Raw genomic sequence first — 57,671 nt, forward strand, 5'->3', positions numbered from 1 at the left:
GGGAGACACGTTTACGCAGAACCAATGGCTGAAGGATCTGGAGAAAAATACAAATGTCAAAATCGAATGGCAAGTGATGTCCTCCAATGACTGGGCCGAACAGAAGTCCATTCTGCTGGCTAGCGGTACGCTTCCAGACATTATCCTCGGAAATCAAACCTTCGGAGATTCTGATATCGTTAATAATCTAAGCTTTTTCCGGCCGTTAGATGATTATATTGAAAAAAATATGCCAAATCTTAAAGCGGCCATGGAAGAAACGCCTGAGTTGAAAAAAATCAGCACTTTTCCTGACGGGAAAATCTATTCACTGCCAACAAGACTTCCATCGCGTCCAAAAAGCTCTCGTCAGCCTGTGATTAACAAAACTTGGCTCGATAAATTGGGCCTGAAGGCTCCTGAAACGATTGATGAGTTATACAACGTACTTAAAGCTTTCAAAGAACAAGATCCAAACGGAAATGGCAAACAAGATGAGATTCCTTTTATTGAAATTGGGAATGACTTGATCAGTCCTTTCGGAATTGCCGACTTGAATAACAACAATATGATCATCAAGGACGGAAAAGCGATCTATTTCCCTGTTTCGGAGGAGTTCAAAGAAGGCCTTAAATGGGAAAATAAATTGTATGCGGAAGGTTTATTAGATAAAGAGGTATTCACTCAGGATGATACGATGAGATCGGCGAAGTTCCAAAATCCGGATGCTCCAATCGTAGGCTTTACGTATCAGTGGACCCCGGACGCTGTGTTTGGTAAATGGAGCGATCAATATGTGACGATTCCACCGATTGCCGGACCGGATGGTAAGCGTTATACAATCGGTAATCCAATTGGGATGAGTCTTAACCGTAATGAACTGCTGATTACTACTTCGAGTAAGTATCCAGAGGTTGCTGCGCGTTGGGCAGATCAGTTCTACACGAACGAAGCGAGCATTCAGAATTTTTGGGGTGCGATTGGAACTGTAATTAAGAAGAATGATGACAGCACCTATACATTGATGGATCCACCAGCTGGAACCAGCGCAGATGCCTGGTATTGGGATCAGTCTCTTCGAGATTTCGGACCGAAATATGTGAGCCCGTCCTTTGAACAGAAAATCGTTCTTAATCCTGAAAGTGGAGATGGACTGAAGCTGCAGCTGGATAAGCTGGGTAGTGAATTTGTAACAGAGCCTTTCCCTAACGTTATGTACACCTCCGATGAGTTCGAGGAGCTGCCAACCTTGACCACGGATATCGACGGTTATGTGAATACAATGCGCGCTCAATTTATTAGCAAAGGCGGAATTGACGAAGGCTGGGATGATTATGTCAAACAGCTTAATAAAATGGGGCTTGAAAAGTTAGTTAAGATTCGCACAGATGCTTACAGTCGTTATATGAGTGTGAAATAACCTATTCGTCTTTCGAAAAAGGTGCTGCCCTACATAAATTTGTGGGGTAGCATTCTCTATTTTTAATAAGGAGGGGATGTTATGAAATCTGATCCAATTCATTTGAGTCGGAAACTCGGACAAATCAAACAAAACTGGGGTTTATATACGTTGCTTTTTCCTGCAGTAGTCCTTACGTTATTATTCGCATATAAACCCATGTATGGGGTGCTCATTGCCTTTAAGGATTATAGCCCGGCGTTAGGAATAGGCGGAAGTCCATGGGCCGGATTCAAATACTTCGAGAAGTTTTTTAATTCCTATCAATTTTCTGCCACGATCAAAAATACGCTAATCATCAGTGTGTACAGTCTGATTACGTTTCCGATTCCGATTATACTTGCGCTGATGGTTAACCAGATGAGACCAAACCGTTTCAGACGGTTTTTTCAGACGGTATCCTATATGCCACATTTTATCTCAACCGTAGTTATGGTGGGCTTAATGATGATTCTGTTCTCACCTAGCACCGGCCTACTGGGCAATGTATATAGTCTTTTTGGAAAAGAAGCTCCTGATCTAATGGGCTCTGCCGGATTATTCAGCAGTGTGTACGTCTGGTCGGATGTGTGGCAGCATGTCGGCTGGGACAGCATTATCTTTATCGCTGCTCTCTCTGCTGTTGATCCTAGTTTGTATGAGGCTGCAACCGTAGACGGCGCAAGTCGGATGCATAAAATTCGTTACATCGATATTCCGATGCTGATGCCAACAGCGATAACATTGCTTATCCTGCGGGTCGGGGGACTGCTAGGGGTTGGATTTGAAAAGGTGTACTTAATGCAAAATGACTTGAACATCACTTCAAGTGAAATTCTGTCTACTTATGTCTACAAAATTGGTCTGCTCAGCAGTCAGTATAGCTTTTCGTCGGCGATCAACCTGTTCAACACGGTCATTAATTTTATTTTATTGATCATGGTCAATCAGATTTCTAAAAAGTTAAGCGAAAATAGCTTGTGGTAGAAGGGAGGAGCATTGAAATGGGAGGCTTAGAGACGGCGACTAAAGGAAATGTAGGAAAAATAAAGAAGAATCGCTCCTCAGATACTATAATGGAAATTGTGATGTACGTTATATCAGCAATTTTTCTAATCATCCTGATCTATCCGCTGTATTTTATCGTCATTGCTTCGTTTAGTGATCCTTCTGCGGTTGCTGGAGGTCAAGTTTGGCTATTTCCTAAAGGGTTTACCTTTGATGGTTATAAAGAGCTGCTTCGTCATGAGAATATTTGGATCGGGTATTGGAATACCATCCTGTACACGGTGGTTGGGACTGCAATCGGTTTAGTAGTTAATATTTCAGCTGCCTATGCGTTATCAAGAAAGGACCTTGTGGGGCGGAAATACATTTCGCTGTTTTTCATATTTACAATGTTCTTTAACGGGGGGTTGATTCCTACTTTTTTAACGGTTCGTGATTTCCATCTCTATGATACTTTCTTGGTAATGGTACTTCCTTTCGCAGTTGGAGTTTTTAATATCATAGTGGCACGAACTTTTTTCCAGACTAGTATTCCGGGCGATTTATGGGAAGCAGCGCAAATTGATGGATGTGGCAATCTCCGTTATTTTGCACAGATAGTTCTACCGTTGTCGAAGGCTATTATTGCAGTGTTAGGTTTATGGATCGCTGTAGGTTATTGGAATTCATATTTTAATGCCTTGATTTATTTGAAAAATCCTAATATGTATCCTTTGCAGCTGATCCTGCGAAATATTCTGATTACCAATCAGATGCAGTCTGGTATGGGGACCGGAGAAGCCGCACAAATCGCGTTACGGCTCGCAAATATGATGCGGTATTCGGTTATTATCGTAGCAACTGTTCCAATTATGTGTGTATACCCATTTGTGCAAAAATACTTTAACCAAGGGGTAATGATCGGCGCAGTGAAGGAATAAGCTCTTCTACTTTTCAACTAACATTTGTGAGGGAGCAAGACCGTAATGAAAAAGCAACCCAAAAACAGTATCAATAGAACAATCACCGTCATTCTTCTAGTTACAACGTTGCTTGCTAGCCTTACAGCCTGTAAAGGGGATAAAGGGGTAAACTCTGTTGAATCTGATCCGGGTCAATTTCATAAAGAAGGTTTGCCAATCGTGGATAAGCCCATGACGCTGAAGGTTCTAACGGTTCGGTGGGGAAGCATGGGAGATAACTTTATCCAGAATCAATGGCTGAAGGATTTGGAAAAAAATACGAATGTCAAAATCGAATGGCAGGTGATGTCTGCTAATGATTGGAGTGAGCGGAAGTCCATTATGCTGGCAAGCGGTACACTTCCAGATATCATTTTAGGGAGTGAGACCTTCGGAGATTCGGATATCGTCAATAATTTAAGCTTATTCAGGCCGCTTGATGACTATATCGAAAGCTATATGCCTAACCTCAAAGCAGCCATGCAGGAAGAGCCTGAATTGAAAAAAATCAGTGCTTTTCCTGATGGGAAAATCTACTCTTTGCCTGCAAGATTACCTTTACGTCCTAAAAGCTCACGCCAACCCGTGATTAACAAAACCTGGCTGGATAAATTGGGATTGAAGATTCCCGATACGATTGATGATTTATACAACGTGCTAAAAGCATTTAAAGAACGTGACCCTAATGGGAATGGAAGGCTGGATGAGATACCTGTTATCGAAGTAAGTAATGATCTTATCAGTCCTTTCGGAATCACGGATCTGAACAATAACTTTATGGTCGTCCAGGACGGAAATGCGGTATATTACCCTGTTTCAGAGGCGTACAAAGAAGGGCTCAAATGGGAGCATAAATTGTTTGTCGAAGGTTTGCTTGATAAAGAATTATTCACGCAAGATGAAACGATGAGATCAGCCAAGTTTCTTAATCCGGATGCTCCTATCGTAGGATTCTCGTATCAGTGGACGCCGGATGCCGTATTTGGCAAATGGAGTGATCAATATATCACGATTCCTCCGATTGCAGGACCGGATGGTAAGCGCTACACCATAGGAAATCCGTATGGAATGAATCTGGAGCGCAACGAGCTGCTAATTTCCACTTCTTGCAAATACCCAGAGATTGCTGCCCGCTGGGCTGATCAGTTCTACACCAATGAAGCAAGCATTCAAAATTTCTGGGGAGCGATAGACACCGTTATTAAGAAAAATATTAACGGTTCTTATACATTGATGGACCCACCGATGGGTACCAGTGCTGATGCCTGGTATTGGGATCAATCACTCCGGGATTTCGGGCCGAAATATGTCAGTCCAGAGTTTGAAAAATCCATCTTTCTAAACCCAAAAACCGGAGATGGACTGAAGCTGCAGCTCGATAAGCTGGGAAGCGATTATACAACGCCACCTTTCCCTGATGTAATGTACACCGCTGAAGAGTTTCAGCTGCTGCCGACTTTGACTACGGACATCGATAGTTATGTCAATACAATGCGTGCTCAGTTTATAATTACAGGTAAAATTGACGAGGGCTGGGCTGATTATGTGAAACAGCTGCGGGGAATGGGACTGGAGAAGCTGGTTAAAATTCGTACCGATGCTTACAGTCGTTATGTGAATGTAGAATAGAGTATTATGTGAAATACTGACGGCTAGGCTGTAACATCCTATTTCACTTATTTAAACAAAGGAGGTTCTCTCTATGCGAGTGGCATAAAGAGAACCTCCTTATTCTTTTTACTTTATTAGCAGGGTTTGAATGGCATGAGCCGGAATCATGTTCTCAGCCAAGTTGTTATGGAAGCGCAGGGTGAAAGGAAGCTCTTGTTCCGTGCGGTTCATAACGATAACAGCAATGGTGCCATCTGGGTTACGGAAAGCCGTTGTTTCAAGCTTATCAGTATATTTAGAGTGCCCAATTCGTTTAGCACCTGGGCGAATGTATTTACTGAAATGCCCGATGTAATAGAAGGAGCTCTCAAATATAATTTCATCGTTTTTCGTATCGCCAATAATTGGAGCATCGCAGTAGTTACCTACATGGTTAGGGCCCCCTTGCTCGTCCAAGACAATATTCCAGTCCGTCCAGCTTGACATCCAGTTGTTCAGGTTACCAATGATATCGTGGCCGTAACGTTCGCCTGTGTTCCATGAGCCGAGATGAACGCCACCTTCTTGGCAGCCTTCACTGAAGAACAGCTTCTTGTCTGGGAAGCGATCATGAACGGCCGATAGGGCTTCGAAGTGATCTCCGGAGTACCAGTGGAAGCAAATTCCCCAAATGTATTTGGAAGCTTCTTGATCTTCAAAAGCAACCTTGGCACGATCATACACGCGCTCCTTGTTATGATCCCAGATCATAACCTTTACATGAGCCAAACCGGCTTGTTCCAAGGCAGGTCCCAAGTAATCACGAACAAAATCTTTTTCTTCTTCGGCAGTATAAAGGCAAGAATCCCAGATTTGAACAGCCTTCGCTTCATTCTGAACACTAACAGCCCAAATATCGATGCCTTCAGCTGCGTAAGCCTGAATATATTTTACGAACATGTTGGCCCAAGCCTCACGGTATTCAGGCTTAAGAGCTCCACCACCGTTCATTTGACCGTTCGTTTTCATAAAAGCTGGCGGACTCCAAGGAGAGGAGAACAAACGGAAATCTTCACCAACAGCTGTTGCAGCATTTTTGATTAGGGGGATAATTGACTCTTGATCTCTGGAAATATCGAACGATCGGAGCTCTGCATCGCCTTCTTCTACATAAGCATAGTTGCCGAGTGAGAAGTCACAGCTCTGGATATGCGAGCGGCAAAGAGTATACCCAATTCCGTGCTCAGGATCAAAATAAGCGTCGATGATTTCTTTTTGTTTAGCTTCACTTAGTTTAGCGATGGTAACAGCAGAAGCCTCGGTAAGTGCACCACCGAAACCTTCCATTTCCTGATACTCCAGATCATCATAAATATTGATGAGCTCTGATTCGACGCCTGATGTATCGGGGAGGAAGATCAGAGGGTCTTTTTCTGTCAGACGGTCGGTAGTTTCTTTTGCTGTTTGAATGACGCGGACAATTTTACTCATAGTGGTTGGTAACCTCCTGTACATATAAATTCTGTCTTTATTATAGAAGGAGATTCACTGCTCTTTGAAGAAACAATATGGCTAAGAACCTCAACGATCTGGTCATCGACTACTTAGAGAAGAGGAGTGAATGCTATAAAAACTAATAGTGTCCAAATAAGCCTATGCGGCTTTATTCGCCATACTCAGCCTTTTCGGCAATTATATCGCAGTGGGCTGGATACCTATATCATCAGGCTGCAAGCAGAAGGGGAGTGTGAAGTACTGATCGATGGGGACATGGTATCCGTGGTGCCTGGTGATCTGTTATTATTTAAGCCTCAAGATATATATGATCTGAGAATCGGGGAAAAGAAGAGTCCGCTGGGACATAGTGTGGACTATTTTGTAATGTGTACAGGGGAATGGGTGGATCAGTGGTGGAACCTGCGCGAAAGACCGAAGAAGGTTAGAATTGCGGATGATGGCAAGCTGCAAAGTATATGGCAACAGCTTGATCTGGAGAATAGAAGACTAGATGGGGGTAGCTCTGAAATACTTGAGGCGCTGTTTAAAGCGCTATGTCTGCTGTTAGATCGGGCAATGGAAGAAGCACCTGCATCATCATCAGCCTCACTGTTACACGGGCTTAAGATGAAGAGTTATGTAGAGGAGCATGCTACATCAGAAATCAGGCTAAAGGATGTAGCTGCCCATGCCGGAATTAGTGTAACGAGGGCCGTACATGTATTCAAAATTCAATTCGGCTACTCTATTATGCAATATGCTGGGCAAATTCGGCTTGCTATGGCACTTCGATTAATGGACAACACCAATTATACCTTAGAGCGAATAGCAGAGGAGACGGGGTTTGGAAGCTACACCTATTTCCACAGGGTATTTCGGGAACGTTATGGCGTCTCACCAGGCAACTATCGTAAGAGAGAGTAGCTTCACTATTTTAAGATCGTCTAGTTTTTAACAAGAAGTCCCTAACCGCTTGCTCAAATAACCTGACACTATTTGCCCATGTCCATTTGAGGGAAGATCTTTCACCTTGTACGGCTAATTTAGTTCTTAAGTTTGGGTCTCGAATTAGGCGGATGACATCTTCACCAAGCCGATTCTCGTACCGATAGGAGAGCAGGCAATTCTTCTCGTGATTTGCGTATTCCATATTTCCGCCTGAATAAACACAGACGAGTGCTGCGCCACACCGCATGGCTTCAAGCCCCGGCAAAGAACCCGTATCAAAAATACTAGAACTAACAAAGATATCTGCACCGTTGTAATGGTAACAGAGCTCCTCATCATTAGCAGGTGTGAAGAATCGATATTTGCCAGTAGCTTTCATTCTTTGGAGAACTTCTGAAGTATTGAACTCGTCGGGCGGACTGATAAAGTTAATATTTACATTGGGACATTGATTTTTCACGTGATCCAGCTGCTCTATAAGATAGTCTTGCTCACGGTGCCATGAGAATCCACGTTCTGCTTTTCTTAATATAGCTGTTATGTTTAAAGGCTCCTGAAGACTGTAACGGATATTCATATTCTTGAAGGAGGAGCTAATGCCAATGGGCACGATTTTTCCTGTGATCCCATGATTTAAACGAATCAGCTCCTGCTGCCAATGCGATAAAACAATTAGATGCTCTGTGACATGATAAGAAGGGAACGACAGCGAACTATCTGGTAAAAAGGGGGGTTCATAACATAATGACAATCTTACATGAATTCCTTTTCCTTGATTGCTAGCTGCTTGAGAGGTAGGGACTGTCGTATGGAAATTAGAAACAATAACATCGCCTATGGGATAGTCCTGTTCTTGAAGCTCCATATGTGTGGAACGGATTAAGGTGGAGCGGACATCATAGGAAACAACCCCATCCACAGGCATGAGGATAGTAACCTGATGCCCCATAGCTGTTAGCCCATTGGCGAGTTCTACCAGCATGCGTTGAGCTCCACCATGAGATAAGGTCAGAATAGGGAATGTGAATCTCATCGGTAATCCCGTCCCTTCCAAGTTAGGGCTTAATCGTCAAACGATGTTACTCAATCGTTCTGTTTCTTATTTTATTCAACTCGCATAGAAAGGTACCATTTAGCTAATTTTGAAAAGCGTTATTTTTCCATATGAGAAATATTCTTCAGTAAAGCAACGGTCTCATTAATCTCGAGGTTCGTTATATCTTCTAAAGATAGGTCGATCATGGGCTTGACTTTTTGGAGTTTGCTCAGGAAAGCTTCGGTATGGAAATGCCCTCCACCAGCTTTACCGTGGTAAATTCTCTCTCCATCTTGATAGATGTCTTTTAAATGCGCCAAAATGATCCGATCCCCGAACAACCTGAAGGCGTCATCAACAATTTGATCCTGCATATCTACAGCGTCACCAATAAAATTGCATGGATCCAGGACAACCCCAATATTGCCAGAGGGGATTTCATCTAAGATGCGGTGCATCTTGTCTGGTGTAGAAAGAGTATGTGTGCAGACCCCCTCCAATCCGAGAAAAACACCCCATTTTTCAGCTTCCTCCGCAAGCTCTTGTACAGTTGCCCTTAATATATCCCAGCCGATCTCTTCGTAATGGAGCGGATCTTGTGCTTGGAAAGTAGTCAGTGCGCCCGTCTCCGTAGCCACCATAGGGGCGCCGAATTGGCGGGCATACCGTAGATGTTCTTTAAAGCGATCTATTTCTAATCTCCGAATAACAGGATCCGGGTGAATGGGATTGATATAACAGCCTAACACTCCGATACGTATACCTGCTCTGTCAAATTGTTCGCCAATATAGTTTGCGAGGCCTGGACTTAATTTACCTGTGGAGGTATCGATGTCCTGAATAGCTTTGGATAAAGCAAGTTGAACAAAATCGATATCATAATTCTGAAGCGTTGCTGTCAACGATTTGAGGGGTAAACAACCAAATGTATGCGCTAATGTTCCGTATCTAATGGAAATCATCTCCTTATCTAGGGTAGGTATGTGTAATTACAAACATAATAGTAGCGCTTTCATCTGGATGCAAGTGATTTATCCTTATCGTCTATCAGGAAATTGATGATCTCAGTGTTTACTCTATCCGGTTGCTCATGATTAATCCCGTGTCCCGCATGGGGGATGACTTGGTAATAGAACTTTCCATCTTCTAAAATATTTATGAAATCCTTCGATTGTTTTAGCGCGTGTTCTCCAACTAGAAAATAGAGCTTGTCTCTAACTGCGACTGCAGCGTTTTTATCGTATGGATGAAGCTTATGCACAAACATGGCTTGCTGATTATGAGTGCGCATTAAAAGGATCAGATGAGCAGCTAATGCTGGATGGTTGTCAAATAAAGGGGAGTGAGGTGCGCTTAACTTCTTCAGAACTTTCAGTAAATTGCGATCCGTTGGAATCAGAATCTCCGGGAACATCATCATTAAAGTTTGGATCATGGCTTTAATCGGTGCAGTGACCATCCCGCCCTCCAAACAAACGACACGGTTCACTTTGTCCGGTTGCTCGGTCGCATAATTAAAAGCAATATAGGCGCCATTGGACACACCCGCAATATTAAAGACGTCTATATTCAGATACGTCGCTATTTCATTAATCCATTTTACTTGCTCAAACTTCTGTTTGTTAAACTGCTCGTTAGGTATGCTTTTTCCGGGTCCACCCAAAGTATCAATCGCGATGCAATAAAAATGCTTCGATAACTCCTCGATATTTAAGATCCACATGACCGCCGAGTTATCACCAACACCATGAAACAGTAGTAAAGGTGGATTACTCTTTTGACCAGCAAGGATACAATGCGTCAGTCCATATGTGGTTGGAACATCAATCTCCTCAAGCGGAATGGGCCACTGCTCAATCATCTGCTCATAGGAGTGCCACACTCGTTCTTGCGCTTTTACATTCTTGAAGCTATTTACCATCTCAAACCTCCTTATCCAAAATAAAACATCTACATCTTATTCCAATTAGTATACTACGAGAGTCCGCAAGGAGGAGATAGAAATAGAAACATTACTGTGAAAAAGAGGGCGGGAGCAGATAAGTGTATTTAATACAACTAAACAGCTACTTTACTCCGGTTATTGTGATATAGATGTACTTTGTACAACTATATCTCTGGAAATCAGCGGATACAGCTTAATTGGGGGAATTTAGTTGCACAAAGTACACTTAACGATAGACAGACGTGCTGAAGTTAATTTTAGTTGTAGAAAGTGCAATTAAATAATGCAGAGGGCTCTTTTTTGCAGTAAAATTTTTTGATATGGTAAGCAATTTGTGTTCTAGGGGGGATTATGATGTTGATTGAGCTAAAGGAAGCTAGTTTGTCAGATGGACGCGATATTTTTGAAATGATTATGGAGATCGGCCCTGGGGAGAATGGATTCGTTAACAATGGGTTTGATTTGGCTTACAGTGAATTTCCTGATTTCATCAGAGATCGGATAGCACTCTCAAGAGGCGATAATCTCCTACCAAACTATGTCCCGCAAACCAACTATTGGTTACTGATTGACTCTTATCCTGTTGGTGTTGGAAAGCTAAGACATTCCTTAAATGATCAATTAAGAAAATCAGGTGGACACATCGGATATAGCATCAGGCCTAGTGAGCGAGGAAAGGGCTTTGGCAAGATTTTTTTAGCAGAGTTGTTAAAAAAAGCTGCGGATCTGGGGATTGATAAGGTCATGCTGACTTGTGAGCCGAACAATGTATCTTCGAGAAAGGTTATTGAAGCGAACAGAGGAATACTTAGCGGTATCGAGGATGGGAAATGTAACTACTGGATTAGTTTATGAGTCGAGTCGGTGCTGAATAGTGGGGGTGAAGGAGTTGCTAATTGGCAACTCTTTTTTTTGTTTTTTCACAATGGAATTTCAGTTCATCCAAGGAGGATTCGTCTAACTTGTGAAATAAATTTTAAATTTTGTTGAAAACGCTCTATTCAAACACAAACAAATAGATTAAAATCAAAACAAACAAAAATAAACAAAAAAATAAACATTCAAAAACGGAGGTATTCACAAATGGTACAAAGTTTATGGGATTCTGCACGGGGAAAAGTCATCAACGGAGGTCTGGATGCACTGGTCTATCGCTCCAATCTGTTGGGTGAAGATCGTAGAGTCTGTAATTTTGGAGGAGGGAATACCTCTAGTAAAACTATAGAATTAGATTTCCGTGGTCGTGAGGTTGAAGTCATGTGGGTGAAGGGTAGCGGCTCTGACCTAGCTACGATGAAAGCAGGCAATTTTACCGGATTGCGGCTTGAGGATATTGCGCCTTTGTTTGATCGGGAGGAAATGCCTGATGAGGAAATGGTGGCTTACCTCGCGAATTGTATGATTGATCCTAAGCATCCGCGTGCTTCAATTGAGACGCTGCTGCATGCTTTTTTACCATTCAAACATGTAGATCATACGCATCCAGATGCGATTATCAGCTTATGCTGTGCTCATAACGGTAAAGATATTGCGCGGGAAATCTATGGGGATCGTTTCGTATGGGTGCCTTACATTCGTCCTGGGTTCACTTTATCCAAAATGATCGCTGAAGGCGTACTTGCTAATCCTCAAGCAGAATTGGTGTTGATGGAGAAGCATGGCCTCGTGACTTGGGGGGATACGCCGGAAGCTTGTTACGCGAAGACGATCTCTATCATTAATGAAGCAGAGCGTTACATCCAAGATAGAATTGAAGATGAGAATCTGTTCGGAGGTCGCAAATCGGAAGCGCTTCCTGAAGAAGAGCGGCGGGCTGTAGCAGCTGCAGTGATGCCATTGATTAGAGGCGCAGTCAGTGATGAGCGCAAAATGATACTGACCTTCGATGATGCAGAGGATGTGCTGCGTTTTGTAGGTGGAGTTAACTCGGAGAAATTATCCAGTGTAGGTGCAGCTTGTCCGGATCATTTGGTACATACCAAAATGCTGCCACTTTTTGTGAATTGGGAACCAAATGCCAGTGATATTGATGGTTTGAAGACGAAGCTGAACGAAGCGATTACCGCATATAAAGAGCAGTACGAAGCGTACTTCGATCGCAATAAGCATGAGGGAGATGTAATGTTCGAAGCCGCACCGCGTGTGATTCTAATTCCCGGAGTGGGAATGATCAACACCGGCAAAAGCTGGAGCAACTCTAAAATTAGCGGCGCCTTGTATCACCGGGCGATTGCTGTTATGCGCGGAGCTACCGCATTGGGAGACTTCGTCTCTCTAAGTGAGAATGAATCGTACAATGTGGAATATTGGCCTTTGGAATTATATAAATTGTCGCTGGCACCAGCAGAAGCAGAATTCTCGCGTAAGGTTGCGTTCATTACTGGTGGCGCAGGAGGAATCGGGAGCGAAACCGCTCGTCGACTAGTGTCCGAAGGGGCGCATGTTGTGCTGGCAGATCTCAATCTGGAGGGCGCACAGAAAATTGCCGGGGAGATTAACGATAAATACGGTGAGAATCGTGCGTTCGCTGTTAAAATGGATGTAACGCAGGAGGAGCAAGTTACCGCAGCTTATGCAGATACAGCACTTTTTTATGGCGGAGTAGATATTATTGTTAATAATGCTGGACTTGCGACTTCCAGTCCTTTTGATGAGACTTCATTAAAAGAGTGGAACTTGAACATTTCCGTGCTAGGAACTGGATATTTCCTCGTTGCACGTGAAGCCTTCAAGATGATGAAGGAGCAAAAGATCGGCGGTAGCATGGTATTTATTGGCTCTAAGAACTCTGTATTTGCTGGAAAAAGCGTATCGGCTTACAGTTCTGCCAAAGCACTCGAAGCACATTTGGCTCGCTGTATTGCAGCTGAAGGTGGAGAGTTCGGTATTCGCGCCAATACCATTTTGCCGGATGCCATTCTACAAGGCTCAGCGATTTGGAATTCGAACTGGCGGAATGAACGGGCTGCTGCTTACGGGATTGAGCCGGATCAACTGGAGGAACATTATCGTAAACGCACAACACTGCTTGTAAATATTTATCCACGTGATATTGCTGAAGGGGTGGCCTTTTTCGCTTCATCCAAGTCAGAGAAGACTACGGGCTGCATGCTGACGATTGACGGTGGAGTGCCGGCAGCTTTTACTAGATAAGTGGAAGATGGAATATAGATAGATATAACGGAGGGAAGCCATGCTGATTGCAGACAGATATGAAAGAATCGTAGAACTAGTGAATGAACGTGGCAGCATTCGTGTCTCGGAACTGAGTACATTATGCCAAGTGACGGAGGAGACCATCCGCCGGGATCTTGATCGCTTGGAAAAGGCGGGGAGGCTGCTACGCTCGCACGGCGGTGCAGTTAGTCTACGTGATCGTCAGCCAGAGACGCCATATGCTGAACGTGAAATTATGAACGCAGCGGAGAAGCAGCAGATTGCTCGTGAAGCAGTGATGATGATAAAGCCGGGAGATCGGATTTTGCTGGATGCTAGCACAACTGCATGGTATATGGCCTCACATTTGCCGGATATGCCACTAACTGTACTGACTAATTCTATTAGGGTAGCTGCGGAGTTAAGTGGGAAGGAACGAATAGATGTGATCTCAACTGGCGGTCAACTGAGCCGCAGATCGATGTCCTTTGTTGGTCATTTAGCCGAGCGTTCGCTTGAGTTGTATCACGTGGATAAGATGTTTTTTTCCTGCAAAGGATTTCATCTCGAACGCGGCGCCAGTGAATCGAATGAGCTGCAAGCGATGGTGAAGCGAAAGATGATTTCTATCGCAGAGCAGGTGATCCTACTTTGTGACTCCAGCAAATTCGGAATTCAAGCGTTCACACATGTTGCCACGACTAGTGAATTGGATGTTGTGATAACGGATTACAGCCCTGCCACAGAACAGCTAAAGCAGCTACAGGAGCTGAACATCGCAATAACAACCGTGTAGAAAATAGTATTGCAGGAGGTGAAGACATGAAGGTATCGATGTTTATTACTTGCATCAGTGATGCTGTGTACCCGAAGGTCGGAGAAGCGATGGCACGTCTGCTTGCCAGATATGGCGTACAGCTGGATTTTCCCGAAGTGCAGACCTGCTGCGGACAGCCTGCGTACAATAGTGGCTATTGGAATGAGGCACGTCAAGCTGCACTTACGATTTTGCAGGCTTTCGAAGACAGTGACTTTGTCATTGCTCCTTCCGGGTCTTGCACCGGGATGCTTCATCATTACCCGAAACTGTTTCAGGATGATCCGATTAATTTGGTCAAGGCGCAGAATTTGCAGCGTAAATCCTATGAGTTCAGCCAGTTCATGGTACAGGTGCTTGGCGTAACGGATCTAGGGGCCGTTTTTCCGCATAAAGTTACCTATCATCCTTCCTGTCATGGCACTCGGATTCTGGGGATTCGTGATGAGCCTATGTTACTTATGCAGAATGTGAAGGCAATGGAGCTAGTGCCACTACCTTTTGCTGAGGACTGTTGTGGGTTTGGTGGAACCTTTGCCGTGAAGATGTCTGATATCTCCGGGGCGATGGTCACCGAGAAGTCAGATCATGTGCTGGAGTCGGAAGCAGAAGTCTTAACGGGTCTGGATATGGGCTGTCTCATGAATATTGCTGGGAATTTGCGTTATCGCCACAAACCGGTCCGAGTCATGCATTTAGCAGAGCTACTGTATGAGGGGGTGAGTGGACAATGAGTCAGAATGCCGCTCAGACTAAATCGGAATCGAATCATGTGAAGCCAGCTACGGTAAAAGAGCGTGCCGACTTGGCGCTGAATAATGATTTTTTGCGCAAAGCGGTTCGCTTTACCACGGAAAGGCTGCGTGACGGGAAACAAAAAGCAGCGAACGATCATGGACACTGGGAAGAATGGCGTGAACGTGGGCGGCAAATTCGCCTGCATACGATCGCTCATCTAGATTATTACTTAAATCTATTTGCGGACAATGCAAGAGCGTACGGCACGCATATTCATTTTGCGGCAACGGGTGAAGAGGCAGTGAAGATTGCTTTAGAGATTGCACAGCGAAAACAAGCGGCTTCCGTGGTCAAATCAAAATCGATGGTGACTGAGGAGCTGCATTTGAATACGGCTCTTGAATCCATTGACGTAGAGACGATTGAAACAGATCTTGGCGAATATATTATCCAGCTTGCCGGAGAAACTCCGTCTCATATCATTATCCCAGCCATCCATAAGAACCGCTATCAGATTGCTGAGCTGTTGTCCAAGGAGGCAGGGGAGGAGCTTTTGCCTGAGACTACAATCCTTGCAGGATTTGTACGGCGCAAGTTACGGGAGAAATTCCTAGAAGCGGATATTGGGATGACGGGATGCAATTTTGCGATTGCAGAGACAGGTTCCATGGTGCTATTTGAGAATGAGGGCAATGCTCGCATGGTCACCACCTTGCCAAAGACGCAAATCACTTTGATGGGGATGGAGCGGATTATTCCTTCTTGGAGCGACCTTGAGGTGATGGCTACGTTATTACCTCGTTCAGCAACTGGCCAGAAGCTAACAGTGTATATGTCCGGTATTTCAGGACCCCGTAGAAAGGATGATGGGGACGGACCGGAAGAGCAACATATTATTATCCTTGATAATGGTCGATCTGAGCAGCTCGGCGATCCAGAATTTCAGGAGCTACTGAACTGCATCCGCTGTGGAGCTTGTCTGAATGCCTGCCCTGTCTATCGTCATATTGGCGGTCATGCCTATGGTGGAACTTATAGCGGACCGATCGGAGCAGTGTTGACCCCAGCACTGAACAAAAATGTAGATCAATGGGATGATATCGCAGGTGCATCGAGTCTATGCGGTGCGTGTTATGAAGCTTGTCCAGTCAAAATCCCTCTGCATGATATGCTTATCTATTTACGGCGACGTAAGGTAGAGAGAGGTTATGGAGACAAAGCGGAAGGTCTTGGCATGAAAGGTTTTGGTGCGATTATGGCGAAGTCACAGCGATTCAGTAGTGTGATGAAAGTAGGCAGAATCGGACAAAAGCTACTTGTGAGAGACGGCGGAATTCCGTCAAAGCTTGGGCCGCTGAAAGGCTGGAATAACTACCGGATCGCTCCGAAGCTGGCAGATGAATCCTTCCGCGAGAGTTGGAAAGAGCTGCAGGAGGAGTTAGACAAAAATAGTCGCGAGATGGACCCGTCGATACAGAAGCGGATGGAAGATTTATTAGCGAAGCGGAAGGCGGAAGAACTGAAAGGAGAGCCCGGATATGACTGAGGAAACGCACAGAGAATGGCTGGAGCGTATGGACCATGATTCTCGTGAGAAACAGCAGGCATTCATGAACGATATCGCTCGTCGCCTGAAGCGGCCAAGAACGACTGCGGCTCCGTTACATCCTTTTCGCGGTGCTCCAGATTATTGGCAAGAGTTCCAGTGGAGTCCAGAAGAACGAATCGATCAATTTACTGCGAATTTTCAAAGTGCAGGTGGACATGTGTTTCGCATGGCAACGATGGATGAAGCTAAAGCTTTTATCGTCAATAAAGCGAGTGATATGCTCGCCCGTTATATTCTCCGGCAAAATGTAGCTGAGCTTGCGGCACTTCGGCTAGAAGAAGAACTTGTAGATTCGCGGGTATCTGTCTGGAATACGGATATGCAAGAAGCATGGAAAGTTAGGGCGGCGGAAGCCGATATTGGGATTGTGATCGCGGATTATGCAGTTGCTTATACAGGCTCTATTACAGTGTTATCTTCTGCGGATAAAGGGCGCTCTGTCAGTCTGTTGCCAACCGCATTAATTGCCATCATTCCGCTGGAGCGGCTGAAGACTCGTCTGGGTGAGGTGCTTATTGATTTTGATGAAGCGGGACAATCGGGTCTCCCCGCAGGTATTCACTTTATCTCTGGACCTAGCCGTTCAGCGGATATTGAGAATGATCTGACGATAGGTGTGCATGGCCCTGGAATCGTATTCGCCTTGCTGGTAGGCTGATGAGGAGATAAGGAGTGTTGTTTAAGAATGAATGCTGGGGCGCATAAACAGGGTCAGAATCATATTGCTATTGATATTGGAGCCTCTAGTGGGAGAGTCGTTTGCGGAACCTTGCAAGAACCGGAAGGAACCTTATCATTAACAGAAATTCACCGTTTTAGTAATGGGTTCTCTGAGAAGAATGGTAATCTTTATTGGGACGTCGATTATTTATTTGCTGAAATTGTAAAAGGCTTACAGAAGGCGAAGTCAAAAGGAATTGAGCATTGTACCGTCGGAATTGATACTTGGGCCGTGGATTACGTACTTCTAGATCAGAAGGGTACACGAATTCATGAAGTTTTTTCTTATCGTGATTCCAGAACAGATGGAGCGGTACAAAGCCTACATCGCAATATATCAACTGAAAGCGTTTACCGAAAGACGGGGATACAAGTTCTCCCGATTAATACGTTGTACCAGCTGTTTGTGCATGATCAGGTAGATCTTGAAGCAGCATATTCAATCCTGTTAGTCCCTGATTATCTCTACTATCGGCTTACGGGACGAAGAATTAGTGAAGTCACGAATGCTTCAACCACGGGTCTGCTGAATCTGCAAACTCGGGATTATGATACTGATTTACTGGCACTGCTTGGTCTTTCAAAAGAGCAGTTTCCTCCCTTAACGGAACCTGGGGAACGAATTGGCGGATTGACTGATGACTTGGTGGCACGGGGTGATCTTCCAGATTGTGAGTTCATAGCAGTTGCCACACATGATACAGCATCAGCTGTACTAGGCGTTCCTGCAAGTAGCGACAAATGGGGATTTCTCAGTAGTGGTACTTGGTCCCTCATCGGGGTGGAACGAGCTTCAGCCATTACAAGTCCAGAAGCGATGGAGCGCAATTATACAAACGAATGGGGAGCCTTCGGTTCGTTCCGTTTTCTTAAGAACATTATGGGGATGTGGCTGATCCAAAAGGTTCGTGAGGAATATGGTGGTCAATACAGCTTCGGCGAACTGGTAGAATTGGCAGCGCAAGAAATTCCTTTTAGATCCATCATCTACTGCAATGATGAACGATTCATGAATCCATCCAACATGGTTAGCGCGATACAGAGCTATTGTGCGGAAGTCGGACAGTTGGTTCCAAAGACACCAGGGGAGATTGCCAGATGTGTGTTTGACAGTCTTGCTCTTTCTTATTATTTCTACGTTCAGGATCTTCAGCTATTGACCGGTGAAAAATGGGAGCGGCTGCATATCGTAGGTGGTGGGGCGAACAACGGATTGCTATGCCAGATTGCGGCCGATTTGCTAGAGATGGAGATTTACGCTGGTCCAACGGAGTCCACCGCATTAGGTAACGTAGTTATGCAAATGATCAGCGTGGGTACAGTCACAGATATTAAAGAAGCAAGAGAAATTATATATCGTTCATTTGATGTAACAATCTATATTCCACAAGAGATGGACTCTTCCCTAAAAACCGCGGCATTAGCTGAGTTTGTTCGACTGCAGATCGTTTAAGAGTAACTAATAAAGTAACCGAGAATATATGGGATGACTATTAAATAGCTATGGATGAGCAAAAGAAAAGTATAAATACCCCACATTGAGCGTAAATAGCGGAAAACGAGTAAAAGAAGGGTATAAATCCCCCTCATTGAGCGCAAAAAGCGGAAAACGAGCAAAAGAGGGGTATAAATCCCCCTCATTGAGCGCAAAAAGCGGAAAACGAGCAAAAGAAGGGTATAAATCCCCCCTCATTGAGCACAAAAAGCGGAAAACGAGCAAAAGAAGGGTATAAATCCCCCTCATTGATCGAAAAAAGCGGAAAACGAGCAAAAGAAGGGTATAAATCCCCCTCATTGAGCGTAAATAACGGAAAACGAGCAAAAGAAGGGTATAAATCCCCCTCATTGAGCGTAAATAACGGAAAAAGATCAAAAGAAGGGTATAAATGCCCCTCATTGAGCGCAAAAAGCGGAAAACGAGCAAAAGAAGGGTATAAATGCCCCACATTGAGCGCAAAAAGCAGAAAACGAGTAAAAGAAGGGTATAAATCCCCCTCATTGAGCGTAAATAACGGAAAACGAGCAAAAGAGGGGTAAAAATCCCCCACATTGAGCGTAAATAGCGGAAAACGAGTAAAAGAAGAGTATAAATCCCCCCTCATTGAGCACAAAAAGCGGAAAACGAGCAAAAGAAGGGGAAAAATACCCCTAAATGAAATCACTAAGACAAGATCAGGAGGCTCAAGCATGGAGCAGAGTACAGAAAGCTTAAAGAGCATTCAGACGAGCTATAATGAAGCGAAAAAGCTCTACGCACAGCATGGTATTGACGTAGATAAAGTATTAGAGCAGCTTGCAGCAATCAAAATTTCATTGCACTGCTGGCAAGGAGACGATGTAAAGGGCTTCCTGAATAAGGAAAAGGAGCTAAGTGGCGGGATCGCGGTCACGGGCAGTTACCCGGGGCGAGCAAGAAATCCGGAGGAGCTGCGCCGTGATTTGGAGCAAGCACTAGCACTTATCCCTGGACGTCATAAAGTTAATTTACATGCTATTTATGCCGATACGGAAGAAACTGTAGATCTTGATGCGCTAGAGCCTAAGCATTTTGAAAGATGGGTGAACTGGGCTAAGGAGCAGGGACTTGGATTAGATTTCAATCCCACTTGCTTCTCTCATGAAAAAGCTAATGATGGCTTTACACTAAGCCACTCGGATCCTGAAATCCGCAATTTCTGGATTGCTCATTGCAAGGCTTCACGTCGAATCTCCGAATCTTTCGGTCAGGCACTAGGTCAGCCTTGTGTAACCAACTTCTGGGTTCCAGATGGATATAAAGATACACCGATCGACCGTCTGTCACCGAGAGCGCGACTTCAGCAATCACTGGACGAGATCTTCAGCGAGGAGATCGAGCAGCAATATAACATTGATGCTGTAGAAAGCAAGCTGTTCGGAATTGGCTCAGAAAGTTATGTGGTAGGTTCGCATGAATTTTATATGGGTTATGCACTAAGTCGGGGCAAAGCGGTTTGCTTCGATGCTGGGCATTTCCATCCGACCGAGACCATCTCGAATAAATTATCCTCTTGGCTGCTGTTTGGTGATCAATTGTTGCTGCATGTTAGCCGTCCAGTACGCTGGGATAGTGATCATGTGGTGACTATGGATGATGAACTGCTGGAGATAGCTCGTGAACTAGTTAGAGGTCAATTCCTAGAAAGAACTCATATTGGACTCGATTTCTTTGACGGAAGTATTAATCACATTGCCGCTTGGGTGATCGGAACACGTAACACAATCAAAGCCCTGCTACGTGCGATGCTGGAACCGATAGAGCTATTGAAGCAAATTGAACTGGATGGGGATTATACTACTAGACTTGCATTGGTAGAGGAATTGAAATCTTATCCGTTCGGAGCTATTTGGGATTATTATTGTGCGACGAATGGTGTGCCTGTCCGAGAAAGTTGGCTGAGCGATGTGAAGCAATACGAAGTAGATGTTTTATCAAAGCGATAAAGTACTTGTAATGGCGGTTACCACACGGTAGCCGCTTTTTATGTTCATGATTCGTACTTATTTGAAAAGATCTGTGATCTCTGCTATGTTTTATCAAAAGAGAGGGAGGCGATATTATGGAGAAATATGGACCGAATCCGAATTCGCTCTATCCGAATGAACAGATCAAAAGCATCTGTTATATTAAAAATGTGATTACAAGGAACAATATTATGGTTGGCGATTATACTTACTATGATGATATAGACGGTGCGGAAAAGTTTGAGGAGCATGTGACTCATCATTATGATTTTATTGGAGACAAGCTTATTATTGGGAAATTCTGTGCGATTGCCAAAGGTATTGAATTTGTCATGAATGGTGCGAACCATCGAATGAATTCTGTTACGACCTACCCTTTTAATATCATGTCTAATGGCTGGGAGCATGCGGTTCCAGAACTATCAGAGCTACCCTTAAAAGGAGATACGGTGATCGGCAACGATGTGTGGATAGGGCAGAATGTTACGGTTATGCCGGGTGTACATATTGGGAATGGGGCCGTCATCGCGGCCAATTCAACAGTTGTGAAAGATATTCCGGCTTATAGTGTGGCTGGAGGAAATCCATGTAAAGTAATTAGAAAACGTTTTGATGATGAATTGATCGAACATCTAGAAGCGCTTAAGTGGTGGGATTGGGATGCCGAGCGAATCTTTAAGAATCTTGAAGCGTTATGCAGCAGTGATTTGAATAAGATCAAAGAAATTAAATGATATTGTGTAAGTTTCATAGAACGAGCTATAGTTTATCTTAAAGATATAAATAATAGCTGAGGGTATACTGACTGTATGTACTTCATATGAACCTTGCGGAGGGAAAATCTAATGAAGAAAGATGATGATAAGATCACTGCGGAACTCACAGCAGAGAAGTTTCCATACAGTAAAGAGAACGAGGAGATGGTGACGCGGAATTTTTGGACTAAAACTAAAAAGTTCGCAGGAAAGATCCCATTTACTAAAGATGCTATTGCGATGTATTATTGCGCAGTCGACGCAAAGACCCCTTTATGGGCAAAAGGAATTGCCTTCGGAGCGTTGGCTTATTTCATCTCCCCGATTGATGCGATACCCGATGCGATTCTCGGCCTTGGATTTACAGATGATGCAGCGATCATTGCAGCAGGCATTAAAGCGATATCTGGTCAGGTAACCAACGAACATAAGGAAAAGGCCGAGGCATTTTTTGAAAAATAAAAGGTGCAGCTTTAAGCTACACCGTAATATCCATACCTTCTGGACAGCTTTCTGCGGAAAGCTGTTTTGTTTTGTAAACCTCTCCCCAGTCTTTCATGAGTTTAATAATAGGGGTCAGTGTCTTGCCAAATTCAGTTAACGAGTATTCGACTTTCGGGGGAACCTGATGGTAGACCTCACGGTGAACAACTCCATCTTCTTCCAGCTCTCTAAGCTGCAAGGTTAACATGCGTTGAGTGATTCCTGGGCATATTCGGCGAAATTCGTTAAAGCGTTTCGTTCCATCCATCAAGTGATAGATGAGAATCCCCTTCCATTTTCCTCCTATAACATCGAGCGTAAATTCCACAGGGCAAGCTTCCTTATTGCCTCCTGGGAAATCTCCGAATCCACCTTTTCGATCACGCATAGCCGTTCAACTCCCATAGTATCATTTTGTATACTACATAACATTAATGTGCGTACTTTTAAAGAAGTGATATATATTCTAATATTAAGCATGAGAACGGCAAACAGTCAAATGGGCCGTTGATTCTAAGCAAATAAAAGGAGTGTTAAATATGGATACTTTATCATTAAACAAGAATGAAATCCTGTCTGCTTACCAGTTCAGACATGCAACTAAAGAATTTGATAGTCATAAAAAAATTAGTGAGTCAGACTTTCAGTTTATTCTGGAAACAGGACGTCTGTCACCAAGTTCATTCGGATTCGAGCCTTGGCGTTTTGTCGTAGTACAAAGTCCGGAAATACGTGAGAAATTACGTGCTCATGCCTGGGGAGCACAAAAGCAATTGTCAACCGCAAGTCATTTTGTATTGATTCTCTCACGTCTTCCTAAAGATATGGCTGCTGATTCAGATTATATTAAAGGGATCATGGAGCATGTGCAGGAGCTACCTCCAGAAGTGATGGAGGGGAAAGGTAATATGTTCGATAAGTTCTTAAAGGTTGATTTCGGATTGATGGAGAATGAGCGTGCAATGTTCGAATGGAGCTGCCGTCAGACTTATATAGCCCTTGGTAATATGATGACATCAGCCGCTTTAATCGGAATCGATTCTTGCCCAATGGAAGGTTTCGATAAGGCGAAGATAGAGCAAGTTCTTGCCGAAGAGGGGATTATGGATGCCGAACATTTTGGAATCTCCTGCATGGTAGCCTTTGGGTATCGTTTGAATGAACCACGTGGAAAAACAAGACAAAGCGCAGGGCAAGTCGTTCAGTGGGTTTAACTAAGCTGGAATCTCATTTTTGAGCTGCATAACGAAAATAATGAAACCTGCAAAGTCTCCAGTGTCTTGGAGATCATGCAGGTTATTTTTGTTTAATTCTTACAAGATTCGAAAAGTAATTGAAATTTTCATGAAAACTCTGATACTCTTATTGAGGTGACCCATTTTAAGCTTTATCGAGTTAATTTAATAATGAAGGGATCCTGCATCATGAAAATCATTCGCATAATTATCCAAGTGTTCCTGCTTTATTTGTTCTACTTGGCTGGAGACTTCCTGCAAAAGCAGCTGCAACTTCCCGTTTCTGGGAGTATCGTCGGATTACTGCTGCTCTTTGTTTTATTGCTATTCAAGGTTGTACCAGTGAAGTGGATTGAAGATGGTGCAACAACAATATTAGCTTATCTTCCGTTATTTTTTATTCCAGCGACGGCTGGGATCGTGAAGCATATGGATATTTTTAGTGGAAGAGGTTTGCTCTTAATCTTGATTCTTATCGTTAGCAGCGTCCTCACAATTGCAGCAGCAGCACATACGAGTCAATGGCTTTCAACCTTGAAAGGAAAGAGCAAGGCGGGCTGGAGCAGCAAGAGCTTAAGCGAAAAGGGGAAGGAATTATAATGTTTTTTATCGCGACAGGAATTGTCCTGCTTAATGTTGCTATTTATTTGATGATGTCCGTAATTTATAGACGTTTTCGGTTTCCTGTACTGATTCCCGCGTTAACAGCAACTGTCCTTGTTGTAGCAATACTTCTATATTTTCATATTCCGTATGATACATATATGATAGGCGGTCAGTGGATCAATCAGTTACTCGGTCCTGCTGTAGTGGCGCTAGCCTACCCATTGTATAAACAACGTAATGTGTTAGTTGAGAATCTTCCAGCCATCCTAGGGGGGGCGATTGCAGGTCTGTTATTAGGGATGTTTAGTGGTCTGCTTTTGGCGGCTGGTCTAGGATTCTCTAAATTGTATGTTCTGTCCATTTTGCCAAAATCGATCACAACACCTGTGGCGATACAAATCTCAAATGGTTTAGGTGGGGACTCCTCGCTAACCTCCGTATTTGTAATGATTGCCGGATTTACAGGTGCGATTGGCGGTCCTCTCATTATTAAACTGTTTAAGATTCGAAGCGAAGTTGGGATTGGGATCGGGTTAGGAACGGGTTCTCATGCACTTGGGACTGCAAAGGCACTGGAATACGGTGAACAGTCAGTTTCAATGAGCTCCGTAGCGATGACCGTTTGTGCTATTGTCGGTTCATGTATCGGTCCGGTTGTAGCTTGGATCATGTACCCTTAAATTCATTCATCGTAACTATGTTTGCAAAACACTCCATCGGGTAACTATAACTAAGGAACAAATAAAGCAAAGCACCTGAGGAGGATTTCACATGTCAGATTATTCTCAAGATGAAGCGGAAATCCGCAACAAGGAAAATAAAGACGGCGATTCATTAGCTGAAATTAAGAAGATGGAGAATGGTGTGGACATCGAGCCAGAAGCAGACGATTGGGTAGCCAAGCCTGCAGAGTCCTCGCATCCTGATCCGCTTCCTAACGATTTGGACTAAATGATTCGGAAGATAGGCTGTCCTTCATTGGGCAGTCTGTTTTTCTTGAGATGATTTTAGCAATTATTGTATAATGAATTCAAGTACAACCTCATCAGAGAGTTTTCTCCAAATTCTTAGTAGCTTTTCGCAAATTTCACAGATCTCAGCCATTCTTGTAGCAGGGAGGAAATGAAATGCGTAGTCGGAATGAGAACAGCCGATATCGGCAAAAACGTGGTGAGGCCCTTGCAGGCAACTTTGAGAAAAAGTATGGTTCAAACTTTGGCGTACGTAGTGAACTTTCAACGGATACGTTAAAGAAACAAGACGACGATCAGTCGCTAATATCGGCTCAGCATCATGAAGAACGGCTTAAACCATAAGCGTGGATGGATAGAGGATCCGCTTCACCCTTTATAATTTGTAATGAAGACATACCCTTTGGGTTATGTCTTTTTTTGTTGCGCATATCTCCTGAAGGATTAAGGCATAATAGGGCCGGATGGATATTTAAGAAAATAATGACAACTAGGAGCGGTGTATAAACATGATGACTTCTCTATTTTCTTCAAGCGGAGATTCTGCGATGGCAGTGGCAGGCCAATATTTCTTTTATTTTATGATCTACTCTTTTTTAGGCTGGGTATTGGAAGGTGCATATAACTTATATAGTAATGGAAGCTTTCGCAAAGAAGGCTTTCTAAAAGGCCCTTTTAAACCAATGTATGGATTTGCACCACTGCTTCTACTGATTGCCAGAGACTTAACCCTGCCTTTCCCAATTGTCCTCCTGCTTGCGTTAGTCGTTCCTTCAGCTGTTGAATACGTAAGTGGTTGGCTGCTAAAAACTGTGTTTCAAAAGCAATGGTGGGATTATTCAGGGATGTCTTATCAACTGCAAGGGCATATTTGCCTTCAATTCTCCCTATATTGGTGGGCGCTATCGGTAGCTTGTGTATATGGGATTCAGCCGTTTATGGAGCGTTTGTATTCACGAGTCTATAATGTTTGGGGAATTATATTTCCTTTCGTGGGACTCTATCTTATGGCTGATTTATTGTGGACTTGCTGGAGTCGGTATAGAAGTGAGAAGACCCCCCAATATCAAGATTAATGATGCCTATATGGACATAATAAGCATTCTTTTGTATATGAAGCACAAACATTTCAGTGACAAGCATTTCGATCTTGCATATCAGTTTTGTGTCGTAAATAATATAGCCATATATTAAATACTAGACGGACTGGTGGAGATTACGATGACAGGGAAGATTCTAGTAAGCGCATGTCTGTTAGGACATAAAGTGCGTTATGATAATGGTGATGTACCGTGTCTCGATGCTCGTTTCTTGAAGTGGTATGAGGAAGGGCGTTTTGTCCACATTTGTCCTGAGGTAGTCGGAGGGTTATCAACGCCTCGTCCAGATGCCCAGCGGCAAGGTGAGCGGGTAGTAACAGGTGCAGGTGTGGATGTTACGGAACCTTTTATGAAGGGTGCTCAAGCAACGCTGAAGCTGGCTACAGAACATCAAGTTACATTAGCAATATTAAAACAGGATAGTCCTTCTTGTGGTAGTCTTTATATTTATGATGGTACTTTTAGGGATACGAAGATGTCAGGAGAAGGTACAACTACGGAGTTATTACGGCAAAATGGCTTTAAAGTGTTCGGCGAAGATCAACTAGATGAAGTGGAAAAAGAACTTGCTCGTATGGAGGGGTAAGTCATTCTTAAAGTAATAATTGGAACTCATGTTACATAGTGTGTATAAGGGGAACGAAGCAGTGTCCTTGGGAGAGGAAATGCCGTCCGAAGAGCCATCCTTCATTTGGGATTGGAGGCGGACGCAGATGAGTATTGACCAGCTCATTTCATTGCTTGTTCTTGTTATCATGATCGTACAGCTTGCCGGCTACAAAGGGAAACATTAAGCTCAAAGTCTCACCTCATTGTAACTGCTTCCGGACCTCAGAAAGTATTGAGCCGTTCGGAAGCTTTTTTTGTTCCACGCTAAGCATATTACCGAATCTAAAGGATTCCATCACAGTGATGTCTAATATATACATAATGTGGGTTTTTGGGAAGCCGGAGGAAAATAGGATGATGTTCTACAAAACGGTGTGAGAGGATGGATGAATAGCGTGCCGATGTCTGAGTATTATCAGGAGATCCGAGGAAAAGTGGGTTCAGAGTTATTAATGATGCCTTCCGTAGCTGCAGTAATAAGAAATAAAGAAGATGAAATTCTATTTATTCGAAAACCTGAAGAGTCCTTGTGGGGATTGCCAGCAGGCGCTATCGAGCCAGGGGAACGGCCGGGAAGAACTTTGCGCAGAGAAGTATATGAAGAGACTGGATTAATGGTGCATCCTACTTCCATTCTTGGGGTTTTTGGTGGAGGGAAATATAGATACGAATATAACAATGGAGACCAGGTGGAATATACAGTCATCGTATTTGAGTGTTCTATCATCCGTGGAACGCTGAGAGCAATGGATGGAGAAGTCGAAGAATTTAAGTTCTTTAAAGAGAGTGAGCTGCCCGAGATGGCCATTCCCTATCCAGTGGAGATTTTCAAGAAAGACCGCGAAGTGGCAAAAACGATATTTGAATGAGCTGGAGAGGAGTAACTCATGAAGACTTTTATTTATATGATTAGGCACGCAGTATCACCTTTTGTGCTTGGGGATGAGAGAGAACGAGGATTATCTGATAAAGGGCATGAGGACGCATATAGAATTAAAGAACTGTTGGCGGAGGAAGAGATCACACATTTTGTTTCTAGTCCTTATAGACGAGCCATAGATACGATTAAGTATTTGGCTGAGGCATCGGATCAAGAAATTGAGCTGTATGAGGAACTTAGAGAAAGAGCCATCGCAAACGTTGAAATCGAGATCAGTGAACAAGAATTTCTTCAGGGTATCCAGACATCATTCACAGACTTACAATATAAAATGCCAAATGGTGAGAGTACTCAGGAAGCGCAAGAGCGTGCGATCCCCATCATGAAGCAATTGATCCAGCAAAATAAAGGCGGCAAAATAGCACTAGGTACCCACGGGAATATCATGACCATTATCCTGAATTACTTCAATAAAGAGTATGGTTATGAGTTCTTTGAACAGACTTCGAAACCAGATATTTATAGGCTGGAATTTGATGAATTAGAGCTTACTAGTGTGGAACGAATGTGGAACCCCGAAGTACTGAGCAAATGAAGTATTTTATTAAGCTGAATTCGTTAAGCGTACTTTATGCCTTTATGTTGTTTGTCGTAATAGAGCTACTAGTAAATATTTATCGTATTAGTAGAATTTCTGGCTTGGAGCTGGATAAAGTGAATAACTTGCAGCTTATTTTCATATTTGTGATGTTTATATTTTTTTCTATGGGGTTTGTTTGGATGACAAGAAAATATTTGAGCGGTAAAAAATCCATATATTTCACTACGATCCTGTGGTTTCCCTATTTGGTTCTGTTTATTAATTTATTCGCAGCATGGTTCCCGATTACAGAAGCTGCGGATAAACCAGTTCCGGTAACGGGGTTAATCATAATAGGGGCCATGATTATTTATCCGTTTTATATCGTGATGATTAATATTATATCAAGCATAAATTTCAAGTCAGACGCAGGATAGAGGATGGAAATGAGAGTCAATGCTTTAAAAGAAAGAGTTATTTATGGATGCATCTGCTTAATTGTTATTGTACTGGGGTTATGCTCTAGAGCATTCTCGGAACAGCTACCTTTGTTTGTAACGAGACATTTTGGAGATGCGCTTTGGGGCAGCATGGTTTACTTTATGTTTCGTGTACTGCTAGTGAACCGGAAGCTGTGGATCGCTTTTATGTGGAGCCTGATGTTTAGTTTCGGCATAGAATTTAGCCAACTGTATCAAGCAGAGTGGATCAACAGCATCCGTGCTACCATACTCGGTGGGTTGATTCTCGGAAAGGGATTCCTATGGATTGACCTTGTTCGATATACCGTTGGAATTACGCTTTCTTACGGACTGGATCAATACTTTCGCCCAAAACTGCACCGAATAGATAAATAGCTTTTAATGGAGATGAACCTAAAAATGGTAAATAGCTTGATTGTAGTATGCTTGCTTACAATGATTATTCATACAGCAGAAACCTTATCTTATTCGGTAAGATACGCCGGGGTGAAGCTGAACAAGATAGCTATTGCTTTGTCTCTGACAGGCATTATTGTTCTCGTGTCAAGAACTGCAAACATGATTCAAGCTCCACTGACGGCTAAATTCGTAGATTATGCCAAAATACATTCTGATTTCCCACTTCTTAATTACTTGAGAATTATATTGTTAGCTTCTTCATTAGGGACATTAATTGCCATTGCTATATTCCCTACTTTTGTAGGCTTGTTTGGGAGAATCATCTCAAAGCTTGAAATCGAAGGTTCTATTCCCAAGCTGCTTACGAGCGTAACGATCGGGCAGTTAAAAAATACTAGAAAATACATAAGAAAACCAAAAGTGAATCTATATAACTTCAGATACCTGGGGATTCCTAAACGTTTTATTGTTATGAATGTTTTTGTTACAGCCTTTTACACCGTAGGGGTCATATCATCTTTGTATGCTGCTCATCTAATGCCTCAATATAGCACGACTGCTTCTCAAGCCTCAGGATTGATTAACGGAATGGCGACTATACTGCTGACCATATTTATCGACCCACAGCTTGGTCTTATTACCCATAAAGCCACTGAAAATGTAGAATACCGTGATCAGCTAGGAAAAATATATGTGGTATTGATGGGTTCGCGATTTATAGGTACTATATTTGCTCAGCTCCTAATTGTGCCTGCAGCCCAACTAATTAGTATGTTAGTGAAGCTGATATGAGCCGGTGGGAACGAATCCTTATGGAAGCTTAGACTCTGCAGATCGTAGAGCTAAGGAGATCTTCTGCTCCCAGCTGTAAATATTCTGATGCATGTCATGAATTCGTTTCATTTGCTCATAGGATATTTTCATTTCTGATACTGCCTTAATTGCATCCCCTTGTTTTACAGCCGATTTATATTGTTTATCTGCTTCTGAACGAACTTTCTGCGCTACAGCGATATTCTTGTTCTCGGCGGTGATTTGCTTCTTCAGAGCTGTGATTGGTGCCAGAGCATCTTTGATAGGCTTGATCTTGGCAGCTGTTTGCTTGCGGGCAGTTGCCAAAGCGTCTGTCTTGGCCTTAATTTCAGTTCTAGCAAGTTTTACCGCAGCTTTGAGCTTATTGCGTCTTAGATCCAGGAGAGTGGCTGTCTTAAAGTCCTTAGCTTTCTTGGCTGCGGTAGACTGCTTACTGAGTGTGCTGTATTGGTCCAGTAGAGGAGCATGTTTCTTCTGAGCCGACGTTGCTTCAGATGATAAACGACTCAGCAGAACCTTATCTGTTGACTCTATGACAGAGTGAATAGATTTCAGAGTTTCATTGTTCTGCTTACGTAGCATTTGAATTTTTGAGCTATCGGACTTGAGGGCTACTTGAAGCGAGGTATAATTACCATGGAGACCGTTAATGTCATCTAAGGCTGAATCCCAGTCTGTACCTGCAGAAGCTAATGTAAGGTTGATGTTGAGGAGAGCTACTACTAGGATTAATTGGACAAACCTCTTTAAATAACTAAAATTGTGAATAAACATTCATTTCAGCTCCTTAATTAGTCTATGTGCGCAAAAAAAGCACCTCCAAGATAGGCATGAATGCCTATCTTGCGAGGTGCTTCTCCCGCAGAAATATAAATGATACACTTACTATAACTTGAAATTAATGGATAGTCAATCCGAAAAAGAACGTTTGTTTGCTTTTTGAAATAATGAAACATAAGGAGAGTCAAAGATGAATTCACATCTAGATCGAATGCATGATCGAGTGGCCTTAATAACCGGAACCTCTAGTGGATTTGGACTGCTCACAGCCCTTAAACTAGCAGGACAGGGATTCAAAGTTGTAGCAACCATGCGCGATTTGAGTCGTAAAGGCGAGCTTGAACAGCAGGCAGAGCAAGCAGGACTCTTGAAGCAGCTTCATTTTATGACCATGGATGTTACCGATAGTGATTCTATACAGGCGACTATAACCTCAGTACATGAAACATTCGGAAGAATTGATGTTTTGGTAAATAATGCAGGCTTTGCTATAGGCGGCTTCATAGAAGAGATATCCATGGAAGAATGGCGTCAGCAAATGGAGACGAATTTTTTCGGATTAGTCGCGGTCACAAAAGCTGTGCTGCCAGTTATGCGAGAACAGAAAAGTGGTACGATTATTAACGTGGGGAGTATAAGCGGGTTGTCCGGGTTTCCGGGGTATGCTCCATATGCAGCTTCCAAATTTGCAGTAGAAGGATTCAGTGAAAGTCTGCGTCATGAAATGTCTCCTTATGGAATACGTGTAGTATTAATTGAACCTGGCTCCTTCCGTACTCCGATTTGGGGAAAAGGAATGGCACAAATTCGTCAAGTCGAGGATTCTCCTTATAGAGACCGTCTGGACGCTGTGCTACGATATTCCAAGCATACCGCTGAAACTGCACCTGATCCAAAGCAAGTGGCAGATCTCATCGGTCGTATTACTGAAATGAAGTCACCGAGGCTTCGGTATCCTATCGGCAAAGGCACCCGGATCTTGATCTTAGGCAAAACGCTGCTCCCGTGGAAATGGCTGGAGAGAATTATTGCGAAAGAATTGAGGTGATGGAATGGAGCAATCCATAAACTTAACAATCATTAAACTCATTGGATATGTATCCAGTTTGATGACCGTTTTTTTATGGTTTATATTTATATTCATTAATCCGTATGCTGAGGTTACGAATCAATCCAGTATTATAATAAGTATGGTAATGCTGGTGTTGCCTGCCGGATTACTTGCGATAGGTGTCTCTTTAAACAGAAGCCTTCTCATGCTTCTCGCCTTTATTTGGAGTTTTCCATACAGTTTATATATGTTTTTAACGCCGGGAATCTTCAGGTTGTTCGGGATTACAAGCTTAATGTATTTATTGTGTTTTGTGTTATTTAGAATCATCAAGATCAGATTTTGAATAGAATTGAGGTGTGCTGATGCTAGATTCGTCAGGACTACATATTTGCTTCGATCCAGCAGGCCGTGAAATAGAAATCCTTGATGTTACTCCAGTCGGTAAAGATAAATACCGCATCGAAGAGACGCCGATCTTTAATCCAAGTGTTACAATGGGTGATATTATACGGGTGAAAGAAGAGCTAGGGATCTATTACTATCAGGAAACTGTACAGAAATCTCATTTCAAAAGGTACGCTTGGCTCCTCAGTAAAGAGGCTGTTGATTCAGCAGCCATTTCTGCTTTTAAACAACGGATTACAGAGAATGATGGGAAATGTGAACAGATCTTTGGCGGTTTGTTGGTCATTCATATACCTAAGAATACTTTGATGGACGTAGATGGGGAAATGAATCGCATTATTGAGCGGTTTTAGAAGTGTGGGTACGTAAATATTAACGATTATGAATAAGAAAAAAAAATGCTGCGGCATGAAATGCAAGGAAGCTTGCACATGATGCAGCAGCATGGAGAATAGGTGAAACGCTTTAGACAATCTGAGCGATACAATCTATACTTATTTTATTTCTTTCATAAATGTCTTAAAATTTTCGGCGATTTCTTTTGATTTGGTATGGTGCAGATAATGTCCTGCATCAAGTTTTACCAATTTTCCTTGTACGGAATTTTTGACTTGCTCTTCATGCAATGATATCCAATCTTTTAAGAGAGTATCATCCCCTTGAACAAAGAGCAAAAGGGGGAGATCCTTTGGAAAAGTTGAATTTAGAGCCCCTTTATAATTAGAAGACATATGTTCCACTTCATTTAAGTTAGTGTAATTATAAGTGTTTCTAAGCGTAAGCAATCTCAATTGTTCTTTAGTTTCATCATCAAACGGCAATTCAGCATAGGGATTTCCACTTGATTTAAATAACAATCTGCCCAAGCCTGATTCTCTAAGTAGTTTTAATTTTCCTGTTGGTATTTTAACACCTATCCTGTCTTCCGTTGCAATACTATTATCAATCCCGACAAATGCACTCACTTCGTTTGGATATTTGTTCACATAATTCAAACTGTACATACCGGAAATAGAGTGTGCCATTAGAATATAACGGTCAATATTAAGCTGCTTTACAGCTTCATGAATTTCACTCACAATGTTTTCTGTGGTTCGCTCTTTTTCAGTTCTATCACTTAATCCATAACCGAAAGGCTCAATCACGACAACTTTGTAAAATGGAGATAGTTCATCTATTAACAGCTTAAAATCAAGTCCCGGTGCCACCGTTCCATAACCAGGTAAGAGCACGACTGTCTCTTCACCCTTTCCTTGAATCAAAACGTTCATATTTTTACCATCGACGCTTACAGACTGACCATAGGGTTTTATTTTAGCTTGGTCCGATTTATTGAGGAAAATATTAGCGACAAAAACAGTCACTAGAAAAAGTACTATTGCAGTAGCTAAAGCCCCTATGGAAATAAGTATAATTTTAAGCGGTTTATTCATCCTTTTTTTAATAACCTCTTCTTCTGGTTTCACTCGTATCTTCTCCTGTTCTAATCGCTTTATTTTAGTACCTTAACGAATTGCTAAAGGAAGCTTACCCGATGAAGATGAACTATACATGACGACAATATGAACTGAATATGAACGAGCGAAAAAAGCTTCTGCACCGATCAAAGAGTTTATAAAATGAATATGAGGTGAGCAATTATGTTGAAATTTATCAAACAATATTTGCCTAGTGTTGCTATCGCAGTGGTCCTATCTTTGTTTGTAAGAACTTATGTTGCTGAAGCCATGAGGGTTCCTACTGGCTCTATGATTCCTACAATTGAAATTAATGACCGTCTAATCGTTGAAAAAATGTTATGGATGACGACACTCGATCATGGAGATATCGTCGTGTTTACGCCTCCGGTAGCAGGTGATGAGAATAAAAGATATGTAAAGCGGTTGATAGGGTTGCCAGGTGATACCATTGAAATTAAAGATGGGGCCCTTTACAGAAATGGAACGGAGATCAATGAACCCTATCTTAATGAGCGGATGAATTATACTTTTGGACCCGTTACGGTTCCGTCGGACCATTACTTTTTTCTCGGAGATAACCGGAATATAAGCTACGATGCTCATCTCTGGGCTACTCCTTTTGTAGCGAAGGATCAGTTGATTGGAAAAGTGATAGCGGACTTTAGTATTCCTTTTTAGGTGATGTTGCGGGGGTCTTTTGAACTAATTGATAGTGTTAATGAGACTTTAACCATATTGTGACTTTGGAATAATTTAGCTATCCTTAAGGTAAAATATACCTATTGATAGGAAGGGTGCAGAATTTTGAAAGCTCATGTCACGGATCTCAAACATGGCGATTGTCTTATGTTGGACACTTTTAATAGTGTTGGTTTACACGTGCTCCCAAAAGGGACAATTGTTTACCAAGAAGAAATCACCCTCCTGATGAGACATCGTATCGATTATGTCGATATTGAACCTCGCAGCATTGCGATGGATAATGAGGGAACGAATCTGGAGCAAAGCTTAAATGGAAACTTTGATCTAGCAATCCAAAACTATGAATCTATTTTTCTAGAAGCACTCAGCAAGGGCAGTTTCACGCAGTCAGATGTTGATCTTACGTTGCAGCCCTTGCTGGAAAAAATGGATGAACATAAGGATGTAGTTTCCTTATTGCTGTTGCTTGAACGAGAAGACGTTGGTACATACAATCATTCATTACAGGTGGGACTGCTATCATTTTACATAGCGACTTGGTTAGGTTATACCAAAGAAGAACGCTACGAGATTAGCCGGGCAGGGTATTTACACGACATAGGAAAAAGTCAGATCGACCCATCTATCTTAAATAAGACGGGGATCTTAACCCCTGAGGAAACTGAAGAACTAAAGCGTCACACTTCGTATGGATACGATATTATTCTTAAATCTATGAATGACGAGAAGACCGCTCTGGTGGCGCTTCAGCATCATGAATTCGAGGATGGGACTGGTTATCCTAATATGCTTCGTAAGGCGGACCTGCACCCGTATACACTGATTGTGGCTGTTGCTAATGCCTATGTTGGGATGACCTCTGCAAGAGTGAATCAACCCAAACAAGGGCTGATTACCGTTCTGCGCAAGGTGCATGAGCTGGGCTTTGGCAAGCTGAATGGAAATGCGGTACAAGCTTTGATTGGACATTTACTGCCGAACTTCGTAGGTAAAAGTGTTCAGCTTAGCAACGGAGAGCAAGGTACGATTATTATGAACAACCCTTTGGATATTTTTAAACCGTTAGTGAAAGTAGATGAAACTACGTTTAGGGATTTATCCAAGGAGCGAAATTTGACCGTTGAGGAAGTATTTATTTAACGAATAGTTTTGTCTGGATAAATGGAAAGGCTATCTCCTGATTCAAAATCAGAGGATAGTCTTTTTATGTTATAATCGAAATTGGGTTAACAACCCTTTAATATGAAGTAGGAGAGTGCTTATCGTGATTATCAAGTTCATTCGTTTGCGTTAATTCGAGGTGCAATTCAATGACACCAACATCCATTTATTTCAAAATGTGACGGGTCTTATTTAAGTGTGCATTCTTTGATTACCAAATTCGAATGAAATGAGGAATAAACAATGAGCGAAAAGATATTTAAAGTAAACGGAATTGATATATGTTCGGATAGTTTTGGAGACCCTAGCAATCCTGCAATATTACTAATTATGGGTGCCACTTGTTCAATGGTTTATTGGGATGAGGAGTTTTGTCAACGATTAGCAGATACAGGACGATATGTTATAAGGTATGATAACCGGGATGTGGGACGTTCTGTTGTATATGAGCCTGGGAGTTCTAATTATACGGTAATTGATATGGCCGATGATGCTGCTGGGTTACTTGACGCTTATAATATAGAACAGGCAAATATCGTTGGGATGTCCTTAGGTGGAATGATTGCACAAGTCCTTGCTATACGTCATCCCCAAAAGGTTCTAACCTTAACATTGGTCGCATCTAGCATTTTTGAATCTGATGATAATGACCGGAACTTACCTCCAATGGATGAGAGGATCCTCGCTTTTCATGCAAATGGAGCTAGTCTGGATTGGTCAGATGAAGAAGCGGTCGCAGATTACTTGGTTTCCGGTTCCAGCATACTCTGTGGATCAAAACATAAATTCGATGAGAAAAGAGCGTATAAACAAGTTAGGATGGAAATAAAACGTGCAAACAACTTGCTCAGCATGTTTAATCATTCGCTTCTTACAGGAGTGGATGACTACGAGGGGAAGGCGAAAAATATCATAGTTTCTACCTTAGTTATCCACGGTACAGAAGATAGCGTACTTCCCTTGGAGCATGGTCTGGCGCTTGCCGATGAAATTCCTAATGCGTCGCTACTAACCCTAGAAGGAACGGGTCACGAAGTTCACCCTGATGATTGGGAAACAATAATTAATGCTATTTCGAATCATACATTTGGCAGTAATAGTTAACGAGGCTTAAATAGTTAGATAAAGAAGGGTTACAATACGGTGATGCCGATTGTAGCCCTTTTTCTACTTCTCCTTAGGAATTAAAGCGTTTAACTAATTTTTCCTTATGTGCAGTAAATGCCTCTTCTAAAGTGATACCATACAAATCGGCTAACAAGGCTATATTGCCTAGCACATCACCAATTTCCTCAATCAAGTCTTGTTTCAGTTGCTCTGGTGGAGGGGTAGATTCATCTGGGCGATCTCTTCCGATTTCATAGGATCGTACTGCCCGTGCAACCTCACCTGTCTCTTCCATAAGAAATCCAACCCGTATAAAAGGACCATAATCGGTCCAGCCTCTTTGTCCATAATAACTTTTAATCCATTTCTGCACTTCATTGATCTCCATATTATGTAGCTCTCCTTAATCTTTTATATGATTTATTCTCCAACATATAGTATATTAGATGTCGGATATTATCAATATATAGTTTGGAGATGAGGATTTGAAATCAATTTGTGTTTTTGCAGGATCGAATTTAGGGGTGCATGAGGAATATAAAGTCAAAGCTGTTGAACTTGGAAACTACATGGCTATGAACGATTATCGCTTAATTTACGGGGGGTCAAAAATTGGATTAATGGGTGAAGTCGCCAATGCTGTTTTGAACGGTGGAGGTGAGGTGATCGGAGTTATGCCTAGGGGATTGTTTAATGGAGAGATGGTACATAGAGAATTAACGCAGCTGATAGAAGTGGACGATATGCATGGACGTAAAGCAAAAATGGGAGAATTGGCGGATGGGTTTATTGCTTTACCCGGCGGTTTTGGAACGTATGAAGAGCTGTTTGAGGTTTTGTGCTGGTCACAAATCGGTATACATAAGAAACCGGTAGGGGTTTTAAATATCAGGAATTATTTTGATCCTCTGATGAATCTAATTCAACACAGCATTAACGAGGGATTTTCTAACGCTTCGCATCTTAGCTTGTTAAATATAGATCAAGAACCCTTGGAACTATTAAAAAAATTAGAAAGCTATGTCCCTCAAGCGTTGGAGCAAAAGTGGAAACAGCTTAACTAAAGAACAGTTACTGTAACAGATGAAAGGGCTGCCGAGAGGGAGCTCTTTTTCTGCTAATCATTGGTTGTGGTAGAATATGGGTAGGTTAATACCCCATTTGAAATATGGGATTTGAATCAAATTAACTTTGAATAACCTCACATTCGCTCGCTGAATTTGAATTTCACTAGTGGATTGGCTATGATAAATATAGAGAAAAGCTACAAGAGGAGAAATGGATAATGACCCCCGAGAATCAAATCGAACAATTTAAGAAGCTTAAGCACGAGATCACCCGGTTTATGTTGATTTATAAATTTGCGCTTGATGAGATGGAGACGAAGATTGAGATCCTCAAACAGGAGTTTCAGTCTCTTCACGATTACAGTCCTATTGAACATACCAAATCGAGAATCAAGTCTCCCGAGAGTATTATGAACAAAATGCTCCGCAAAAATGGAGAATTATCTCTAGATTCTGTGAGAAATTGTATTAAAGACATTGCAGGTCTACGAATTACCTGTTCTTTTATCTCAGATATTTATCATGTTAGTGAAATGCTTCAGAAGCAGGACGACTTAACGGTTCTTGAAGTGAAGGATTATATTAAGAATCCCAAGCCTAACGGCTATCAAAGTTTGCATTTGCTGATTCAGGTACCTGTATTTATGTCAGATCGTCAGGAGTTAGTGTGCGTTGAGGTACAAATTCGTACCATTGCTATGGATTTCTGGGCAAGTCTCGAACATAAAATTTTCTATAAATATAATAAGTCAGTACCAGAGAGTATGACGCGTGAATTGAAAAATGCAGCGGATGCCGCTCATGCACTTGATCTGCAAATGGAGCGACTGCATCGGGACATTAAGGAAATCAAAGACGACGATGAAGATGATGATCTTAGTTCCTTTGAGGAGCTTCGCCGTATAGTGATTCACAATCAGCAATTCACACTTCCAGCTAACTTTATTAAGCTGCTTGGAGACAAATAATCTAATTATATCACCTAGAGTTACCGTTTCAGGTTAACTCTAGGTTTTTTATATTGTAGTTATCATTGCCACGTACAACTAGAATAGAGTATTCTCAACTTGAAAGAGAGACTTGTAATCATTGGCTTCATCAAATTGATATGAAGGAGAATGAAGATGAGTGAGCGTAGACTCCGAACCATTACTGTAAATCAAATCGGATATCCGGTGGGTGGAGAAAAGATTGCAGTGTTTACTGGTGCTGGACATGACTTTCAGGTTGTTGATGTTGATCATGGAAATGTTGTATTCGAAGGGCAGACAGGTACTCCCAGATTTGATGAGGCAAGCGGAGTAACTGTACAAACAGGTGACTTTTCTGAGGTTCATGCAGTGGGCAGATACCGGATTGAGCAAGGTGTGGGGATAGCTTCGGCATCATTTATAATCTCAGATAAACCTTATCACGAGCTTCAACAGGGCTTGTTGAAGGCCTTTTATTATTATCGTTGCGGGGTTGAGTTGACTGAAGAGTATGCTGGAGATTGGAAGCATAAGGCATGTCATACAGCAGAGGGAATTGTATATGGTGAAACGGAGCGTCGGCTAGATTGTTCTGGAGGCTGGCATGATGCAGGTGATTATGGTAAATATAGTGGACCCGGAGCCAAGGCCATCGCTGATCTATTACTAGCTTATGAGTTATATCCATCTGCTTTTGTAAGCGCTATCCCGATTCCTGAAAGTGGGGGGATAACTCCAGATATATTGCTGGAATGCAAAGTGGAGCTGGATTGGTTATTCAAAATGCAAGACTATAGAACAGGTGGAGTGTATCATAAGCTGACTACGCTGAGCTTTCCAGATTTGGATGTGATGCCAGAGGCTGATACAGCAGATCTATATTTCTCACCGGTGTCAGCAACCGCCACTGGAGATTTTGCTGGAGTCATGGCCATGGCAGCGCGGATATATGTGCCCTTTGACTCAGCCTATGCGAAGAAATGTCTGGATGCCGCAACACTAGCTTGGGAATGGCTTGTTCAACACCCAGATGCGCCAGGGTTTATAAATCCGCCAGAAATTAGCACCGGTGAATATGGAGATGGGAACGACAAGGATGAGCGGTATTGGGCAGCTGCGGAGCTCTATCGTACGACGGGGAAAGAAGAATACCATCAAGCTGTTCTGCAACTGGTGCAGTTGTCTTTTTCAAAATACAGTCTAGGCTGGGCAGATATGGGGGGCTACGGCACACTTGCATATCTATTAAATGGTGAAGATCTAGCAGACCGTGCTTTGTATGCTTCCTTAAGAGAAGGACTTCTAGCTGAAGCTGGACGTTTATCTGAACATAGTAGTGAGGATGGTTATAGGATCTCCTTAAAAGAGGAAGACTATATTTGGGGTAGCAATATGCTAGTAATGAACAATGCTATGCTGCTGCTAGTGGCTGAATATTTTAGTGGAGATTCGAGCTTTGCAGACTGTGCGCTAGATCATTTGCACTATCTGATGGGTCGTAACGTACTGGATATCAGTTATGTTACCGGATTTGGCGATCATCCAGTGATGTATCCGCATCATCGTCCATCTGTTGGTGACCATGTGGTTGATCCTGTGCCGGGTCTTGTATCTGGGGGGCCAGATCGTGGGCTTCATGATGAATATGTAGTAGAACATTTACAAGGAAAACCAGCCGCTCAGTGCTTTGCCGATCATGAACTTAGTTATTCTACGAATGAGGTAACGATCTACTGGAATTCACCTGCGGTGTTCGTTACAGCTCGGTTTAATCAATAAATTAATTAATATATGGGAAAGGCATGTCTCATGGGGGAGATGCCTTTCTCTTTTTTTATGCAGCTAAAATGCTATAATACGAAATGGTATGATATTTTTTCGTTTGGCAATAGGAGGTAAAGCATTGAGCAGTATTTTTGAAATTCAAAGACTTGCAAAATTGAACTGGAAAAGCAGCGAACAAGCTTTGAAATATCTATTCTCTGACATCTCCGCTGAAATATCTGAATCGGACCGAATCGCTCTGATCGGTGCCTCGGGTCAAGGTAAAAGCACACTACTTAGGATAATGGCTCTGCTGGATGCTCCAGATGAAGGGGATATGCTTATCAAGGGCACTTCATTCAAAAATATGGATTCAAGGCTGTGGAGAATGAAAATCGGGTTTGTGGCTCAACAAGCGGTTATGTTGCCTGGCAGTGTGGAGGATAACCTAAGAACCGTCAGCAAGCTGCATGACAGACCATATGACCATAAATTAGTGCAGCGGCTATTGGAACAACTAGGGCTGGAACAATTGGATTTGAGTAAAAAAGCAGCAGATTGCTCTGGCGGTGAAAAGCAGCGGATATCCCTGATTCGGTCATTACTTGTGCGACCTAATGTTCTACTGCTCGATGAAATCACTGCATCACTAGACATTGACAGCACTCAAAGGGTAGAGGATCTACTAGAACAGTGGCATAAAGAAGAAGGGACTTCAATGATTTGGGTGACCCATGACCTTAAGCAGGCTAGCCGAATAAGCACTACTACATGGTTTATGGGGAATGGTAAGCTGGAACAACACTTGAGTGAATCTTTTTTTGCTGAATCTGCGGAAGACTTGGCAAAGAGATTTATTCGACCGTTAGAAGGAGCGTCATTCTTATGAGTTATACTGCACTGAGTTTCACGCTTCTGTTTGTGTTAGGGACGATGTTGGTCTCGGTATGGCAAAAGCTCGGACTAGAAAAAGATATTATTGTAGGCACTATAAGGTCGGCAATTCAATTACTTGCGGTCGGATATGTACTGCAATTTATTTTTAAAACCGATCAGATGATCTATGTTATTTTGATAATAATCTTCATGATAAGTGTAGCCGCATGGAATGCAGCGAAAAGAGGAAAAGGTCTACGTGGATTAGTCTGGAGAATTGGACTTGCGATCGCTACTATGGAGCTCCTTATGATGGGGATTCTGCTCGGCTTACATATTATTGAGGCGACCCCACAATATATCATTCCCATTAGTGGCATGACCATTGGTAGCGCTATGGTTGTCTCGGGTTTGTTCATTAACCATATCAAGCACGAAATACAGCAGAGCAAAGGAGAAATCGAAACCTTGCTGTCACTCGGTGCAACGGTTCCACAAGCGATCCATGAAGTTAGAAAAAGATCTGTGAAATTCAGCATGATCCCTACCATCGACGGAATGAAGACAGTAGGACTTGTCCAGCTTCCAGGTATGATGACAGGTATGATTATTGCTGGCGCTGATCCAGTAATCGCTGTTCGCTACCAGATTCTGATTGTGTTCTCATTCACCGCTTCTGCGGCCATAACAAGTATACTGCTAAGTGTACTGAGCTACCGACTCTTTTTCACGCCTGATCAACGGCTTAAACAATCGGTAGAACGATAATAGATTTCTATTTCTCACAAGCGATTCCGTTATTGTCACGGTCGCTTTTTTTGTTGGCATTTTGGTTACATAAAAGTTAGCGATAACGGGGAATAATTAGAATTCAAATCACATGAGGTGAAAAAGCTTTTTATGAGGTGATTCTGATTAGTAAAAAGAAATTGGCGGCTACCCTGATCGCAGGCGTATTGCTTCTGCCAGGTATCGCAATAGGTGCACCTGATAACGGAACGGTGATTCAGTCTAATGGAAAGCTGCTCTCAGCCATGCCTTTGCCAGCCCCGGAGTCTAAACGAATCATATTACCAACAGCATTTCAAGCGGCTGAGTTATACGGGTTCGGTTTACAGCACAGGAATGCGTCGATTCAATATTCGATCTTTTCCAAAGAACTCAAAAAGGTTATGTATCCACAGTTTGTTGAACTGAACTGGGTAACTGGTGTATCCAGCCCATGGATCACAAAGTACGAGGTTACTAAAGAAACAGTAATTAACCCGAATTCAGAGGTCATAGAAATGCGCATAGATTCCGCGACTTCAAATGGTCCGGAACCATCCATGCTACTGACGATCTCACTTGTTAAAGATCATAATAGCTGGGTGATTACCGGAGTGAAGCCGAATCCTTAAATGACATGCGGAGAATTGTAAAAAGAGCAAGCGTAGTAGGGAACATTCCCGTACGCTTGCTCTTTTTTACTGACTGAATGCATTATTCCGCTATTACGCGACTAATCTCTACCCGCCTTGACCATCAATTCCGCCATCATTTTTGGCTCGGTTCGGACAGTGGTCATATGATCACCTTTGCCCTCGATGAAGCGGAAAACGCCCAAATGACTGGATTGAGTCGGGTGAAACCCATATGGACCTTGTGGGATAGCCGTGTCTTCCGTCAAATAAAGATAACTTTTAGGGATTTGGAGACTGTAGAATTTCTTGAGATCCAGCTTTTCAAACAGTGGGGTAGCTGGTTCAGGCGGAGCTTGTTTATAAAAGGCTTGTGCTTGCGCAAGACTGGCAGTGTTGACGAAGGTATCCCGGAAGAGCGGGAAAGGGAGCGTGATGGTGTTATTACCGGAAGCGTCTCTTAGCTGTTCAAAGGATTTAAGTGACTCAGCAGGAAATTGATCTGCCACACTTTGTCCGTCAAGCGGAGCGAAGGCATCAAAGAACACGATCCGTTTGATCCGATCAGGTACTTGCTGGGAAACTGTTTGAATGACTGATCCGCCAAAGCTATGTCCGAGCAGAATAAAATCCTTCAAGTCTTTTTGTTTGATATAGTCGACAACGGACTTTGTGATTTGCTCATGTGTTACATTATTATTCTTATCCGCGCCATGTCCTGCATATTCCGGTGTGTAGACGGTGTGCCCTAACTTACGAAGCTCTGCGGCTGTTTCATCCCAAAAACCTGCTGTAGCCCAAGACCCATGGATCAGAACAAAGGTTAATGGAGTCTGTTTGGTAGAGGATTTGTGGTTAGCGGCTGCAACCGCGGGGTGTTGATTCAAAGGCTGCAACCCCATAATGGTGAAGATAGAGATGCATAACGCAAATACTATTTTAATGTGAATCGATTTCATACTTTGCCTCCTGTATAGTGTGAGAATTTAACATTATAGAGGATGCCCCGATTGACAGAGAAAGATGAATTTTTATTGGAGTCAGTGAATCTCCGGCACCTAGGCATAGGCAAACGCATATGTTGTTCTAGGAAATCAAAAATTTACGGGAACAGAAGGGTAGGAATAAACAGTGACTTCATACATGGATTATACGTCCCCTGATACACAATTTACTTTCGATGTGAACACTAATACTCTCTTTAAAAAGGATGCCAACAACTACATTAATTTGCTGTCGGTTAAGCAGCTGAACACACTGGAGAATACCTCACTCCTTGATATTTTTCTTAGCAAATCGAATGTGGTGGAGCCTCATTATCATCAAAATGCGGCAGAGCTTGTCTATTGTATCTGCGGTTCAGCAGTAGTGTCTATACTCAATCCGTTTACAAATGAACTTCTTCATTTCCCAATATGTCCAGGTCAAGTGGCGAATGTGCCGCAAGGCTGGTGGCATTATGAAGTAGCTACTGTCGATAATACACATCTGCTTGCCATTTTTGACGCACCTATTCCTGAGGTTATCTTAGGTTCGGATATTTTGAGCAAAACTCCGGCAAATGTATTGGCCCATACTTACTGTTTGAATGAAGCATTGGTAAAGGAAGCGTTAGCTCCTATTAAACCTGGCACCTTTATCGGCCCACCTGCCGACTGCTGTGAAGAAGATAAAGTAAAGGGAGTCAATAATATGGCCCCGAATATGGCTCCCAATATGAATATGCATGCAAATATGAAACCAAATATGCAACCTAACATGCATCCAAACATGCAGCCATATGCTCATATGCAAGCTCAGCCCATCCCTATATCTTCACAAATGCCTCCAGCGACGCAAGCATTTAATTATCAGCCTTACCCAATGCAAGGATACTACACTCAAGGCTATGAACAGCACTATCGCCAACAGCCTTATGTACAACAACAGCCGAATTATCAATATTCAAATAATCAAGAGTAACAACAAAAAACCTCCTGAGATTAAATCTCCCGGGAGGTTTTCTTGTTAGGGCTTAAGATAAACGGACAAGCACTCTGCCTCGTGTGTTTCCTTGCAGAATATCTTCCAATGCTTGTGGCAGTTCATTCAAGGTTACTTCACGATCTACAAGGTTCTCAAGCTGTGCAGGCTTCAAATCAGTCGCCATCCGTGTCCACACCTTTTCGCGTAGCTCAGCAGGACACTCTACGGAATCAATACCGAGCAGGTTAACCCCTCGAAGAATAAAGGGAAGGACGGTTGTTGGAACAGAAGTGCCACCGGTCAGGCCGCTTGCAGCAACAGAACCTCTGTAGGAGATTTTACTCAAAATCGAAGCAAGTGAGTTTCCACCAACGGAATCAACAGCACCTTGCCATAGTTGCTTTTCTAATGGTTTGCTAGATCCGCCCGTAACCTCCTCGCGTGAAATGACTTCCTCCGCGCCAAGAGTTTTCAAATATTCGTTAGCTTCTGTATTACCAGTGCTGGCCACTACGCTATAGCCTTTTGTGCTTAGCATAGCGATAGCCGATCCACCCACACCACCGGTCGCTCCCGTTACGAGTACTTTGCCTTTGTCTGGTGCTAAGTCATTGTCTTCCAGAGCTTGAATGGACAAGGCTGCAGTTAGTCCAGCTGTACCATAAATCATAGCTTCTCTTAGTGTAAGTCCTTCCGGCAGTGGGGTGATCCAAGCGGCAGGAATTCGTGTATATTCGCTATATCCTCCAAAGTGAGATACACCCATACCATACCCTGTAGCGATAACTTGCTGTCCTTCATGAAACCGCTCGTCTGTAGAAGACACCACAGTACCGGATAAGTCGATGCCTGGAATAAAAGGGTATGATCTTACAATTTTTCCGTTAGGGATACTGGCTAATCCGTCTTTATAATTCACACTGGAGTATGCAACCTTAATTACAACTTCTCCTGCGGGTAGTTCTTCTAAGGTAACCGGCTTAACAGCGACGGAGAATGATGATTCTGTTTTGTCGACAACTAATGCTTGAAATGATTCTGTCATAAGTGTAAGCTCCTTCAACTACGTTATAGGTAAGACATGTATATATTATTTATTCTGATCAGTCAACTTGTCATTGTCTATGATATAACGCAAGTTAGACGTAGTGTAGGACTCTTTCATTGTGTATTGTAACATTATAATCGAACTCTACATGTTATTTGTACAGTGGACGTGTTAAGTTCAGACTGCTGGTATATAACTTGTTTTTAAGGGAGAATTGTTGAAATGTCTATTATAAAGTTAATTCGTGAACATGAGATCGAACCGTATTTGGACCTCTTAGCTGAGGTTGAACATATCCATCTGGATAGAAACAATCCTAACCATGAGCAGTGGCTGAGACGCCGCATACAATCACATTTTCAGCGGGGGGCATTGTTTTATGCTTATCATGAGAATGAACAAGACGATGCTTTTGGTATTGTTGCCGTTCTGCATGAGGAGGCACCGATCGGCATTCCCGCGCTTGGAGCAAGAGCCGAAGTCCTAGATATTGGAGTGTGTAAAGATCATCGCAGAAAAGGAATAGGAGGTATTTTACTACAGCATGTAGAAGAAGTTGTTAAGAGCAAGGGAGCTTACTGTTTACTTATGCTGACCTATGCAGAAGATTATGATGTGATTGCTTTTTACGGTAAAAACGGCTTTGTGCCCGTCGCTACAATCCCTGATGTATTTGGTCCGGGTGCCGAAGGGAATACTATCTTAAGAAAAATACTAAGGTGATCTATTCAATAGGAAGAAAGTTTGTTTAAATGGTATAGTATAGTGTATTTGAAATCTTAGGGTTGAAGAAAGAGAGGCTAATTCATGGCTATTGCAACAACGATGATTGTCAGGCTCGAAATTCGGAAATCGGTTGCTTCTTTTGGTGATGTTGCTTCAGGAATTGCCACTGCAGGTGGAGATATCGTTGCTATTGACGTGATTCGTGCAGGTAAGGATGTAACAACTCGAGATATAACAATAAACGTGCAAGATGCCTCGAATGGAGAAATGATGTCTATACTATCGAAGATGCCAGGGGTCAAAGTAATTAATGTGTCAGATCGAACATTTCTAGCTCATCTAGGCGGGAAGATTGAAATCACACCTAAAATGCCAATCAAAAATCGGGAGGATTTATCGCTGGTATATACCCCGGGAGTTGCCCGAGTGTGTACGGCGATTGCCGAAGATCCGAACAAAGCCTATTCTTTGACGATGAAGCGGAATACAGTAGCCGTCGTTACAGACGGAACGGCTGTGCTTGGACTAGGGGATATTGGACCGGAAGCGGCTATGCCTGTCATGGAAGGTAAGGCTATGCTGTTTAAGCAATTAGCGAACATCGATGCTTTTCCACTATGCTTAAATACTAAAGATTCAGATGAAATCATTAATATCGTTAAAGCAGTATCTCCTGGATTTGGGGGAATCAACTTAGAAGATATCAGTTCTCCGCGCTGTTTCGAGATTGAACGTCGGCTTGCCGAAGAGCTGGATATTCCGGTATTTCATGATGATCAGCACGGTACATCTGTTGTAGTTTTGGCAGGTCTTTTGAATGCGCTTAAAGTAGTAAATAAATCTATCGAAGATGTTCGAATTGTCGTTGTGGGTATAGGTGCGGCTGGTGTGTCCATCTGTAATATGCTTCTGGCGGCAGGAGCTCGCAAAATCTACGCGGTTGATCGTGAAGGTGTTCTTAGAAAAGATCTTCAGTATGATAATCAGGAATGGCGGAAGCTTGCTGATGCAACTAACCCGGAAGGTATTGAAGGTGGACTGACGGAGGTTATTCAGGGAGCAGATGTCTTTATTGGGGTGTCACGTGGTGGGATTCTATCCGTCGATCATCTCAAGAGTATGGCCAGCGATAACATTGTGTTTGCAATGGCTAATCCGACACCGGAGATTGAACCAGAATTGGCCGAGCCTTTTGTTCGCGTGTTAGCGACAGGTAGAAGTGACTATCCGAATCAGATCAACAATGTGCTGTGTTTTCCGGGTATCTTCCGTGGCGCACTGGATTGCAGAGCAAAAACAGTGAACCTTGAAATGAAGCTAGCCGCGGCAAAAGCGATTGCTTCAGTCGTTCATCCGGATGAGGTTAATGAGCAATACGTAATCCCAAGTATTTTTAACGAAAAAGTGGTAGAGTTAGTGCGTCTGGCAGTGATCCATGCAGCTATTGCAACGGATGTAGCCCGCCGGATCCCTAAGGATATTGATAAGGATATGGAATAAAAGCGATACTATAAATGGACTGCTTTGCTTAGTGAGAGAGCAGTCTATTTTTTATAGATTGACACATAACTGAGAGGCTTATCATAATTAGGGCTAAAAGTATTTATTCCCATTTTAGTAAAGTGGCTGATATAATTACAATAATGTATGAGATGTAGAAAGGGCATCCAAGTGGGTGCCCTTAAATTTTGCCTCTAGAGAGGGTAGTATCCAAAAAAGGGTTAAATTAATATAGAAGTGGTGAATTCATGAAAGAGTTTTACAGTCAGGTGAATCGAAAAATCTATTACATTGTAATGATATTAAACATTACCCTTATGATATCTGGATTAATACTGTCTACAACAGAGTTGAATGGGATTAATTTTGGATATATGGTACATTTTTTGTGCGTGATAATTCTATCCATTAGTTTATGGATCTATCCTAAGTATGAGACATATACCTTTAGAAAGATCATCATTCTTTTTGGATTTGCGTACTTCTATACGCTTTTCTTTTTATATCCTCAAACTTGGACCACCTATATTTTGATTTGCCTTATTCCTGCACTTTCTATACTATTTTTCGATTTAAAATTGTTCTACTTTTCCTTTATTATAAATGGAATATTGATGGTAATTACTTTTAGTTATGTCATCTTCATTGATAAAGGTGCATTATATAGTTACTTACATCATGACATTATAGGCAACATTATAAATATAATAGCTGTTCAAGCATTATTATTTTTCATTTTCCATCTATCATTTAAACGGATGAAAAAGCAGCAACTGTATTATGAACAATTACAGCAATCCGAGCGGTTAAAGATGGTAGGACAATTAACAGCTGCTGTTGCACATGAAATACGAAATCCTATAACCGTGGTTAGAGGTTTTTTGCAATTGTTCAAAGAGGACGATTCATTTGATGATTCTAAAAAAAGTAAGTTCAACTTAATGATTGATGAATTAAACACAGTAGAACAGATTATCTCTCAATTTCTTACCCTATCCAAACCGAATGGAGATCAAAGACTAGAGAAAGTAGATGTGAAGGATGTTCTTCAAAGTGTTACGGGTCTGCTTCATTCCTATGCCATGCTATCTGATAACCAAATCGATATAAAGGTAGAGGAAGATTGTTTTATTTCCATTAATAAAATTGAGTTTAAGCAGTTACTCATTAATATTATAAAAAATGCGCTAGAAGCCTCGGATGTAGGGAAATCCGTCTCAGTCATAGCAAATAGAAATAATAATTTTATCGAGATCATGATCACCGATGAAGGAAGTGGGATGTCCGAGGCTGAGGTTAAGTCGCTGGGCACGCCTTTTTATTCATTAAAAAGTAATGGAACCGGTTTAGGGTTAATGATTTGCTTTAATATTGTAGAAAAATATGGTGGGGAAATTTATTATAATAGCTCTAAAGGTAAGGGGACAACAGTTACTATTCGCTTTTTATCAGAATCGGGAGGGATCTATAATCATTAAGAGGCTATCCGCACTGATGCTGTCTGGAATAATCATAGTTCTTCTTGCTGCCTGCAATACAACTACCTATAAACACAATTACACATTTACAGGAGAAGGAAAAGTATGGTCGGCTGAATATGTTCAAAAGGCAACAGAGAAGTTCATCGATAAAAAGGGTGAGAGACCAGATTATGAAACCTCGCAGCAATCTACATTTGAGCTTAAATATAAAGGTGAGCAAACGGATCTTGATAAGATTAATTCATTTAAATATAGCTTCAAGGGAACATCAGGTGGAGGAAGTAAAACCTTAGAAGATGTCGAGGGAGTAAGAAAAAGTGAGCTGAAGTCCGAAAGAGGTGGAAGCGGGGCGTTTGAACACGAGGACTCGATTATTAAGGTTGTTGTAGAGTGGGATGGGCAGAAGGATGAATTTGAACTGAAGGTACGTAAATAGTGGAGCATATATGAAAAAGATTCTTAAATTAAAGAAAGCAGGTTGAACATTTATGGTCGTTATTAAAGAAATAGAATTGGAGTCTCTCCATGAACTTGGTGATTTATATCAGGAGCTGATGGATCAACCATCGGATCTTAATAAACTAGAAGAAGTATTTAAAGTAATTAAGGCAGATCGTCGGTACATATTGTTGGGCGCTTTTGTGGACGGGGAGTTGATGGGGTCTTTGATGGGGATTGTCTGTCATGACCTGGTAGGAGATTGCAAACCGTTTATGGTAATTGAGAATGTAGTAGTTTCATCGCGGGCCCGTCGTCAAGGTGTGGGTAAAAAACTAATGCTTGCCATTGAAGAAATGGCTCACGAGAGAGATTGCTTTTATATCATTTTAGTCTCTGGAGAGAAGCGTAAGGAAGCGCATATTTTTTATGAATCGTTAGGGTATAGAGATGAGAAGGTGGAAGGGTACCGGAAACATCTAAGTTCCCATTAAAAGGAGGTCTTGATCTGCAAACATTCTTTCAATATAACTGGATAGTTCGTGAACAATGGTACGAGTGGTGTGAGAGTATTTCTGAAGAAAAGCTACTTGGGGCACGTACTGGTGGTGTAGGCAGCATATTGAAGACTCTGTTTCATATTGTTGATGTGGAGTGGAGCTGGATTCAAGTGTTGCAAGGTAGACCGGATTTTCAGGAGGATTTCGAACATTACAAGTCTTTGCAGCAGGTAAGAGAACTAGATGCGAAATTCCGGCCCGATGTAGAGCCCTTTGTACTTTCTTGGCATGCGGGTTTGGAGCGGAATATTTTTGAGGATCACCTAGCGGATGGCCGGATCGTGACAGATACTTGGGGTGAAGTGATGCGCCATGTGATCGCTCATGAAATTCATCATGTCGGACAGTTGTCTGTTTGGGCAAGGGAAATCGGGAACGAGCCAGTTTCTGCCAATTTGATTGGAAAAGGGCTCCGATGATTCTGCAAACGACTGGGCATTGCGTATATCATGAAGTACTGTCCCTGGAGAGCAGCGGCGGGAACCACAAATGACGAAGATCAACCCAGCCCTGACTATTGAAGCTTACGCCTCGGACCGAGGGGAGATAAGCAGTTTGGGTGGGTTTTTCATACAAGATGTGCAGATGATGTTCCTCAAGAAGACGGTTCTCGATCATACTAAAGCTCTCGGATCTAGCCTCAGGGTTAGGTTCTCGTGCAATGGTATAGAGCCAGCCTTCAATATCCGCACGAGTATGCGGTTCTATATGCTGGGAAAGAGTGAGATATAGATCAAATAAACGAAGCTGTTCATCCTCGTCACGAAATAATGAAAAAACAATCAGGTCGGACTCCAGTCGGATCGGGCCCTTGAACTCCTCTGGAGACACGGAAACAACCGTACACGGATAACCTTGACGCTCTAGTTTAGCAGCAATACATTCAGCATCGTTAGCATATTGCGGAATGGTAGTTATTTGCAAGGTGACCTCATAGTCTTCCATTGACTTATGCGTTACAGACGATGACTCTTCTTTTAAACAGGATACGATCTTTGCCCGAAGAAGGGGGTCGCTAAGCGGTCCTTTTTTTTGTGTATTGCAGGTAACAAATTTACGGATGTAGGACTCTGAATGAATCCGACTCCAAGAAGAAGAATTGTTGGATGAAGGATTCTGAATCACATGAAAAGCCGAGCCAGTATCTGAGGAATCGGACGTAGTATCCCACGGAACATACATTATTTCGACTCGATCTAAATGAGCTCTTCCTAGAAAATAATAAGGAAAAACCTCCAGCACACAAGTGTCCTCATTCATGTCCACAACCTTAAATGGTCCTGTCCCCACAGGTCTGCGGCCAAAGCTAGGTTCGTCCATTCCTTCTAAATCACGCGGAACAATTGCCGCTCTACTCGTACACAAGAAAGGGAGGAATAGCTCATTGGGCTGTTTAAGTGTAATTTGAACGGTGGATGGGTTTAGTGCGATAACTTGCTGGATTTCTTTGAAAATATAGCTATAGAGTGTCCGCTTTGAGGTTTGCATCAGCCGTCCCAAGGAATAGACTACATCTTTTGCCGTCAGTACTTTTCCATGATGGAACAGCACTTCTTTGCGAAGAAAAAAAGTCCAAATCGTACGGCTCTCATCCACTTCCCAGGCATGAGCAAGACTAGGCACAATCTTATCCCGTTCCCCGCTGCGTCTCACTAATCCGTCGAAGACATGACTGGAAACAAAAGACTCTGCCAATAGATTCATATGAAGCGGGTCGAAGGTATGTAGCTGCTGGGTGATGGGAAGCCGCAGGGTATCAATCTGTTTGTCACTTCGGATTTCGGAATGATGACCAAAATAGGTCAGCAGCCAGCCTTGTAAAGTATCCTGCAGCGAGGAAGAGCTGGCATGGGTCTTGATGCCATCAATAGCTTTGTGAACATCTTTACGGCTGATAGCCTGCATCATGGATTGAAGCGCAATTTCTTCGGAAGGGACAAGGAACTGTAATAAGGATCGACTTCCACGTCCGCGCTTCGGCGTCCATTGGACCCATTCCAGCTGCATCATTTTATTCACAATATGCATGGCATTGCGGTGTGTACATCCGAAGGTCAAGGCTAGCTCATCCATCGTAACTGAGATTTCTGTGACTCCCCCAAACTGTGAGTGCAGCTTTAAATATTGGCTATGCAGCTTCATGGCTTAAGTCCCTTTCAGAAAATAGGAAATTATTAAAAAATTCTTTCTCTTTTTTTTCTTATTTTATCACTTAGAATAAGGATAAGAAAGTAAGAATATGGGGGTGTTTACCATGACCGATGAAACGGAGCTTAAGCTTAATCGATCACTTGCCGCTTTAATTGTTGCCTTCTTACTGGCGATTGTTCATCAGTTGTTGTTCTACGGAAAGTTGCCAGGTGTTTCTTATCCTATCTTCGTTTGTCTGTTTTATGTTTATATGCTTTATTACGCTAAGGCTAAAATGCGCAAACTGACCAAACTCAGTTATTTCTGGTTTGGAGCGATTTTTCTACTCTCGATGACCTATGTGTTGTTTCATAATCTTTTCTACTTTGGGTTGAACCTATTAGTAATCCCTGTGCTGATTTTATTACATATGACTTATTTGCTAAGTGATAAACGCCCCTCTTGGAGTCAATTCAGAATACTTTGGGATACACTAGAGCATTTGCTTCCCCAGAACTTTCGCCACTGGGGTACTGTGTTCAAGGACGTCAAAAGTAGCAGTGATAGTAAGGTGAAGGATGGACGCAAGCAAGTGCTGGGGAAAGTGTTTACAGGACTTGCGATATCTTTACCGATACTGCTTGTTGTGATTACCCTGCTGGCCTCGGCCGATGGTGTGTTTCATCATGTGCTAATATGGCTGCCAAATATGCTGGATCGAATTTCATTTGGTGAAATTATTGTACGGACGTTATGGGTACTCCTGATAGGCATGGGATTGTTCGGCTTAGTATGGGGCTATGTAGATTCGAAGGTCTATGACTGGAATGTGCAACCAAGGGAGTACGGACCTGTGCAGGCGCCTGTGACCTTTAAGGTTGATCCAGTAATTATGACGACAATTCTTATAGCCATTAACACGGTATATGTTCTGTTCGTATTCGTCCAATTTTCTTACTTGTTTGGAGCTTGGGAAGGGATGTTACCAGAGGGTAGTTCCTATGCTGATTACGCTCGTAGTGGATTCTTCGAGTTAATTATGGTGACCGCGATTAATTTCGTGATTCTAATGCTGGCATTGGGATCAGAAGGAAAGAGGGGAGGACTGCTCCAAAAAGTCATTAATATTATGCTGTATATCTTAGTTGGCTGTTCAACTGTCATGTTGTATTCTGCCTATACTAGACTAACCCTATATGAAGAGGCGTATGGATATACTACGATTCGTTTCATAGTTCATGCATTTATGATATTTATGGGTTTGCTGTTGATTCTTGCAGCTGTACGGATTGTAGTGCCCCGTTTGCCGTTGGCTAAATGTTATATTGTGCTAGGTCTGATCTCTTATGTTGTTATGAACTATATAGGTATGGATGTCATTATAGCTAATAAGAATATGGAGCGTTATGAGGTGAGTGGTAAGCTGGATGCAGATTATTTGGTTGGTCTGTCACCGGAAGTCATCCCTTCTCTGATTAAGTTCAGTCGTAAGGAAGACGGGATGCTAGATCAATTTTTGAAAAACAAATGGTGGGACGGTGCTCAGCAAGAGCGGAAGTGGCAGTCCTTTAATTTCCCGGAATATCAGGCGCAGCGTGAGCTGGAGAAGTATTTTGCACAGTAAAGGTTAGAAGAAGGTGAGAGGAAAGTGAGAAAGAAGCCATTTAGTAACGGCTGGTTATTTATCATCATTTTTATTACGGTAGGTTTAAGTTATGGGATCTATCATATTTATTTATACAATGCCCCAAGACAAAGTCATTACTCTCGCGTATCCAGCAGCAATCTAGAGCAGGAACGTCTGGGAGGCATCCAGCTGCTTCAGAGTCTCGAATCGCTCACCCAGGCACCTAAACCACGTGATGATATTGAACGGTATCAATATTATCATTTGGACAACGAAACAACAGTAGCCACAGCGCGTGGTGACGATAAAATCATTCTAATTAGCGTCTATTCAGATCTGAAGATGAGTACTGCCAGAGGTATTCACGTGGGGTCTTCTACAGATGATGTGATTGAAGCTTATGGCTCTTCTTATTATAAAAGAGGGGAACAAGGGGCTGATATTATCGGGTATGTGGATAAAATCAATCATCGGAATTTAGAATTTTGGTTACAAGATCAGAAAGTGAATATGATCCGATATAGTGTGGACTCTGTTGTGATGTAAGATGTTTTGGGATATCCTTACAAGCATAAACGCCTTCGGCTTCCTTATAAGGTCGGTAAGTGGTTAAGCGAGAAATATAAGAAATATTGTATTGTGTGAAACTTATACTTTCTTATATTATTAAAAAGGACATATGTCCTTTTTTTGTGGGGTATTCTAAATTACACTTATTTGAGCAAACAATAGAGGGGGCACCACATGCAAACGATAAATGACCGTGAAGCTGTCCGTGCCTTGGCAGTGAAGAACGGTCTGGACGGAATTTTTAGCCCGCTAGTCACGTATAAAATGGAATTGAGACGTTATACGGATGAAGAGAAGCTGTGTTTGGTAGGCGATCAGTTGGATGGGATGTTCATATTGGTTGAGGGCAAGCTCAAAATTCAGACACTGCTGCCGAACGGCAAATCTATGCTGGTGCGGTTTACAAATCCGATATCAGTGATTGGGGATGTGGAGCTGCTTCATCGCTTTCCTGTCAAGAATCAAGTGGAGTCTGTGGGTGAGAGCTTGATTCTTTTTGCCGGGAGAAGATTACTGCTGAGAGAGCTTGAGGAAAATACAGCTTTGTTACGTTTTCTCGTAGGGGAACTTAGTCACAAATTGCATACGCTCGGTCAAGCCTCCGCACTTAACCTGTTGTATCCGGTCGAGAATCGATTTGCCAGCTATTTGATGTCTTTATTCGCCGATAAAAACGGTGACCGACGTGTGGAGGAGATTCGGACCTCAAGCCTTATAGAGACAGCAGAGTTGCTAGGTACAAGTTATCGGCATCTTAACCGGATCGTGCGTCGGTTCATTGATGAAGGAATTATTACACGAAATCGTGGACGCCTAAGCATACTGGACGAAGGGAAGCTCGCGGAGCTGGCGAACGGAAATTTATACGAATAAAAAGATCTCTAAAGACCATTAGTTCCAGCCTTGGGCCGGACGTAGAGGTCTTTTTGTTTTTTTAAGCGAACATTCAGTTCAAATTCAGAGTGGCTTAAGGGAACGATAGTAGGATAAAAGTACCAATTAGAAACCTACTATACATATAGAGATGAGGAACAACGATGTTCAGAAATATCCGCGGAAAAATGATATTGGGATTTACTGCTGTGATTGTGGTCTTTCTAGTGGCAATAGCAGGAAATACATGGTTTCAAGGAAAGGCTACGATGCTGACGGATCAGGTCAATCGCAACTGGAACAAGCTGTCGCTTGTACAGGGATTAACGGATAAAATTCGTACGGCAGATGAGCTAGGGGCTCGTTATGTGATGAGCAACACAGAGGCTGAGCGGAAATCATATCTGTCTAAGTACGAAGAGACGCTCCCATCGATTGAGAATGCCATCAAGGAGCTGGAGAGTGTTAGATTAAGTGAAGAAGAACTAAAGGGTGTAACGGAGCTGAAGGGGAAATGGAATGATTATTTGATCGTTTTGAAGGAAGCCTTCGCCTTAGCCAAGGACGGAAACTTCCCGGAAGCGCAGAAGAAGTTTACCAATTTATCTTTAGATGCAATGATTGAATCTCAGATTGTATTCCAGAGCATGCTCATGGAGGAAATACAGAACGGGCAGAGTCAAGCAGAAGCCCATCGTAATAACGCTATGATTACTAGCTTTGGTGTGACCGGATTATCGGTTGTTCTTGCCCTAATTCTTGCACTATTAATATCTGGACGAATTATTAAACCACTTCGGGATGTGAACACACAGCTGAAGGAGATTGCAGATGGAGATGCCGATCTTACTCGCAAGCTAAACGTCCGGTCAAAAGATGAGATAGGTGAACTGGCGTTTAATTTTAATAAAATGACAGAAAATTTGGGCTCGATGATTGAACAAGTGAAGCTATCGGCGAATAGTCTCGCGAATTCCTCTACAAATCTTACCTCGGATAGTGGAGTGACAGCAGGAGCGACAGAACGAATATCGGATATTATGGGTGAAGTAGCTTCGGGAACTGCTAAACAGATGAATGATCTACAGACCAATACAATAACAATTTCAGAAATATCGATTGGAATCGGTCAAATTGCCTCCAGTGTTCAGGATATTTCTGAAGCCTCGCATCGTTCTGCGTCGTTTGCTATTGCCGGAGATGAATCACTTCTGGCGGCAGGTCAGCAGATGGAATCCATTAATCGATCTATACATTCTTTGTCACAGCAAGTCCAAGGCTTTGTAAATCGATCACAGGAAATTGGCGGTGCTGTAGGAGTTATAAAAGGGATCGCTTCGCAAACGAATATGCTGGCGTTAAATGCGACTATTGAGGCAGCCCGCGCGGGTGAGCAAGGGAGAGGCTTCGCTGTAGTTGCCGACCAGGTTCGTAAGCTGGCAGAGCAATCCGCAGAATCCGCTAATCAAATTGCGGAAATGGCGAGCGGGATTCAAAGTGAAGCAGATAATGCGATGAAGGTTATGATGAGTAGTATGAGTGAAGTAAGGGGAGGCACGGAGATTATTCAGCAGGCTGGACGTTCCTTTGGTGAGATTCGGTTATCTATAGATTCACTAGCCGAGCAGGTTCAGGAAGTATCCGGAGCTGTGGAAGAGATAACAGCAGCTACGGAAGAGATTGTGGAATCGCTTCGAAGTGTTACGACAATTGCAGAAACGACTGCAGCGAGTACACAACATGTGTCGGCAGCCTCACAAGAGCAAAGGGCTTCGGTGGAACAAATTGCTTCCTCTGCAAGTGAATTAAACTTAATGGCTCATGGACTACAGGGGCTGGTAGCTAGATTTAATGTATAAGGCGAGCTTCGGAGAGTTGAGGGGGAATCCCAGTGCTCTCTGGAGCTTTCTTTTTTTATTTGGTTGAACGTAATATCCCACATACTAAGCATAGAAATTGCCATCGACGTCCACCTGCCTATAACTTATATTATTACCATTATTAGTTAGTTTGTGGTCAACCTCTGGGTATAGATCAGTGACTTATTGAAGTCAGAGTCAAGGATACGGGAGGACAGGCAGCTAATAATAAAACGATTGTTAAGTCTCGTTGAAAACTATCAGGTCCATTTTAGGAGGCGAATGTCTATAACAATACTATTTTGAAAGCGTATTCTTATTGGCTGCAT

Annotated in this window: 61 protein-coding genes and 2 pseudogenes (1 of these 63 cut by a window edge); 51 read left to right on the top strand and 12 right to left on the bottom strand. The window is 42.5% G+C overall.

The genetic code is table 11. The features are described from left to right. From H70737_RS10710 to H70737_RS10725, 4 genes are all read left to right on the top strand, one after another. On the top strand, nt 1-1,399 hold the 3' portion of the coding sequence (locus H70737_RS10710; protein ID WP_042187069.1) for an extracellular solute-binding protein. It extends 206 nt beyond the left edge of the window; the window shows 1,399 of its 1,605 coding nt (coding positions 207-1,605); its start codon lies beyond the left edge, outside the window; it ends in the stop codon at nt 1,397-1,399. Nucleotides 1,400-1,480: 81 nt separating this feature from the next. Further along, entirely contained in the window at nt 1,481-2,404 is a 924-nt protein-coding gene (locus tag H70737_RS10715; protein ID WP_042187071.1) for an ABC transporter permease, read from the top strand. Between the two features lie 17 nt (nt 2,405-2,421). Then, on the top strand, nt 2,422-3,345 hold the full coding sequence (locus tag H70737_RS10720; RefSeq protein ID WP_042187073.1) for a carbohydrate ABC transporter permease: 924 nt from the start codon (nt 2,422-2,424) through the stop codon (nt 3,343-3,345). A gap of 45 nt (nt 3,346-3,390) precedes the next feature. Beyond that, nucleotides 3,391-4,995 (top strand): extracellular solute-binding protein, encoded by a 1,605-nt coding sequence (locus H70737_RS10725; RefSeq protein WP_042187076.1) that lies wholly within the window; start codon nt 3,391-3,393, stop codon nt 4,993-4,995. A 108-nt stretch (nt 4,996-5,103) separates the two neighbouring features. On the opposite strand, the gene H70737_RS10730 is transcribed toward H70737_RS10725, so the two are convergent. After that, a complete protein-coding gene (locus tag H70737_RS10730; protein ID WP_042187078.1) occupies nt 5,104-6,447 on the bottom strand; it encodes a glycoside hydrolase family 30 protein in 1,344 nt (447 codons plus the stop codon). A 126-nt stretch (nt 6,448-6,573) separates the two neighbouring features. Between H70737_RS10730 and H70737_RS10735 the strand changes: the two genes are divergently transcribed. Next, nucleotides 6,574-7,377, top strand: coding sequence for an AraC family transcriptional regulator (locus tag H70737_RS10735; RefSeq protein WP_081951089.1), 804 nt, complete (start codon nt 6,574-6,576; stop codon nt 7,375-7,377). Nucleotides 7,378-7,387: 10 nt separating this feature from the next. On the opposite strand, the gene H70737_RS10740 is transcribed toward H70737_RS10735, so the two are convergent. From H70737_RS10740 to H70737_RS10750, 3 genes are all read right to left on the bottom strand, one after another. After that, nucleotides 7,388-8,434, bottom strand: coding sequence for a glycosyltransferase family 4 protein (locus H70737_RS10740; RefSeq protein ID WP_042187080.1), 1,047 nt, complete (start codon nt 8,432-8,434; stop codon nt 7,388-7,390). Nucleotides 8,435-8,553: 119 nt separating this feature from the next. After that, entirely contained in the window at nt 8,554-9,399 is an 846-nt protein-coding gene (locus H70737_RS10745) for a sugar phosphate isomerase/epimerase family protein (protein WP_042187082.1), read from the bottom strand. Between the two features lie 50 nt (nt 9,400-9,449). Continuing rightward, on the bottom strand, nt 9,450-10,358 hold the full coding sequence (locus H70737_RS10750; RefSeq protein WP_042187084.1) for an alpha/beta fold hydrolase: 909 nt from the start codon (nt 10,356-10,358) through the stop codon (nt 9,450-9,452). Nucleotides 10,359-10,733: 375 nt separating this feature from the next. Here H70737_RS10750 and H70737_RS10755 point away from each other — a divergent pair, with 375 nt between their 5' ends. The 11 genes from H70737_RS10755 to H70737_RS10805 all read left to right on the top strand — a co-directional run bounded on the left by H70737_RS10755 (nt 10,734) and on the right by H70737_RS10805 (nt 22,122). After that, entirely contained in the window at nt 10,734-11,237 is a 504-nt protein-coding gene (locus tag H70737_RS10755; RefSeq protein WP_231573427.1) for a GNAT family N-acetyltransferase, read from the top strand. 228 nt (nt 11,238-11,465) lie between these two features. Further along, nucleotides 11,466-13,535, top strand: a complete 2,070-nt coding sequence (locus tag H70737_RS10760; protein WP_042187088.1) for a bifunctional rhamnulose-1-phosphate aldolase/short-chain dehydrogenase — start codon at nt 11,466-11,468, stop codon at nt 13,533-13,535. A gap of 40 nt (nt 13,536-13,575) precedes the next feature. Continuing rightward, complete coding sequence (locus H70737_RS10765) at nt 13,576-14,334, top strand: DeoR/GlpR family DNA-binding transcription regulator (protein ID WP_042187090.1); 759 nt, start codon at nt 13,576-13,578, stop codon at nt 14,332-14,334. A 26-nt stretch (nt 14,335-14,360) separates the two neighbouring features. After that, on the top strand, nt 14,361-15,089 hold the full coding sequence (locus tag H70737_RS10770; protein ID WP_042187093.1) for a (Fe-S)-binding protein: 729 nt from the start codon (nt 14,361-14,363) through the stop codon (nt 15,087-15,089). After that, nucleotides 15,086-16,639: a LutB/LldF family L-lactate oxidation iron-sulfur protein gene (locus H70737_RS10775; protein WP_042187095.1), complete on the top strand. Its 1,554-nt coding sequence runs from the start codon at nt 15,086-15,088 to the stop codon at nt 16,637-16,639. The genes H70737_RS10770 and H70737_RS10775 overlap by 4 nt, the downstream gene beginning before the upstream one ends. Then, nucleotides 16,632-17,360 carry a LutC/YkgG family protein gene (locus tag H70737_RS10780; protein ID WP_042187097.1) on the top strand — a complete coding sequence of 243 codons (729 nt, stop codon included), beginning with the start codon at nt 16,632-16,634 and terminating at the stop codon, nt 17,358-17,360. The genes H70737_RS10775 and H70737_RS10780 overlap by 8 nt, the downstream gene beginning before the upstream one ends. Before the next feature lie 27 nt (nt 17,361-17,387). Beyond that, nucleotides 17,388-18,875 carry a rhamnulokinase gene (gene rhaB / locus H70737_RS10785; protein ID WP_042187099.1) on the top strand — a complete coding sequence of 496 codons (1,488 nt, stop codon included), beginning with the start codon at nt 17,388-17,390 and terminating at the stop codon, nt 18,873-18,875. 239 nt (nt 18,876-19,114) lie between these two features. Further along, complete coding sequence (locus H70737_RS30675) at nt 19,115-19,459, top strand: hypothetical protein (RefSeq protein WP_156113096.1); 345 nt, start codon at nt 19,115-19,117, stop codon at nt 19,457-19,459. Nucleotides 19,460-19,609: 150 nt separating this feature from the next. Further along, the gene (gene rhaA / locus H70737_RS10795) at nt 19,610-20,884 is read left to right on the top strand and encodes an L-rhamnose isomerase (RefSeq protein ID WP_042187103.1); all 1,275 of its coding nucleotides are present in this window, start codon (nt 19,610-19,612) and stop codon (nt 20,882-20,884) included. 116 nt (nt 20,885-21,000) lie between these two features. Next, complete coding sequence (locus H70737_RS10800; RefSeq protein ID WP_042187105.1) at nt 21,001-21,639, top strand: Vat family streptogramin A O-acetyltransferase; 639 nt, start codon at nt 21,001-21,003, stop codon at nt 21,637-21,639. A gap of 111 nt (nt 21,640-21,750) precedes the next feature. Then, nucleotides 21,751-22,122 carry a YkvA family protein gene (locus tag H70737_RS10805; protein WP_042187107.1) on the top strand — a complete coding sequence of 124 codons (372 nt, stop codon included), beginning with the start codon at nt 21,751-21,753 and terminating at the stop codon, nt 22,120-22,122. Nucleotides 22,123-22,138: 16 nt separating this feature from the next. Here the strand turns inward: H70737_RS10805 and H70737_RS10810 are convergent, their stop codons facing one another. Then, a complete protein-coding gene (locus H70737_RS10810) occupies nt 22,139-22,531 on the bottom strand; it encodes a winged helix-turn-helix transcriptional regulator (protein ID WP_042187109.1) in 393 nt (130 codons plus the stop codon). 151 nt (nt 22,532-22,682) lie between these two features. Here H70737_RS10810 and H70737_RS10815 point away from each other — a divergent pair, with 151 nt between their 5' ends. The 13 genes from H70737_RS10815 to H70737_RS10875 all read left to right on the top strand — a co-directional run bounded on the left by H70737_RS10815 (nt 22,683) and on the right by H70737_RS10875 (nt 29,797). After that, complete coding sequence (locus H70737_RS10815) at nt 22,683-23,357, top strand: NAD(P)H-dependent oxidoreductase (protein WP_042187111.1); 675 nt, start codon at nt 22,683-22,685, stop codon at nt 23,355-23,357. 210 nt (nt 23,358-23,567) lie between these two features. Further along, the gene (locus tag H70737_RS10820; protein ID WP_042187112.1) at nt 23,568-23,978 is read left to right on the top strand and encodes a CidA/LrgA family holin-like protein; all 411 of its coding nucleotides are present in this window, start codon (nt 23,568-23,570) and stop codon (nt 23,976-23,978) included. Then, entirely contained in the window at nt 23,978-24,664 is a 687-nt protein-coding gene (locus tag H70737_RS10825) for an LrgB family protein (RefSeq protein WP_042187114.1), read from the top strand. Before H70737_RS10820 ends, H70737_RS10825 begins: the two co-directional genes overlap by 1 nt. A gap of 91 nt (nt 24,665-24,755) precedes the next feature. Beyond that, nucleotides 24,756-24,935 (top strand): hypothetical protein, encoded by a 180-nt coding sequence (locus H70737_RS10830; RefSeq protein ID WP_042126589.1) that lies wholly within the window; start codon nt 24,756-24,758, stop codon nt 24,933-24,935. A gap of 176 nt (nt 24,936-25,111) precedes the next feature. Then, nucleotides 25,112-25,300 carry a hypothetical protein gene (locus H70737_RS10835; RefSeq protein ID WP_042187116.1) on the top strand — a complete coding sequence of 63 codons (189 nt, stop codon included), beginning with the start codon at nt 25,112-25,114 and terminating at the stop codon, nt 25,298-25,300. Between the two features lie 164 nt (nt 25,301-25,464). Beyond that, nucleotides 25,465-26,031, top strand: a complete 567-nt coding sequence (locus H70737_RS10840) for a putative ABC transporter permease (RefSeq protein WP_231573428.1) — start codon at nt 25,465-25,467, stop codon at nt 26,029-26,031. A 145-nt stretch (nt 26,032-26,176) separates the two neighbouring features. Then, nucleotides 26,177-26,641: a 2-thiouracil desulfurase family protein gene (locus tag H70737_RS10845; RefSeq protein WP_042187118.1), complete on the top strand. Its 465-nt coding sequence runs from the start codon at nt 26,177-26,179 to the stop codon at nt 26,639-26,641. Nucleotides 26,642-26,702: 61 nt separating this feature from the next. Continuing rightward, on the top strand, nt 26,703-26,849 hold the full coding sequence (locus tag H70737_RS10850) for a hypothetical protein (protein ID WP_156113097.1): 147 nt from the start codon (nt 26,703-26,705) through the stop codon (nt 26,847-26,849). Nucleotides 26,850-27,059: 210 nt separating this feature from the next. After that, nucleotides 27,060-27,533, top strand: coding sequence for an NUDIX domain-containing protein (locus tag H70737_RS10855; RefSeq protein WP_042193681.1), 474 nt, complete (start codon nt 27,060-27,062; stop codon nt 27,531-27,533). Between the two features lie 18 nt (nt 27,534-27,551). Continuing rightward, a complete protein-coding gene (locus H70737_RS10860; RefSeq protein ID WP_042187122.1) occupies nt 27,552-28,139 on the top strand; it encodes a histidine phosphatase family protein in 588 nt (195 codons plus the stop codon). Then, nucleotides 28,136-28,561: a hypothetical protein gene (locus H70737_RS10865; protein ID WP_042187124.1), complete on the top strand. Its 426-nt coding sequence runs from the start codon at nt 28,136-28,138 to the stop codon at nt 28,559-28,561. Before H70737_RS10860 ends, H70737_RS10865 begins: the two co-directional genes overlap by 4 nt. A 9-nt stretch (nt 28,562-28,570) precedes the next feature. Continuing rightward, on the top strand, nt 28,571-28,981 hold the full coding sequence (locus tag H70737_RS10870; protein ID WP_081382731.1) for a ribosomal maturation YjgA family protein: 411 nt from the start codon (nt 28,571-28,573) through the stop codon (nt 28,979-28,981). A 24-nt stretch (nt 28,982-29,005) separates the two neighbouring features. After that, on the top strand, nt 29,006-29,797 hold the full coding sequence (locus tag H70737_RS10875; protein ID WP_042187128.1) for a lipid II flippase Amj family protein: 792 nt from the start codon (nt 29,006-29,008) through the stop codon (nt 29,795-29,797). Nucleotides 29,798-29,815: 18 nt separating this feature from the next. On the opposite strand, the gene H70737_RS10880 is transcribed toward H70737_RS10875, so the two are convergent. Beyond that, nucleotides 29,816-30,592, bottom strand: coding sequence for a hypothetical protein (locus H70737_RS10880; RefSeq protein ID WP_042187130.1), 777 nt, complete (start codon nt 30,590-30,592; stop codon nt 29,816-29,818). 196 nt (nt 30,593-30,788) lie between these two features. On the opposite strand from H70737_RS10880, the gene H70737_RS10885 reads away from it, so the two are divergent. Next, nucleotides 30,789-31,646: an SDR family oxidoreductase gene (locus H70737_RS10885; protein ID WP_042187132.1), complete on the top strand. Its 858-nt coding sequence runs from the start codon at nt 30,789-30,791 to the stop codon at nt 31,644-31,646. Nucleotides 31,647-32,014: 368 nt separating this feature from the next. After that, a complete protein-coding gene (locus H70737_RS10895; RefSeq protein ID WP_042187136.1) occupies nt 32,015-32,410 on the top strand; it encodes a DUF4265 domain-containing protein in 396 nt (131 codons plus the stop codon). A gap of 141 nt (nt 32,411-32,551) precedes the next feature. On the opposite strand, the gene H70737_RS10900 is transcribed toward H70737_RS10895, so the two are convergent. Further along, the gene (locus H70737_RS10900; RefSeq protein ID WP_042193683.1) at nt 32,552-33,490 is read right to left on the bottom strand and encodes an alpha/beta hydrolase; all 939 of its coding nucleotides are present in this window, start codon (nt 33,488-33,490) and stop codon (nt 32,552-32,554) included. 207 nt (nt 33,491-33,697) lie between these two features. Between H70737_RS10900 and lepB the strand changes: the two genes are divergently transcribed. The 3 genes from lepB (at nt 33,698) to H70737_RS10915 (ending at nt 36,484) form a co-directional block, all read left to right on the top strand. Continuing rightward, nucleotides 33,698-34,195 carry a signal peptidase I gene (gene lepB / locus H70737_RS10905; RefSeq protein WP_042187138.1) on the top strand — a complete coding sequence of 166 codons (498 nt, stop codon included), beginning with the start codon at nt 33,698-33,700 and terminating at the stop codon, nt 34,193-34,195. A 126-nt stretch (nt 34,196-34,321) separates the two neighbouring features. Continuing rightward, complete coding sequence (locus H70737_RS10910) at nt 34,322-35,359, top strand: HD-GYP domain-containing protein (protein ID WP_042187147.1); 1,038 nt, start codon at nt 34,322-34,324, stop codon at nt 35,357-35,359. Between the two features lie 264 nt (nt 35,360-35,623). Then, nucleotides 35,624-36,484 (top strand): alpha/beta fold macrolide esterase, encoded by an 861-nt coding sequence (locus tag H70737_RS10915; RefSeq protein WP_042187149.1) that lies wholly within the window; start codon nt 35,624-35,626, stop codon nt 36,482-36,484. Between the two features lie 73 nt (nt 36,485-36,557). Here H70737_RS10915 and H70737_RS10920 read toward each other — a convergent pair whose 3' ends face one another. Then, on the bottom strand, nt 36,558-36,875 hold the full coding sequence (locus tag H70737_RS10920) for a MazG nucleotide pyrophosphohydrolase domain-containing protein (protein WP_042187151.1): 318 nt from the start codon (nt 36,873-36,875) through the stop codon (nt 36,558-36,560). 97 nt (nt 36,876-36,972) lie between these two features. Between H70737_RS10920 and H70737_RS10925 the strand changes: the two genes are divergently transcribed. From H70737_RS10925 to H70737_RS10945, 5 genes are all read left to right on the top strand, one after another. Beyond that, nucleotides 36,973-37,551, top strand: a complete 579-nt coding sequence (locus H70737_RS10925; RefSeq protein WP_042187153.1) for an LOG family protein — start codon at nt 36,973-36,975, stop codon at nt 37,549-37,551. Nucleotides 37,552-37,772: 221 nt separating this feature from the next. Beyond that, nucleotides 37,773-38,522, top strand: coding sequence for a GTP pyrophosphokinase (locus tag H70737_RS10930; protein WP_042187155.1), 750 nt, complete (start codon nt 37,773-37,775; stop codon nt 38,520-38,522). A 156-nt stretch (nt 38,523-38,678) separates the two neighbouring features. Beyond that, entirely contained in the window at nt 38,679-40,304 is a 1,626-nt protein-coding gene (locus tag H70737_RS10935; protein WP_042187157.1) for a glycoside hydrolase family 9 protein, read from the top strand. 124 nt (nt 40,305-40,428) lie between these two features. Beyond that, nucleotides 40,429-41,178: an ABC transporter ATP-binding protein gene (locus H70737_RS10940; protein ID WP_231573429.1), complete on the top strand. Its 750-nt coding sequence runs from the start codon at nt 40,429-40,431 to the stop codon at nt 41,176-41,178. Further along, complete coding sequence (locus tag H70737_RS10945) at nt 41,175-41,933, top strand: ABC transporter permease (RefSeq protein WP_042187159.1); 759 nt, start codon at nt 41,175-41,177, stop codon at nt 41,931-41,933. The genes H70737_RS10940 and H70737_RS10945 overlap by 4 nt, the downstream gene beginning before the upstream one ends. Nucleotides 41,934-41,940: 7 nt before the next feature. On the opposite strand, the pseudogene H70737_RS31645 reads toward H70737_RS10945, so the two are convergent. Continuing rightward, nucleotides 41,941-41,988 (bottom strand): annotated as a pseudogene (locus H70737_RS31645) (excalibur calcium-binding domain-containing protein); the annotation flags it as partial. Nucleotides 41,989-42,070: 82 nt separating this feature from the next. On the opposite strand from H70737_RS31645, the gene H70737_RS29760 reads away from it, so the two are divergent. Next, on the top strand, nt 42,071-42,565 hold the full coding sequence (locus tag H70737_RS29760; protein ID WP_052404245.1) for a hypothetical protein: 495 nt from the start codon (nt 42,071-42,073) through the stop codon (nt 42,563-42,565). A gap of 101 nt (nt 42,566-42,666) precedes the next feature. On the opposite strand, the gene H70737_RS10955 is transcribed toward H70737_RS29760, so the two are convergent. Continuing rightward, nucleotides 42,667-43,524 (bottom strand): alpha/beta hydrolase, encoded by an 858-nt coding sequence (locus H70737_RS10955; RefSeq protein ID WP_052404246.1) that lies wholly within the window; start codon nt 43,522-43,524, stop codon nt 42,667-42,669. Between the two features lie 172 nt (nt 43,525-43,696). Here H70737_RS10955 and H70737_RS30230 point away from each other — a divergent pair. Continuing rightward, nucleotides 43,697-44,284 (top strand): annotated as a pseudogene (locus tag H70737_RS30230) (cupin domain-containing protein); the annotation flags it as partial. A 295-nt stretch (nt 44,285-44,579) separates the two neighbouring features. On the opposite strand, the gene H70737_RS10965 reads toward H70737_RS30230, so the two are convergent. Beyond that, on the bottom strand, nt 44,580-45,575 hold the full coding sequence (locus tag H70737_RS10965) for an acrylyl-CoA reductase family protein (protein ID WP_042187162.1): 996 nt from the start codon (nt 45,573-45,575) through the stop codon (nt 44,580-44,582). A 225-nt stretch (nt 45,576-45,800) separates the two neighbouring features. On the opposite strand from H70737_RS10965, the gene H70737_RS10970 reads away from it, so the two are divergent. The 6 genes from H70737_RS10970 to H70737_RS10995 all read left to right on the top strand — a co-directional run bounded on the left by H70737_RS10970 (nt 45,801) and on the right by H70737_RS10995 (nt 50,702). Next, complete coding sequence (locus H70737_RS10970; protein WP_042187164.1) at nt 45,801-46,301, top strand: GNAT family N-acetyltransferase; 501 nt, start codon at nt 45,801-45,803, stop codon at nt 46,299-46,301. 84 nt (nt 46,302-46,385) lie between these two features. Then, nucleotides 46,386-47,804: an NAD-dependent malic enzyme gene (locus H70737_RS10975; RefSeq protein ID WP_042187166.1), complete on the top strand. Its 1,419-nt coding sequence runs from the start codon at nt 46,386-46,388 to the stop codon at nt 47,802-47,804. A gap of 614 nt (nt 47,805-48,418) precedes the next feature. After that, a complete protein-coding gene (locus H70737_RS10980; protein WP_231573430.1) occupies nt 48,419-49,282 on the top strand; it encodes a sensor histidine kinase in 864 nt (287 codons plus the stop codon). A 16-nt stretch (nt 49,283-49,298) separates the two neighbouring features. Further along, complete coding sequence (locus H70737_RS10985; protein ID WP_052404247.1) at nt 49,299-49,721, top strand: hypothetical protein; 423 nt, start codon at nt 49,299-49,301, stop codon at nt 49,719-49,721. A 52-nt stretch (nt 49,722-49,773) separates the two neighbouring features. After that, entirely contained in the window at nt 49,774-50,217 is a 444-nt protein-coding gene (locus H70737_RS10990; protein WP_042187171.1) for a GNAT family N-acetyltransferase, read from the top strand. A gap of 14 nt (nt 50,218-50,231) precedes the next feature. Beyond that, the gene (locus H70737_RS10995) at nt 50,232-50,702 is read left to right on the top strand and encodes a DinB family protein (protein ID WP_042187173.1); all 471 of its coding nucleotides are present in this window, start codon (nt 50,232-50,234) and stop codon (nt 50,700-50,702) included. A 28-nt stretch (nt 50,703-50,730) separates the two neighbouring features. Here the strand turns inward: H70737_RS10995 and H70737_RS11000 are convergent, their stop codons facing one another. Further along, nucleotides 50,731-52,425: an ABC transporter substrate-binding protein gene (locus H70737_RS11000; protein ID WP_042187175.1), complete on the bottom strand. Its 1,695-nt coding sequence runs from the start codon at nt 52,423-52,425 to the stop codon at nt 50,731-50,733. 112 nt (nt 52,426-52,537) lie between these two features. On the opposite strand from H70737_RS11000, the gene H70737_RS11005 reads away from it, so the two are divergent. From H70737_RS11005 to H70737_RS11020, 4 genes are all read left to right on the top strand, one after another. Continuing rightward, a complete protein-coding gene (locus tag H70737_RS11005) occupies nt 52,538-54,037 on the top strand; it encodes a DUF4153 domain-containing protein (RefSeq protein WP_042187177.1) in 1,500 nt (499 codons plus the stop codon). A gap of 24 nt (nt 54,038-54,061) precedes the next feature. Next, nucleotides 54,062-54,586 carry a hypothetical protein gene (locus tag H70737_RS29765; protein ID WP_052404248.1) on the top strand — a complete coding sequence of 175 codons (525 nt, stop codon included), beginning with the start codon at nt 54,062-54,064 and terminating at the stop codon, nt 54,584-54,586. Nucleotides 54,587-54,784: 198 nt separating this feature from the next. Then, on the top strand, nt 54,785-55,483 hold the full coding sequence (locus H70737_RS11015) for a Crp/Fnr family transcriptional regulator (RefSeq protein ID WP_042187179.1): 699 nt from the start codon (nt 54,785-54,787) through the stop codon (nt 55,481-55,483). A 164-nt stretch (nt 55,484-55,647) separates the two neighbouring features. After that, on the top strand, nt 55,648-57,342 hold the full coding sequence (locus tag H70737_RS11020) for a methyl-accepting chemotaxis protein (protein ID WP_052404249.1): 1,695 nt from the start codon (nt 55,648-55,650) through the stop codon (nt 57,340-57,342). The last annotated feature ends 329 nt before the right edge of the window (nt 57,343-57,671 follow it).

This window comes from Paenibacillus sp. FSL H7-0737, assembly GCF_000758545.1.
Classification (GTDB): domain Bacteria; phylum Bacillota; class Bacilli; order Paenibacillales; family Paenibacillaceae; genus Paenibacillus_AQ.

Excerpts from the sequence above, each read along its gene's own strand:
- H70737_RS10715 (WP_042187071.1), top strand. The coding sequence starts at position 1,481 with ATGAAATCTGATCCAATTCATTTGAGTCGGAAACTCGGACAAATCAAA.
- H70737_RS10720 (WP_042187073.1), top strand. The coding sequence starts at position 2,422 with ATGGGAGGCTTAGAGACGGCGACTAAAGGAAATGTAGGAAAAATAAAG.
- H70737_RS10725 (WP_042187076.1), top strand. The coding sequence starts at position 3,391 with ATGAAAAAGCAACCCAAAAACAGTATCAATAGAACAATCACCGTCATT.
- H70737_RS10730 (WP_042187078.1), bottom strand. The coding sequence starts at position 6,447 with ATGAGTAAAATTGTCCGCGTCATTCAAACAGCAAAAGAAACTACCGAC.
- H70737_RS10740 (WP_042187080.1), bottom strand. The coding sequence starts at position 8,434 with ATGAGATTCACATTCCCTATTCTGACCTTATCTCATGGTGGAGCTCAA.
- H70737_RS10745 (WP_042187082.1), bottom strand. The coding sequence starts at position 9,399 with ATGATTTCCATTAGATACGGAACATTAGCGCATACATTTGGTTGTTTA.
- H70737_RS10750 (WP_042187084.1), bottom strand. The coding sequence starts at position 10,358 with ATGGTAAATAGCTTCAAGAATGTAAAAGCGCAAGAACGAGTGTGGCAC.
- H70737_RS10755 (WP_231573427.1), top strand. The coding sequence starts at position 10,734 with ATGATGTTGATTGAGCTAAAGGAAGCTAGTTTGTCAGATGGACGCGAT.
- H70737_RS10760 (WP_042187088.1), top strand. The coding sequence starts at position 11,466 with ATGGTACAAAGTTTATGGGATTCTGCACGGGGAAAAGTCATCAACGGA.
- H70737_RS10765 (WP_042187090.1), top strand. The coding sequence starts at position 13,576 with ATGCTGATTGCAGACAGATATGAAAGAATCGTAGAACTAGTGAATGAA.
- H70737_RS10770 (WP_042187093.1), top strand. The coding sequence starts at position 14,361 with ATGAAGGTATCGATGTTTATTACTTGCATCAGTGATGCTGTGTACCCG.
- H70737_RS10775 (WP_042187095.1), top strand. The coding sequence starts at position 15,086 with ATGAGTCAGAATGCCGCTCAGACTAAATCGGAATCGAATCATGTGAAG.
- H70737_RS10780 (WP_042187097.1), top strand. The coding sequence starts at position 16,632 with ATGACTGAGGAAACGCACAGAGAATGGCTGGAGCGTATGGACCATGAT.
- rhaB (WP_042187099.1), top strand. The coding sequence starts at position 17,388 with ATGAATGCTGGGGCGCATAAACAGGGTCAGAATCATATTGCTATTGAT.
- rhaA (WP_042187103.1), top strand. The coding sequence starts at position 19,610 with ATGGAGCAGAGTACAGAAAGCTTAAAGAGCATTCAGACGAGCTATAAT.
- H70737_RS10800 (WP_042187105.1), top strand. The coding sequence starts at position 21,001 with ATGGAGAAATATGGACCGAATCCGAATTCGCTCTATCCGAATGAACAG.
- H70737_RS10805 (WP_042187107.1), top strand. The coding sequence starts at position 21,751 with ATGAAGAAAGATGATGATAAGATCACTGCGGAACTCACAGCAGAGAAG.
- H70737_RS10810 (WP_042187109.1), bottom strand. The coding sequence starts at position 22,531 with ATGCGTGATCGAAAAGGTGGATTCGGAGATTTCCCAGGAGGCAATAAG.
- H70737_RS10815 (WP_042187111.1), top strand. The coding sequence starts at position 22,683 with ATGGATACTTTATCATTAAACAAGAATGAAATCCTGTCTGCTTACCAG.
- H70737_RS10820 (WP_042187112.1), top strand. The coding sequence starts at position 23,568 with ATGAAAATCATTCGCATAATTATCCAAGTGTTCCTGCTTTATTTGTTC.
- H70737_RS10825 (WP_042187114.1), top strand. The coding sequence starts at position 23,978 with ATGTTTTTTATCGCGACAGGAATTGTCCTGCTTAATGTTGCTATTTAT.
- H70737_RS10830 (WP_042126589.1), top strand. The coding sequence starts at position 24,756 with ATGTCAGATTATTCTCAAGATGAAGCGGAAATCCGCAACAAGGAAAAT.
- H70737_RS10835 (WP_042187116.1), top strand. The coding sequence starts at position 25,112 with ATGCGTAGTCGGAATGAGAACAGCCGATATCGGCAAAAACGTGGTGAG.
- H70737_RS10840 (WP_231573428.1), top strand. The coding sequence starts at position 25,465 with ATGATGACTTCTCTATTTTCTTCAAGCGGAGATTCTGCGATGGCAGTG.
- H70737_RS10845 (WP_042187118.1), top strand. The coding sequence starts at position 26,177 with ATGACAGGGAAGATTCTAGTAAGCGCATGTCTGTTAGGACATAAAGTG.
- H70737_RS10860 (WP_042187122.1), top strand. The coding sequence starts at position 27,552 with ATGAAGACTTTTATTTATATGATTAGGCACGCAGTATCACCTTTTGTG.
- H70737_RS10865 (WP_042187124.1), top strand. The coding sequence starts at position 28,136 with ATGAAGTATTTTATTAAGCTGAATTCGTTAAGCGTACTTTATGCCTTT.
- H70737_RS10870 (WP_081382731.1), top strand. The coding sequence starts at position 28,571 with ATGAGAGTCAATGCTTTAAAAGAAAGAGTTATTTATGGATGCATCTGC.
- H70737_RS10875 (WP_042187128.1), top strand. The coding sequence starts at position 29,006 with ATGGTAAATAGCTTGATTGTAGTATGCTTGCTTACAATGATTATTCAT.
- H70737_RS10880 (WP_042187130.1), bottom strand. The coding sequence starts at position 30,592 with ATGTTTATTCACAATTTTAGTTATTTAAAGAGGTTTGTCCAATTAATC.
- H70737_RS10885 (WP_042187132.1), top strand. The coding sequence starts at position 30,789 with ATGAATTCACATCTAGATCGAATGCATGATCGAGTGGCCTTAATAACC.
- H70737_RS10895 (WP_042187136.1), top strand. The coding sequence starts at position 32,015 with ATGCTAGATTCGTCAGGACTACATATTTGCTTCGATCCAGCAGGCCGT.
- H70737_RS10900 (WP_042193683.1), bottom strand. The coding sequence starts at position 33,490 with ATGAATAAACCGCTTAAAATTATACTTATTTCCATAGGGGCTTTAGCT.
- lepB (WP_042187138.1), top strand. The coding sequence starts at position 33,698 with ATGTTGAAATTTATCAAACAATATTTGCCTAGTGTTGCTATCGCAGTG.
- H70737_RS10915 (WP_042187149.1), top strand. The coding sequence starts at position 35,624 with ATGAGCGAAAAGATATTTAAAGTAAACGGAATTGATATATGTTCGGAT.
- H70737_RS10920 (WP_042187151.1), bottom strand. The coding sequence starts at position 36,875 with ATGGAGATCAATGAAGTGCAGAAATGGATTAAAAGTTATTATGGACAA.
- H70737_RS10930 (WP_042187155.1), top strand. The coding sequence starts at position 37,773 with ATGACCCCCGAGAATCAAATCGAACAATTTAAGAAGCTTAAGCACGAG.
- H70737_RS10935 (WP_042187157.1), top strand. The coding sequence starts at position 38,679 with ATGAGTGAGCGTAGACTCCGAACCATTACTGTAAATCAAATCGGATAT.
- H70737_RS10945 (WP_042187159.1), top strand. The coding sequence starts at position 41,175 with ATGAGTTATACTGCACTGAGTTTCACGCTTCTGTTTGTGTTAGGGACG.
- H70737_RS10955 (WP_052404246.1), bottom strand. The coding sequence starts at position 43,524 with ATGAAATCGATTCACATTAAAATAGTATTTGCGTTATGCATCTCTATC.
- H70737_RS10965 (WP_042187162.1), bottom strand. The coding sequence starts at position 45,575 with ATGACAGAATCATTTCAAGCATTAGTTGTCGACAAAACAGAATCATCA.
- H70737_RS10970 (WP_042187164.1), top strand. The coding sequence starts at position 45,801 with ATGTCTATTATAAAGTTAATTCGTGAACATGAGATCGAACCGTATTTG.
- H70737_RS10975 (WP_042187166.1), top strand. The coding sequence starts at position 46,386 with ATGGCTATTGCAACAACGATGATTGTCAGGCTCGAAATTCGGAAATCG.
- H70737_RS10980 (WP_231573430.1), top strand. The coding sequence starts at position 48,419 with ATGGTAATTACTTTTAGTTATGTCATCTTCATTGATAAAGGTGCATTA.
- H70737_RS10985 (WP_052404247.1), top strand. The coding sequence starts at position 49,299 with ATGCTGTCTGGAATAATCATAGTTCTTCTTGCTGCCTGCAATACAACT.
- H70737_RS10990 (WP_042187171.1), top strand. The coding sequence starts at position 49,774 with ATGGTCGTTATTAAAGAAATAGAATTGGAGTCTCTCCATGAACTTGGT.
- H70737_RS11000 (WP_042187175.1), bottom strand. The coding sequence starts at position 52,425 with ATGAAGCTGCATAGCCAATATTTAAAGCTGCACTCACAGTTTGGGGGA.
- H70737_RS11005 (WP_042187177.1), top strand. The coding sequence starts at position 52,538 with ATGACCGATGAAACGGAGCTTAAGCTTAATCGATCACTTGCCGCTTTA.
- H70737_RS11015 (WP_042187179.1), top strand. The coding sequence starts at position 54,785 with ATGCAAACGATAAATGACCGTGAAGCTGTCCGTGCCTTGGCAGTGAAG.
- H70737_RS11020 (WP_052404249.1), top strand. The coding sequence starts at position 55,648 with ATGTTCAGAAATATCCGCGGAAAAATGATATTGGGATTTACTGCTGTG.